Source organism: Bifidobacterium indicum (assembly GCF_036987015.1).
GTDB classification, from domain to species: domain Bacteria; phylum Actinomycetota; class Actinomycetes; order Actinomycetales; family Bifidobacteriaceae; genus Bombiscardovia; species Bombiscardovia indica.
In genome coordinates this window covers 57672-107876 of record NZ_BTXM01000004.1, presented here as the reverse complement: position 1 = coordinate 107876, position 50205 = coordinate 57672, and the positions used below count along the sequence as shown (strand labels likewise).

The 50205-nt window shown below is 62.1% G+C and carries 33 protein-coding genes (1 of these 33 cut by a window edge); 15 read left to right on the top strand and 18 right to left on the bottom strand.

The features are described from left to right. Nucleotides 1-3203 (top strand): RCC1 domain-containing protein (locus tag AACP59_RS08420; RefSeq protein WP_339352937.1); only part of this gene is annotated, 3203 nt, incomplete at its 5' end. Nucleotides 3204-3837: 634 nt separating this feature from the next. Here AACP59_RS08420 and AACP59_RS08415 read toward each other — a convergent pair. After that, nucleotides 3838-4698, bottom strand: a complete 861-nt coding sequence (locus AACP59_RS08415; protein ID WP_297317259.1) for an alpha/beta fold hydrolase — start codon at nucleotides 4696-4698, stop codon at nucleotides 3838-3840. Nucleotides 4699-6931: 2233 nt separating this feature from the next. On the opposite strand from AACP59_RS08415, the gene AACP59_RS08410 reads away from it, so the two are divergent. Further along, nucleotides 6932-7624 (top strand): L-ribulose-5-phosphate 4-epimerase, encoded by a 693-nt coding sequence (locus AACP59_RS08410; RefSeq protein WP_339350712.1) that lies wholly within the window; start codon nucleotides 6932-6934, stop codon nucleotides 7622-7624. A 1390-nt stretch (nucleotides 7625-9014) separates the two neighbouring features. On the opposite strand, the gene AACP59_RS08405 is transcribed toward AACP59_RS08410, so the two are convergent. Then, nucleotides 9015-9227 carry a hypothetical protein gene (locus tag AACP59_RS08405; protein WP_339352936.1) on the bottom strand — a complete coding sequence of 71 codons (213 nt, stop codon included), beginning with the start codon at nucleotides 9225-9227 and terminating at the stop codon, nucleotides 9015-9017. Here AACP59_RS08405 and AACP59_RS08400 point away from each other — a divergent pair. The 6 genes from AACP59_RS08400 (at nucleotide 9208) to AACP59_RS08375 (ending at nucleotide 16011) form a co-directional block, all read left to right on the top strand. Continuing rightward, on the top strand, nucleotides 9208-9693 hold the full coding sequence (locus tag AACP59_RS08400) for an SdpI family protein (RefSeq protein ID WP_339350709.1): 486 nt from the start codon (nucleotides 9208-9210) through the stop codon (nucleotides 9691-9693). The genes AACP59_RS08405 and AACP59_RS08400 overlap by 20 nt on opposite strands. A 1006-nt stretch (nucleotides 9694-10699) precedes the next feature. Next, a complete protein-coding gene (locus AACP59_RS08395; RefSeq protein WP_339350708.1) occupies nucleotides 10700-11587 on the top strand; it encodes an L-ribulose-5-phosphate 3-epimerase in 888 nt (295 codons plus the stop codon). A gap of 71 nt (nucleotides 11588-11658) precedes the next feature. Further along, complete coding sequence (locus AACP59_RS08390; RefSeq protein ID WP_339350706.1) at nucleotides 11659-12351, top strand: L-ribulose-5-phosphate 4-epimerase; 693 nt, start codon at nucleotides 11659-11661, stop codon at nucleotides 12349-12351. Nucleotides 12352-12619: 268 nt separating this feature from the next. Next, on the top strand, nucleotides 12620-14050 hold the full coding sequence (locus AACP59_RS08385; RefSeq protein WP_339350704.1) for a sugar porter family MFS transporter: 1431 nt from the start codon (nucleotides 12620-12622) through the stop codon (nucleotides 14048-14050). Between the two features lie 70 nt (nucleotides 14051-14120). Further along, on the top strand, nucleotides 14121-14588 hold the full coding sequence (locus tag AACP59_RS08380; RefSeq protein ID WP_339350702.1) for a MarR family winged helix-turn-helix transcriptional regulator: 468 nt from the start codon (nucleotides 14121-14123) through the stop codon (nucleotides 14586-14588). Continuing rightward, entirely contained in the window at nucleotides 14581-16011 is a 1431-nt protein-coding gene (locus tag AACP59_RS08375) for an MFS transporter (RefSeq protein ID WP_339350700.1), read from the top strand. The genes AACP59_RS08380 and AACP59_RS08375 overlap by 8 nt, the downstream gene beginning before the upstream one ends. Here AACP59_RS08375 and AACP59_RS08370 read toward each other — a convergent pair. The 3 genes from AACP59_RS08370 to AACP59_RS08360 all read right to left on the bottom strand — a co-directional run bounded on the left by AACP59_RS08370 (nucleotide 15974) and on the right by AACP59_RS08360 (nucleotide 18214). Beyond that, on the bottom strand, nucleotides 15974-16657 hold the full coding sequence (locus tag AACP59_RS08370; protein ID WP_339350698.1) for an endonuclease III domain-containing protein: 684 nt from the start codon (nucleotides 16655-16657) through the stop codon (nucleotides 15974-15976). The genes AACP59_RS08375 and AACP59_RS08370 overlap by 38 nt on opposite strands. A gap of 150 nt (nucleotides 16658-16807) precedes the next feature. Beyond that, nucleotides 16808-17011: a hypothetical protein gene (locus tag AACP59_RS08365; RefSeq protein ID WP_297317341.1), complete on the bottom strand. Its 204-nt coding sequence runs from the start codon at nucleotides 17009-17011 to the stop codon at nucleotides 16808-16810. Nucleotides 17012-17179: 168 nt separating this feature from the next. Further along, nucleotides 17180-18214, bottom strand: coding sequence for an alpha/beta hydrolase (locus tag AACP59_RS08360; RefSeq protein ID WP_339352935.1), 1035 nt, complete (start codon nucleotides 18212-18214; stop codon nucleotides 17180-17182). A 250-nt stretch (nucleotides 18215-18464) separates the two neighbouring features. Between AACP59_RS08360 and AACP59_RS08355 the strand changes: the two genes are divergently transcribed. After that, nucleotides 18465-19166, top strand: a complete 702-nt coding sequence (locus AACP59_RS08355) for a DUF4391 domain-containing protein (RefSeq protein ID WP_339350695.1) — start codon at nucleotides 18465-18467, stop codon at nucleotides 19164-19166. 26 nt (nucleotides 19167-19192) lie between these two features. Here AACP59_RS08355 and AACP59_RS08350 read toward each other — a convergent pair whose 3' ends face one another. Beyond that, complete coding sequence (locus AACP59_RS08350) at nucleotides 19193-20332, bottom strand: CdaR family transcriptional regulator (protein ID WP_339350694.1); 1140 nt, start codon at nucleotides 20330-20332, stop codon at nucleotides 19193-19195. A gap of 204 nt (nucleotides 20333-20536) precedes the next feature. On the opposite strand from AACP59_RS08350, the gene AACP59_RS08345 reads away from it, so the two are divergent. After that, entirely contained in the window at nucleotides 20537-21835 is a 1299-nt protein-coding gene (locus tag AACP59_RS08345; protein WP_339350692.1) for a GntP family permease, read from the top strand. 62 nt (nucleotides 21836-21897) lie between these two features. Beyond that, nucleotides 21898-23028 carry a glycerate kinase family protein gene (locus tag AACP59_RS08340; protein WP_339350690.1) on the top strand — a complete coding sequence of 377 codons (1131 nt, stop codon included), beginning with the start codon at nucleotides 21898-21900 and terminating at the stop codon, nucleotides 23026-23028. A 148-nt stretch (nucleotides 23029-23176) separates the two neighbouring features. Here the strand turns inward: AACP59_RS08340 and AACP59_RS08335 are convergent, their stop codons facing one another. Together AACP59_RS08335 and AACP59_RS09630 are read right to left on the bottom strand one after the other, a co-directional pair. Further along, complete coding sequence (locus tag AACP59_RS08335; RefSeq protein ID WP_339350688.1) at nucleotides 23177-24295, bottom strand: zinc-binding dehydrogenase; 1119 nt, start codon at nucleotides 24293-24295, stop codon at nucleotides 23177-23179. A 578-nt stretch (nucleotides 24296-24873) separates the two neighbouring features. Continuing rightward, complete coding sequence (locus tag AACP59_RS09630) at nucleotides 24874-25866, bottom strand: RCC1 domain-containing protein (protein WP_502260914.1); 993 nt, start codon at nucleotides 25864-25866, stop codon at nucleotides 24874-24876. Between the two features lie 731 nt (nucleotides 25867-26597). Here AACP59_RS09630 and AACP59_RS08325 point away from each other — a divergent pair. After that, nucleotides 26598-27266, top strand: a complete 669-nt coding sequence (locus tag AACP59_RS08325; protein WP_297316290.1) for an SOS response-associated peptidase — start codon at nucleotides 26598-26600, stop codon at nucleotides 27264-27266. Nucleotides 27267-27464: 198 nt separating this feature from the next. Here the strand turns inward: AACP59_RS08325 and AACP59_RS08320 are convergent, their stop codons facing one another. From AACP59_RS08320 to pepN, 3 genes are all read right to left on the bottom strand, one after another. Then, entirely contained in the window at nucleotides 27465-28127 is a 663-nt protein-coding gene (locus AACP59_RS08320; protein ID WP_339350684.1) for a peptide deformylase, read from the bottom strand. Nucleotides 28128-28176: 49 nt separating this feature from the next. Beyond that, entirely contained in the window at nucleotides 28177-29553 is a 1377-nt protein-coding gene (gene glmM / locus AACP59_RS08315; RefSeq protein ID WP_297316288.1) for a phosphoglucosamine mutase, read from the bottom strand. A gap of 459 nt (nucleotides 29554-30012) precedes the next feature. Then, the gene (gene pepN, locus AACP59_RS08310; RefSeq protein WP_339350683.1) at nucleotides 30013-32637 is read right to left on the bottom strand and encodes an aminopeptidase N; all 2625 of its coding nucleotides are present in this window, start codon (nucleotides 32635-32637) and stop codon (nucleotides 30013-30015) included. Nucleotides 32638-32920: 283 nt separating this feature from the next. Here pepN and AACP59_RS08305 point away from each other — a divergent pair, with 283 nt between their 5' ends. After that, nucleotides 32921-33847, top strand: coding sequence for an alpha/beta hydrolase family protein (locus tag AACP59_RS08305; protein ID WP_339350681.1), 927 nt, complete (start codon nucleotides 32921-32923; stop codon nucleotides 33845-33847). 175 nt (nucleotides 33848-34022) lie between these two features. After that, entirely contained in the window at nucleotides 34023-35087 is a 1065-nt protein-coding gene (locus tag AACP59_RS08300; protein WP_339350679.1) for a 2,3-butanediol dehydrogenase, read from the top strand. Between the two features lie 117 nt (nucleotides 35088-35204). On the opposite strand, the gene AACP59_RS08295 is transcribed toward AACP59_RS08300, so the two are convergent. Both AACP59_RS08295 and dapA read right to left on the bottom strand, forming a co-directional pair. After that, a complete protein-coding gene (locus AACP59_RS08295) occupies nucleotides 35205-37100 on the bottom strand; it encodes a ribonuclease J (RefSeq protein WP_297316284.1) in 1896 nt (631 codons plus the stop codon). Nucleotides 37101-37144: 44 nt separating this feature from the next. Further along, nucleotides 37145-38056 (bottom strand): 4-hydroxy-tetrahydrodipicolinate synthase, encoded by a 912-nt coding sequence (dapA, locus tag AACP59_RS08290; protein ID WP_339350678.1) that lies wholly within the window; start codon nucleotides 38054-38056, stop codon nucleotides 37145-37147. Nucleotides 38057-38250: 194 nt separating this feature from the next. Between dapA and AACP59_RS08285 the strand changes: the two genes are divergently transcribed. After that, the gene (locus tag AACP59_RS08285) at nucleotides 38251-40743 is read left to right on the top strand and encodes a DUF4855 domain-containing protein (protein ID WP_339350677.1); all 2493 of its coding nucleotides are present in this window, start codon (nucleotides 38251-38253) and stop codon (nucleotides 40741-40743) included. A gap of 42 nt (nucleotides 40744-40785) precedes the next feature. Here the strand turns inward: AACP59_RS08285 and dapB are convergent, their stop codons facing one another. The 5 genes from dapB to AACP59_RS08260 all read right to left on the bottom strand — a co-directional run. Next, nucleotides 40786-41538 carry a 4-hydroxy-tetrahydrodipicolinate reductase gene (gene dapB / locus AACP59_RS08280; protein ID WP_297316281.1) on the bottom strand — a complete coding sequence of 251 codons (753 nt, stop codon included), beginning with the start codon at nucleotides 41536-41538 and terminating at the stop codon, nucleotides 40786-40788. A gap of 288 nt (nucleotides 41539-41826) precedes the next feature. After that, nucleotides 41827-43128: an MFS transporter gene (locus AACP59_RS08275; protein ID WP_297316280.1), complete on the bottom strand. Its 1302-nt coding sequence runs from the start codon at nucleotides 43126-43128 to the stop codon at nucleotides 41827-41829. After that, on the bottom strand, nucleotides 43125-43880 hold the full coding sequence (locus AACP59_RS08270; RefSeq protein ID WP_339350675.1) for a GNAT family N-acetyltransferase: 756 nt from the start codon (nucleotides 43878-43880) through the stop codon (nucleotides 43125-43127). Before AACP59_RS08270 ends, AACP59_RS08275 begins: the two co-directional genes overlap by 4 nt. 202 nt (nucleotides 43881-44082) lie before the next feature. After that, on the bottom strand, nucleotides 44083-48513 hold the full coding sequence (locus tag AACP59_RS08265; RefSeq protein WP_339350674.1) for an ATP-dependent helicase: 4431 nt from the start codon (nucleotides 48511-48513) through the stop codon (nucleotides 44083-44085). Continuing rightward, nucleotides 48510-50205 carry the 3' end of a PD-(D/E)XK nuclease family protein gene (locus AACP59_RS08260; RefSeq protein ID WP_339350672.1) on the bottom strand. It continues 2990 nt past the right edge of the window, so 1696 of the gene's 4686 nt are visible here — the last part of the coding sequence; its start codon lies off the right edge, out of view; it ends in the stop codon at nucleotides 48510-48512. Before AACP59_RS08260 ends, AACP59_RS08265 begins: the two co-directional genes overlap by 4 nt.

Here is a 50205-nt window from a genome sequence, read left to right as displayed (position 1 = left end):
ACTTCACCCGACCCGTCACCCAAGACACCACCATCACCGCCCACTGGACCAAGACCGGCCAATGGACCATCAGCCCCGACCACGGACCCAAGGCCGGCGGCACCACCGTCACCCTCACCCCGCCACCCGCACGCGGCATCAGATTCAGCCAGACCAGCGCAGGCACCTACCATTCCATGGGCATCGACTCCAAAGGGGACCTCTACACCTGGGGAGACAACGACTACGGCCAGCTGGGACGCGACACCACCGGCATGTCAGCCAACCGGCCCGGACGGGTCACACCACCCACCGGCGTCACCTTCACCCAGGTCAGCGCCGGAAGCTTCCATTCGATGGCGATCGGCTCCGACGGGAACCTCTACACCTGGGGATGGAACATTTACGGCCAACTGGGACGCGACACCGGCAGCAGCCGTCAGGACAACCGGCCCGGACGGGTCACACCACCCACCGGCGTCACCTTCACCCAGATCAGCGCAGGGGAATACCATTCGATGGCGATCGGCTCCGACGGGAACCTCTACACCTGGGGAGCCGACCTCAGCAGCCAACTGGGACGCGACACCACCAGCACACCCGCCGACCGGCCCGGACGGGTCACACCACCCACCGGCATCACCTTCACCAAGGCCATCACAAGCGGCGACTATTCCGTGGCGCTCGGCTCCGACGGGAACCTCTACACCTGGGGAGACAACAGCAACGGCCAGCTGGGACGCGACACCACCAGCAGCGGGTATTATGGCCGGCCCGGACGGGTCACACCACCCGCCGGCATCACCTTCACCCAGGCCAGCGCGAGCAGCAACCATTGCATAGCGCTCGGCTCCGACGGGAACCTCTACACCTGGGGATGGAACAGTAGCGGTCAGCTGGGACGCGACACCACCGGCACACCCGCCGACCGGCCCGGACGGGTCGCACCACCCACCGGCATCACCTTCACCCAGGCCATCGCAGGCAGCTCCCATTCCATGGCGATTGGCTCCGACAGGAACCTCTACACCTGGGGAGCCAACGCCAGAGGCCAACTGGGACGTGACACCGGCAGCAGCGGGTATGATAACCGGCCCGGACGGGTCACACCACCTACCGGCGTCAGCTTCACCCAGGCCAGCGCAGGCCGCGACTATTCCGTGGCGTTGGGCTCCGACGGGAACCTCTACACCTGGGGAAGCAACAGCTACGGCCAACTGGGACGCGACACCGGTACCGCACCCGCCGATCGGCCCGTACGGGTGGTCTTCCCCTCGCGTGGCAAACCCACCGGGGTGCTCTTCGACCATGCCGTCGGCACCGGACTCATGCCCGGCGCCGACGGCACATGGACGGTCACCACACCCGCCCACGAGGCCGGAGTGGTGCCCGTCACCATCAGCTGGACCCTCGACGGGACACCCCAGGCCGACGACACGAGCAGCACCTACCGGTACGACCGCCCCGCCTACACCGTCACCTTCGACGCCAACGGCGGCACACCCGCCACCCGGACCCAACAGGTCACCGAGGGGGACACGGCCACACGGCCCGCCACCGACCCCGCCAGGGACGGATACCGGTTCGACGGATGGTTCACCGGCACCACGCCCGTCGCCTACGACTTCACCCGGCCCGTCACCCAAAGCATCACCATCACCGCCCACTGGACCAAGGGCGACGGGCAGTGGACCATCAGCCCCGACCACGGACCAGACACGGGAGGCACCACCGTCACCCTCACCCCGCCACCCGCACGCGGCATCAGATTCAGCCAGACCAGCGCAGGAGACTGGCATTCCCTGGGCATCGACTCCAAAGGGGACCTCTACACCTGGGGATACAACGGCAACGGCCAGCTGGGACGCGACACCACCGGCACACCCGCCAACCGGCCCGGACGGGTCACACCACCCACCGGCGTCACCTTCACCCAGGCCGTCGGAGGTGCCTACCATTCCACGGCGCTAGGCTCCGACGGGAACATCTACACCTGGGGAGACAACAGGAACGGCCAGTTGGGACGCGACACCACCGTTACGCCGGCCGACCGGCCCGGACGGGTCACAGCACCCACCGGCGTCACCTTCACCAGGATCAGCGCAGGCTACTGGCATTCCATGGCACTCGGATCCGACGGGAACCTCTACACCTGGGGGAACGATATCTACGGCCAGTTGGGACGCGACACCACCAGCAGCGGTGCACCAACCAACCAACTGCCTGCACCGGTCACACCCCCCGCCGGGGTGCGCTTCACCCTGGTCAGCGCAGGAGGCTATCATTCGATGGCGATCGGATCCGATGGCAATGTATACACCTGGGGAAGCAACAGCAAAGGCCAGCTGGGACGCGACACCACCAGCAGCGGTGCACCAACCAACCAACTGCCTGCACCGGTCACACCCCCCGCCGGGGTGCGCTTCACCCTGGTCAGCGCAGGAGGCTATCATTCGATGGCGATCGGATCCGATGGCAATGTATACACCTGGGGCAACAACGATGGCGGCCAACTGGGACGCAGCAGCAGTGTGACCAGTGGTGCAACCATCGTGGGGAACTCACGACCGGGACCAGTGTCAAACCCAATCGGCAGCACCTTCACCGCGGTCAGCGCGGGATTCAACTATTCCACGGCTCTCACGTCAGATGGGACGCTGATGACTTGGGGTGAAAACGTCTTCGGCCAGCTTGGACGCAAAACCTCCAGCGGATCCACCCCCGGAAAGGTGGGAGCTCCCACTGGGGTCACGTACACCGGTTCCGCAGCCGGATATACTCATTCCATGGCCATTGGATCCGACGGGAACCTCTACACCTGGGGATCAAACGTGGACGGCCAACTGGGCCGCAACCCCGGAGCCATCGCCACCGCAGAGGCCGGTTCGGTGCCCTTCCCCGCACGCGGCATACCTACCCGGGTGCTCTTCGATCGGGACCAGAGCACCGGTCCCACGGCCGGCGCCGACGACACGTGGACGGTCACCACACCGGAACATGCGGCCGGAGGGGTGCCCGTCACCATCAGCTGGACCCTCGACGGGACACCCCAGGCCGACGACACCGGCAACACCTACCGGTACGTCACCATCGGCAGCCTGCCCCTGACAGGAGGCGGCGGCATCCTCTTGATCATTATGATTGGTCTGACTCTCATGGCCACCACGGCCGCAGCCAGACGACACCGACACCCCACCCGCACCACACACACTTCACACGAGTAAGCAGGCCCGTACCGTCACATTCCCCAAACGGCGGCACGGACACCAGGTGGTCCCGCCCCCACCCCCAACAGGGGCGGGACCACCACTTCCCCGCACTACCACGACAACAGCGCGACCAGCCGGAACAACGACGCGCGGTTGATAAGACGCGCCACACCCCAACCGATCCGGACACCCCTGGCTGCCACACCCCAACCTGGGATCACCAAACGCCACGCCATGGAAATCCTTCAATGCAAGGCACCTCTTCCCAGGCGAACAGTGATGCATTTTATCGCAGGAACGTTGATATTGACCAAACCGGAAACGAGGGAGCAACCGGTTCACGGACACCTTACATTAACCGACACCACCCCTACAATTCGCGGCAGGACGCGGTGTGCGGCATTCCCACCGCTCCCATCAACCAGAAACCAGCCACCGATGGTTCCAACCGGAGAAAAACCAGTCATATCAGAGGAAAAGGCCAATCGCGATTCATAACCAATCAGCAACAACATGTCTGGACTCAACGGCAGAAAAGACATACCCAAGCGACACCTGATGGCTGTAGTCGAGGATGACCACCATAGGCATCACGGCCTGGGTCCGCATGCCACGAAAGACCTGACAGCCGGTGAGAAGAAACCCAATGTCATTTCGCCAGCGCATGCACGATATCCAGAACGTCCCCGGCCCTTGTCCAGAGGAGCGAACCACCCTCGCCCGGGAAAAGTCTGCGCGTCGCGGTTGCAATCCTGCTCTGCAGCACCAAGCCATGGTCTGGTGAGTGAACCCTGTCATCCTCGCCGAACAGTATGCTCACAGGGCAGCGCACCGCGGACATGTTAATCCTCCAAGGCCTCATGGCCAGCATGGTGTCCTGCACGTAACCGGCACCGTCGTGTGCAAACCCCTCGGACAGTGCCTGACGGTACCGGGTCAGGAAGGGTTCGCTGGTGTAGAATGTGCTGTCCTTCGCCGTGGAACCGCTGATTACCATATCCTCCATGGACTTCGCGGAGAAATCCTGGAGTACCTTCCGTGCGTCGTCAGGGGATGATACGGCCAGATCGGAAAGCTGCGTGTTCTCCGGGGGCAGCATATCATGGACGGCCGGGTACTGCGTTTCATCAGCGGGAGAGACCAGTACCAGCGCAGTCGCGAAACCCAGTGCCGCCAGCGCGAGACCGAACATGCCACCCTGGGAATTCGCCACCACAGGGACAGATGTAGCCTCCGTGCCAAGCAGGGCCTGAATGAACGTACGGTAATCCTCGGCAGTGTCTGTCATCGTGCGGTTCGGTTCCGGGTCGGACGCACCCATACCGGGTCTGTCCATAGTCAGGATACGGATATCATGCCGTGGAAGGACCTGTTCACCGAAGAGCATGGACTTGCCCATACCGGCCCCGGCTATGAAAAGTACCGGGTCGCCGTCACGGGGGCCGTAGACTCTGCCGGCAAGTCGGCGACCCTCGCGGGTTTCCACCATCACTTCGTTGCCTGTGCTCATGTCAACCACTCTACGACAACCCGACATAGGCCCAGGACTTCCACAGCTTTGGGCGCAAACTCCTTGACCGGTACCCATGTGCTGTTCTTCAACCCCACCCATTGATATATGAAGGAGGTCTCCTCGGTGCACCCTGGGAACCCAGGACCCGCCACGTTATACCACGACACGAAGAACGATCTGGCAGGCGCCGCCCCTCCGGCACGGCCGGATTATTGTTGCACGCGGGAAGAATCCAAAATCGGCCACCAACCCCCAATTCGCCTGATACCCGCTCCTCACATAGCAGGTGTCCATTCCAGCCGACGAGGGAAGCCGGACCGCTACAGTCTTTGGCACCTCCGGACGTTCTGCAGTTCTGCATATAGAGTCTTATACCGCCCCCCCCCCCCATGTCGACCATGATATTGACCGATCGCACGCTGTCCGAGGAATCCGGATTGAAGGTGACGCACGACAGCTCCGTATAATTCCAGACACCACCACCGCAACGGGTGTTCTTCCACTGCCGGTCATGGTCGATAACCGCGTAGACAGCAGGTTCCTGTTTCGAATCGCCCGTCTTGTAGGCATTGATCGAAGATTTGGCATCCGGATAGTCAAGGTCGTCGTCAATGGGGATGACCAGGTAGTCGTAAACGCCTGAATTCACTATTTCATGAACGGTAGATGCCTCAGCCCCGTTCTTAGTCCGTGTAAGAGCTCCATGGGTTTGGTATCGACCTGAGTCTCCAAACCGCCGGTCATGGCCGGCGGTCCCTGTGTTCCGATGCCGATCACCGAGACATACAGCACAGCCGGGCGGAACATGGCAAGCAGCGCGCCCTTGAGGAGTCTGGACATTCGCAGAAGGCATCCGATCGCCATCGGAACACCCGTGGAAGCGGCTTCCTTCCCTGATCTCCTGTCACTACGGTTCCGGCTCGGTCGATTTTTCGACGAGGAACATATACCCCTCCCTCGCGTTGCTTTCAGGCCATTTGCATCTTCATAAAGCGAACCATGGTGTTGTGATGAAAAGTCGTACAGGAATCACCATATTGGCTTTTCCCGGTCATCACTTGTTGCCGTCCATCAATTAGCAGCCATTTTTCATTGTCTAAGACAACACGCTTCAGGAGCCATCATGGAAGAGGACGGATATCCCATGACCGGCCGGACATACACAGGTTGCTCCACCACCATGAGGATCACGCACAGGCGGGTATCGCGACGTTTACGCCTCGGCGTAGCTCGCCACGAAGAAGATCGCTGACACGTTAGCCTGCTCTCGGCCATCCTGACGGCGGCGTCCGCAGACCTCACGAACCCGTCTTCCCGGCCTTCTCGGCTTCGCCGACCCACAGTCTGTAGTCGTCGATTCGCCTGGTTCCACAGGCGCTCAAGCATCTCCCGGGCCTCTTCCCTGCCTTCACTCCTTGGTGCTGAGACCTTTCCTCATCGGACTTCGCACCTGCACGGTGACCACTCAGCCACGATACGGGCATGATCGCGCATGAACGTCGGCCGTCGATCCTCGCCGCACGTGATCATAGCCATCCCCGGGTGACTGCTGGTTTCCATACCAGGGATACCTGCCGTCCCGCTGGAACAGATACAGCAGCCGATAACCGAATAATCCCCCGCAGAGTCGGGTTCGAAGTCTCAGAAACTCAAACTACCGAGATTCATGATCACGTTCCGGTAGTGCACATCGGCATCGACACAGGGTGTCCATGGCACCGATGGTGCTTGCCATCCTGTCCTTCGGACCGTTGCTGATCACCGGGGATCATGCCCCGGAACCACATGTCTGTTCCTTGCATTACGGAGGTGCACCACCGGGTGCGAAGTATTTCTCCTCGAGTACGTCGAATCGGACCTCCGCTGTCCCTCACCCGTCGGTACCGTTCATCCCCTTCACCGGATCAGGCGAGCTGCGGGTTGCCCCCGTTCAAAAGGTCGTATGCTTCGAGACCGCAGGCAGCCATCCAGGTGTCGACACCAGCACTGCCTATCCGATATCCAAGATTCCCTCAACCCGTGCCCCGCCTGCATATGCATCCGCAATCGGTTGCGATACCCGCGATCGTCACCAGATGCAAAGCAGACCGCTCACACGCCAGAGTGTATATACCGCGGCAGGAACGACCGACCTTCCATCAATGCGGGGATTCATGGTCAACGATATAATCGTTATCGCTAACATATAGGGCGTATACAATGAGGCCCATACCGGACAAAGGAGTGATTCATGGTGAGTTTGTCTGATTTTTCGTCTGAGGTGCGTGCCGAGGTCAAGCAGGTGCGCGAACAGGTCGCCACCCTGCACGAGCAGCTGCTCAAATGGAACCTGGTCGTCTGGACCGCCGGCAACGTCTCCCAACGCCTGCGCAGCGCCGACCTCATGGTCATCAAACCCTCCGGCGTCCGCTACGAATACCTCACACCCGCCTCCATGGTCGTCACCGACCTGGACGGCAACCTCGTCGACGGCGGCGAGGCCCCCTCCTCAGACACCCTCTCCCACGCCTACATCTACCGCCACATGCCCGACGTCCACGGCGTCGTCCACACCCACTCCACCTACGCCACCGCCTGGGCCGCCACCGGACGCGACATCCCCTGCACCCTGACCATGATGGGCGACGAATTCGGCGGCGACATCCCCGTCGGACCCTTCGAACTCATCGGCAGCGAAGCCATCGGCAAGGGCGTCGTCGACACCCTCCACGACCACCCCGGATGCCCCGCCGTCCTCATGCGCAACCACGGCCCCTTCACCATCGGCAAGGACGCCGAGGACGCCGTCAAGGCAGCCGCCATGACCGAAGAGGTCGCCCACACCGTATGGGCCGCCGAACAAATAGGCACACCCATCCCCATCAACCACGACGACATCACCAAACTCAACAACCGATACAAGAACATCTACGGCCAACACTGAAACACCACCAACAGGTTCCGGCCCATACCAAGTGAGGGGGCCGGACGAAGACCCCGACCCCGTCCGGCCCCCTCACTCCACCACACCCCGGACCATATCGGAAACCAGGAAACGAACGAAGCGACACCACACCGCACCTCACCCGACACCACCAACCATCCACCAATCCGATAGCATGGGCATTGGCATGATCCACTTCATCCGGTTCGAGTCGGTTTCGGGAGGGACTCCGCCTGCCGGGTCTTATGAACAACAAGAACCTCATGCGGCGAGCTGCTTGGCGCGGCATCGGATGAGGCAAACGATCAATTGATGCACATATATGGACCTTGCCGACGACTGACGGAGATTTCAACCGTCATGCGGCGGAAAGGTCGGATGATCGGTTCCGTAATGACGTATGCGTTGTGCGACCGTCGATACGCCATACCCTCGAAACGGTGCTATTTTGAGTCCCAATCTCATACGACCATGTGGCCGTGTCGTTTATCTGCAGTGCTTTTTCATGGAAGAAGGATGTGGATTATGGCAAGCGTTGCAGGGGGGGGGCACGGAGCGCTCATTGATTCCACCCTCGAGCTTTGTTGCGCCAGCCGCGTGGGCATGTACGACGAATCCCGGCACGCATTTGAGGAAACCGTGACCGATCCGGGAAAACCGTGCATTACCCATCATGAAGGGGAACCATGCACATCACCGATATGATGCCCTTGCTCGGCATTTGAACCAGTCACGGACCGCCCCTGATACATGCTCGGCCAAGGACGGGTTGGCAACCACAATGACCGTGCTGCACCATACAGGAAACCGGCATGATTCGAACTGGAACCAATCGATTTCGCTGATCGGCGGGGACTGTGCTCCGTATGCGCATCGTGACCTGAAATCAGCCCACAACATGACGAAGCACAGCAATCGGGAGATGGTCTGTGGACGGAGTATCGCCTGTGGCTCTGACCAATCAGGAAGCAACGGCGGGCTCGATGCCTCCGCAGCATGAACGGCCGTGCTGCTGATCATCGGCAAGGAGGCTCTGATATGACAAGACTGCTGTCACCGTCCGTGGTGTTTTTTCTCATACTCTCCTGGATTCCGGCGATGGTGAACGGCAGGGGGTATGGAGCCCTGTTTGACATGGAACCACGCACTGATGTCGTCGGACGGGCCGACTCCTTGGGAGAGCCGTTATACGGTCTTGGTGTTCCCGGGGGGGGGGGCATTGTATGCATGCCGCTTGTTGTGGTGGTGATACGATCCGTGTTCGTGGCCAGAGACGGGAACGGCAGAGTGGTCGATTCCATCGATGTGGGTCTTCCGATCGCCATCGCCGTCCTGGGGCACGCGGCGATGATGATGTCGGCGCCCCGATCGGGGCGGGTGCCGTCTGCGCTCAGGAATCCGATGAATCAGTTTGCCCCGCCTTTTCGCTGATGCTGGTCGTATCCGCCATCATGGCGGTCCCCTCAACGGGGATCCCCTTGAAGGAGCCTGGCAGGGGCGTGTGCCTGATGGGTCTGTCGATCGGGGCCGTGAAGGCGATATGGGTATGTGCGCTTCTGGTCACGGGGACGGCTGGTCTGGTCATGACCGCGCGTGTTGCCATCACCGGCTTCGTGACACCCATATTCGCTCTTGTCGCCCTCATCATGCTTTTCATCGGCATGGCGGCCTCGTTCGGCAAGTCGGATATCCATGATGCCGGGTATCGGTATTCGCTGGTACGAGGCATCGATGGCAAGGAAGGAGAAGCACAGGAAAAACCGGGGAGGAATGGAATGCTGTGCATGCTGGTGCTGCTTGCGGCGATTTACCTCGCATGGCTGTACCGGAAAAAACAGCGTGGCGATCTACGCAGAAACGGCCATGCGGGCTTGAGAACCAGGAACATCATGGCATCCGATAAGACCTGGAGCCATATCCACCGGAAGTATCCATGGGTGTTCCTGGCGGCGGCCGCCCTCCTGATGGCCATGGGGATCGACCTGGCCATCAGCTGTATCCTGACCAGGGCCTACAGCGATACCGCCGAGTACAGCAGGCAGATGCAGGGTTCGGATCACCGGTCCTGACCGGTCATCAGTGTTCCCCGACCAGCCAGCCACCGTAAACGACGGGGAGGGGTATCAGCCAATCCGCTCAAGCGGAAAGGTTCACTGAAACAGGGTTCCCCGCCCATGTTCCATCCGGCTCGCGATTCGCTTTTCGGCCACGTTCTCGGATACGACCGCACCACCAGCACCCTCAGCAGCAGTATCGGACTGGTCCTGATCGGCCGTGTCATGGGACCCGGACCAACGACGAGGACAGGCATGCAGCCTGCCCCGGATACCATGAACATGAATACGATCGGCGGATCAGAGCAGGACCAAGGCCCCGGATCATCGGCACCTGTCAAGGTTCAACCCCCCGAGGCCTGACCACCAGGATGGGCTGCATATGCTTCCGTACAACGAAGCGTGCGGAATATGCCTGCAACCGGTCCTGCTTCATGATGTCTGGTACCTGGACGGCATCCGACATCTCATGCCGAACGGATAACCCGGTGCATTCGCTGCCGGTCATCCAGACACCTTGGACGGGGTGCAAATGCATGGACCATACATACCAACCTGCCGGGTTCCGCATCGGCCGGGATGGACCCGAACCGCGAACGACCATCCTGTCAGGCATCGTTCCACGGGAAATCATGATGAACATTTGTTCAACTTTTCTTCAATACTCCTGATTCAACTGTTTCATAATTCACCCATAGTGGGTAAAGATACCCTTGCATGAGCGGCTATTAGGCAGGAAAAGGGATCATTTGCTGGTCAGTTGTACCCTATCGACCCCGGTCGCTGGCCATGAACACATGTTCACGCATCCAACCCTACAGGCCGCTTTCACACCCTATCGTGAAACCGTGATGACAATCATACCGGACCACCGGAAGCGGCCGGTGCGAACACAGCGGTCACGAGGCGACGGTCGCCCCGAATCGTAGTGCCGCATTCACCTTTCAGGCCGTCATCGACCCATTGATGACGATGGGGGTCCCGGACCGATGTGCAGGACACGACAGGAGAGTGAACGAGCATGACCGCCAATGCACTGGGGATTTACGAGAAGGCCCTCCCCCAGGACTTGTCCTGGCAGGAGACCTTTGAGCTGGTCCACGACCTGGGATTCAACTTCCTGGAGTTCTCGGTGGACGAAAGCGATGACCGTCTGGCCCGACTGGACTGGACCGACCACGACCGTGAGCTCTTCCGCCAGGCCATGTGGAAGACCGGGAGCCGGATCAACACCCTCATGTTATCCGGACACCGCCGCTTCCCCCTGGGAGCATCAAACCCCGAGACCCGTGCCAAGTCGCTGGAAATGATGGACAAGGCCATAGACCTGGCAGTCGATCTGGGCATCCGCAACATCCAGATGGCCGGGTACGACGTCTATTACGAGCCCAAGACCCAATCAAGCCGGGAGCTCTTCATGGAAAACCTGGAGACCTGCGTGCACATGGCCGCCAAAAAGATGGTCATGCTCTCCATCGAAACCATGGATGACCCCTTCATGAATTCCTTGGAGAAGGTCGTCTATGTGAAGTCGCAGATTCACAGTCCCTGGCTCCAGGCCTACCCGGACCTGGGCAACCTGACCGCATGGCCCCAGAACGAGGTGGGCCGTGAACTCGAGACCTACATCGACAACATCGTGGCTGTACATCTCAAGGACACCAAACCCGTGACCGCCACCTTCCCGGGCCAGTTCCGCGACCTCGCCTTCGGCGAGGGGACCGTGGACTTCGAGGCCTGTCTGCGGACCTTCGTCAGGCTGAAATACTCGGGAAGCTACACAATCGAGATGTGGACACAGAAGTCGGCCGACCCGGTGGCCGAAGCCCGCAAGGCCAAGGCCCGGTTCGACGCCCTCTTCGAGAAGGTGGGCATCCGGCAGGAGCCCGTGACCACCACCAGACGATGAAGGCCATGCAGCCCATATCGATGCACATTACTTGTATAAGTTGATGAACATGACATACTAAGGAGAGTCTTATGGCCGTTTTGTCTGATTTTTCGTCTGAGGTGCGTGCCGAGGTCAAGCAGGTGCGCGAACAGGTCGCCACCCTGCACGAGCAGCTGCTCAAATGGAACCTGGTCGTCTGGACCGCCGGCAACGTCTCCCAACGCCTGCGCAGCGCCGACCTCATGGTCATCAAACCCTCCGGCGTCCGCTACGAATACCTCACACCCGCCTCCATGGTCGTCACCGACCTGGACGGCAACCTCGTCGACGGCGGCGAGGCCCCCTCCTCAGACACCCTCTCCCACGCCTACATCTACCGCCACATGCCCGACGTCCACGGCGTCGTCCACACCCACTCCACCTACGCCACCGCCTGGGCCGCCACCGGACGCGACATCCCCTGCACCCTGACCATGATGGGCGACGAATTCGGCGGCGACATCCCCGTCGGACCCTTCGAACTCATCGGCAGCGAAGCCATCGGCAAGGGCGTCGTCGACACCCTCCACGACCACCCCGGATGCCCCGCCGTCCTCATGCGCAACCACGGCCCCTTCACCATCGGCAAGGACGCCGAGGACGCCGTCAAGGCAGCCGCCATGACCGAAGAGGTCGCCCACACCGTATGGGCCGCCGAACAAATAGGCACACCCATCCCCATCAACCACGACGACATCACCAAACTCAACAACCGATACAAGAACATCTACGGCCAACACTGAAACACCACCGCACGTCATTCAGGAGGGCCTGCAGGAAGCTGAAACGCACCGCAGGTCCTCTTCCTCTGCCGAGCGACAGACGGCGGTTGCGGCCGACCCGGTCGCCGAACCGGAGCCCGCCAATCGACAAACCCAAAACCGCCGACATTGACGTCCGTACCAGCCAGGTTATCGGGTCGAGCCTGACAAGAAGAGGCAGGCCAAGGAATCTCATACTCTCCAGCTAGCATAAGACCGAGGAAATCGGTAATCACAAAGCAGGAGTTCAATGGCAGACTTCGATGAGCTGAGCGCTGATCTGGATATGGCACAACTGGCCGAAAAGCGACGCAGGCACATACGGCTGATGAGCTGTCTGGGCATCTGTGCAGGCGGTCTCTACGGATATGCCCTGACCTCCTTGTCGGGTGCTCTGGTAAGCATGAACATCGGTTCCGGGCACCTTGGCCATCTGAACGCCTCCGAGCAGGGCATGGTGACATCCAGCCTCCTCCTCTGTGCCGCCCTGGGCTCTTACCTGGCCGGAATGTTCAACGACAGATTCGGTCCCCACCACCTCATCCTGACCGGCGCCCTCCTGTCGATTCCCGGAGCCGCCCTGAGCGCCCTGGCACCGAACCTGCTCCTTCTGATACTGGGTCGAGGAATCATAGGCATGGGCATCGGCATGACATCGACCATCGTTCCCATCTACCTGGCCGATATGATCGGGGTCGGGGAACGAGGACGTCTGGTCTCGATCAACTCGGTCATGATCGTGGTCTGGCAGCTACTGGCGGTCAGTGTCAACGCTGTGCTCAACCAACTGGGTGCCGGATGGCGTTCCATGCTCTGGACCGTCATGGTCCCGGCTGTCCTTCTGTCTCTGATCGCCCTGGCCATCCACGATTCCCCCGCCCATCTCGTCCGACACGGTCTGCATACCGAAGCCGTTAGACTCCTGCACACCACCCATGGTGGATCCGAGGCCCGTGACACCTATGATTCCCTGGTCAAGGAGAACCGACAGCACCAGAACTCCGAGGGCAAACCCGCCAAGGCAACCTTCTCAACCCCCTGGCTACGCAGGATTCTGGTCATCGGCATAGGACTGGGCATGATCAACCAGCTGACCGGCTTGAACATCGTCAACTACTATGCTCCTACCATCTTCGTGTCCACCCTCGGTTTCGACCCCTCCTTGTCCATCCTGACCACGGTCCCGGTCATCCTGGTCTCGGCCCTGGCTTCGGTCATCGGCGGGCTGGGCCTGATCGACCGATTCAACAGACGAACCATCCTGGCCGTGGGACTGGGAGGCACCATTGTCTTCCTGATCGGCATCGGTGTCTCATATCTCTTCATCGAATCCCCGAACGGGTCGAAAACGGCGGCCTGGATCATGATCGCCATGATGATGGTCTACGTCATCTTCGTCCAGGGTCTGGTATCTCCCGTCACCTGGCTCCTCCTGGCCGAGATCTTCCCGGCAAGCATCAAGAGCCGAGGCATGGGCTACTCCAACGTGGCCATGAACCTGAGCAATTTCGCCCTCTCCCTGTTCTTCCCGATCCTGTTGAACGGCCTGGGTGGGTCCGGAACCTACCTTCTCTTCGCAGCCATCAACATCGGTAGTCTGGTCTTCGCCCTTGCCATGGTGCCGGAAACCCGCGGCAAGAGCCAGATGCAAATCGAGCAGGAGGCCCGGGAAAGGGGCTGACGAAACCCCCCTATCGGCCAGACACCCAGCATGTCTATACCCTCGCTTTTATTTGTTAGATATCTAACGAATGAAAGTGAGCGACATGCACACGGATTACGGTAAGGGCATCAAGCGAGCCGCCAACCTGATGGCACGATCGATGGACTCCTACGCCGCGAGGTTCGGACTGACCGGTCGCCAGCTCTCCATCATCGACTTCCTGTCTACGGAAGGCAGTCACAGTCAGCACGACATCGAGGAGGAATTCGACATCAGGCGATCAACCGCCACCGCCGCCTTGCAACGCATGGAGGAAAGCGGGCTGGTCACCACCCGAAGGGCAGACCATGACGGCCGGCAGAAAGTGGTCACCATGACCGCCAAGGCGCGAGGGCTCGGCAAGGCCGCCTCGGACTACATCAAGGCCCAGGACCAAGCCATGGAGGATCGATTCTCCTCCAAGGAGCTGGATACCTTCAACCAGGTTCTGTCATACTTCATCGGGCTCAATTCAGAATCCGACGAGTCGCAGGAAGTTGAGGGTGGCCATGACTGAGAACAAGACGGCAGACACCGCGAGCAGCGGAATGGAGAGCACCATCCCACCCCAAGTCATAGGCGCCGTCCTCGCCGCCGGGATCATGTCCTTCTGCGGGGTGATCGTGGAAACGGCCATGAACATCACCTTCCCGACATTGATGAAGGAATTCAGGGTGGGCACGGACAGCGTGCAGTGGATGACCACGCTGTACCTCCTGGTCGTGGCCTCGATCACCCCGCTTTCAGCCGCGTTGAAACGCCGCTTCACCGACAGGACACTCTTCCTCTGGGCCAATCTCCTCTTCCTGGTGGGCGTACTGATCGACGGTATGGCCGGTCACTTCTGGCTTCTGCTTCTGGGCAGGGCGGTTCAAGGACTGGGAACCAGCATCGCTCTTCCGCTCATGTTCAACATCATCCTGGACAAAGTGCCAGCCCGGCGCATCGGCACCATGATGGGCGTCGGCACCCTGATCACCGCCATCGGACCGGCTGTGGGACCCACCTTCGGCGGACTGGTCTCCACCACCATCGGCTGGCGGTTCATTTTCGTCTTCCTGGTGCCGGTTCTTCTGGCCTCATTGATTCTCGGCCTGGTCTGCATCCGTGCCAAGCCAGCTTTCCACCAGGCTGCAGGCCTGAACCCTGTGGATGTCCTCCTGATCGTTCTTTCCTTCAGCGGACTCATCTTCGCAATCAGCAACGCTTCTGCAGGGGTCCTGTCCTGGCGGTTCACCGGCTCGCTGTCGGTCGGAATTGCCTCCATGACATGGTTTATCTACCGGTCAATCCATCAGAACAAGCCGATCATCGATATGCGTCTATTCACAGACAAGCTGTTCAGTCTCCACATCTGCGCCTACATCCTCTATGAGGTATGCGCACTGGCCCTGTCCTTCATCCTGCCGAACTACATCCAGCTGGTCAACGGCCGCAACGCTCTCCAAGCGGGACTGATAGTCCTACCGGGCGCTGCCTTAGGAGCCGTCCTGGCACCCTTGTCAGGGAGAATCTACGACCAACTCGGCGCTCGAGTTCCCATTCTCTCTGGCAGCCTTATCTCCATGATCGGTCTGACAGGATTCGCCCTCTTTGGCAGGAGACTTTCCGATGGTCTCATTATCGTCCTCTATATCTGCTTCATGCTCGGCATCGGGCTGAGTTTCGGCAATATCATGACCAACGGGCTCCGGCAGTTGACCCAAGGCGAGCAGACTGATGGCAACGCCATCTTCAACACCGTCCAGCAGTTTGCGGCCGCCCTGGGATCCAGCACGGCCGCAACCCTGGTCTCTGCTGGTCAGGCTGCGGAGACCAGCCAGAGGCTTGGCACCATTGAGGGATCCTGGCACACCTTCGTGCTCCTGGTCGTCCTGGGGTTTGCGGAGACGGCTTTGGCCTTCATTCTGACCGTCCGACGGCGGTCGGCATATCGTTAAGGAGGAAGTCCCAACCGCCGACCCGACCGGCCTCCTTGCCGGCGGTGACGATCAGACCGTGATACTCCCTCAGATCATCCAGGGAGAAATCGCCCAGATCGATGAATTCGCTCTGGTGCCGCAGGGCCTGATTGTAATCCTTCATGGACGGGTAACACAGTGCCTGCATCAGACGCAGGGCGTAGGCGTCCCAGATGAAGCACTTCTGCCCGAAGGCATAGAGACGGATCACATCCGCTGTTTCATTCCCGATTCCCGGCACGGCTAGGAGGTCCTCCCTGAGGCGGGGATCCTGGCTGGGTACCATGTCGGGTCCGTCATACCCCTGATTCATCAGCCAGGAGGCCAGACTCCTCAAGGCCCGGCTTTTGGCCTTCATGAATCCGCTGGGACGGATCAGGTCGGCCAGCTCCTCATCATCCACCAGGGAGAGGGCCCGCTGGTTGAGCAGATTCGACTCCTTGAGCCTGAGGAGCGATACATCGACGTTACGCCATGCCGTGTGTTGGACCAGGATGGCTCCGACCATCATCTCGAAGTGGGAGTCCGCCGGCCACCAGTCCTGCCTCCCATACCTCTTGGACAGGAGGAAGAAGAGCCGAGCGGCATCAGCACGGTGCTCCCCCTTGAAGGGAATCCTGGCCATATTCCACCTTTCCGAGGTTGTCGCTGCCTTTCCCGGACGGGATGCCGGGCAAGGAAAGGAAATGCCGTCCACCGAAACGAACCGGCTGACGGCTGACAGGCACTCAGAGATGCGACCCGGCCATGACCGGAAGATCCTGCCTCGGTATTCTCAGATACCGAAGACCTCCTTGGCCAACTTGGCGATGGTGTCGCCGCTCAGCTCCGCCGCGTCGTTCTTGCACTGGTTAATCCTGCCGAAGAGTCTGTCTGCGTCATTGTAGGAGAGGGGCTTGCCGATCTCCTTGGAGAGGTCGACCAGCTCTTCGATGGTTTGCAGCTTGCCCATTTTGTCCACCAAGGTCTTTTCGTCCATGTCTTACTCCTCTGTAAACGGCAATCATGATGCCGAAGGTTACTTCCACTTTCCAGTTCTAATCGTTCCGACCGCCCTTGTAAAACATCGGAGCGCCCCGTCGGCCAACAGGGCCCTCCGAGTGCTTCGGGACATCACCCCCTCCCCCTCGTTCCCGGCGGCACCCTCCTAGAGGAGCTCGTAAGAGAAATCATGAATCTGCCTGAGGGTCTCCCGACTCTCGTCCAGCCAGGACATGCCCACCGGGTATACATGCCCCAGGGTCTGCCCCTTGAAGGGCCTGGGATCGTGCAGCTCGAAAACCCGCCCGTGACGTTGCAGGGCCAGACCCATGGCCAGGGCATCACCCTGCAGAAAGTCATCGCTGCTGGTATTCAGGAAGATTGGCGGAAAATCAACCATGCCGGCCATCGTATCCGGGTCGGCCATCCCGGCGCCCGCGGTCTGTCCGAAACCGGCGAAGAAGTCGGGGGCCACCTTCATCAGGGAGTCGGTATTAGACCCTAATGATTCATATCCACCCTTGGTCACCTTCAGGTAGGGTGTCAGGTCGAACAAACCCGAGATCATGGCCCCACCAATGGGGGTCAGATCGGCCCGGGGCAGTCCCAGGGCCTGGGCGAACCCTCCTGAGGACTCAATCGCCAGGGCATAGAGTCCCAAGGTGCCACCCGCGGAATCACCGATGATGAAGACACTGTTCGGATCAAGGGGAAAGAGTCTCATATGGTTCTTGATCCAGGCCAGGGCCTGTGTCACGTCACGAAGCTGCCCCATGAAATCGGTGGAAGGGATCAACCGGTAATTGATGGAGAAGACCGCAAAGCCCAGCGCTGCAAGGTGGGTGCAGAAGTTCCGGTTGAGCTCCTTGTACCCATACATGAACCCACCACCATGGATGTCGATATAGACGGGCAGGGTCCTGCCGTTGCGCAGAACGGCCTCATGGGGCAGGTAGAGGTCCAGTCGGTGCGCGCGCAGGCCGTCATCGACATAGGCCATGTCGTTGATGCAGTCCACACCATCGGGGACCAGCCAGTTCCTGGCCCGCATCCCGTCGGTTCCGGCGAACTCCAGCCTGGTGCCGAGCACTGCACGGGCGATGACGGGATCACAACCCTCCAGATCACCGTCGACCTCGGTCCATCCGGAGTACAGCCGCCGGTCCTCGTCACTGACCCTCAGCTCATCAGCATCACTCATCATCCAGCCTTCATGTCATCGAGTCATACTCCATCGGTCTCGGGCCGGGCAGGGTCTTCATGAGGAAGACGAAGCCCAGACCCTCACACATATAAGTGTAGGACAGATACACATGCCCGGTCGGGGCCGTCACGCTGCCCGGGAAGGGTATCTGATACCGGACGGAACGGCATGGGCCCTGACCCCGACGGATACAATATCTCTCAGGCAAGCGGACGAAAAGTCCGGACCGTCCACAGAAAGGTCGACGATGACTATCGCAAGCTATGAGGGTGTATCAGCCACCAGCCTTGGCCTGCCCGCCACCGCGGCCATCCCCGAAGCCAAGGGACACCTGCCCGTCCAGGTCTTCACAACCAGACCACCGATTTCGTCCCGGCTCAAGCAGCACTTCGCCACCAAGGTGGAGTCGATTGTCATGCTCTCCCTCCTGAGCCCCGGTACAACCGGGTTGGCGGATGGGGTACGGTGCCATGAAATCCTGGTCATGGCCGTCGGTCTGAAGAGCGAAGACCTGCCTGTCGATGTCCTGGAACATATCGCCTCCCTGCGTTCCTCGGGAATCATCTTCGCCTGCATCCACCCCAGCAAGGGGGAAACCGTATGCACCATGGGCCTGCGCCGCGCCCTCCCGACCCGACCGGGCCATCAGCAGGAATACGGGATGCACCTGGGCCAAACCCAGACAATCAGCCAAACAGCCCTGCAGGTCACCGGATCCACCATGGATGACCTCTGGGACAGCCTCGGCGCCCAGATCATCCTGGGGACGATCGACGGGAACGACCTGGACCAGCGCATCGCCAGGCGCGAGCGCATCAGCGGCCTGCTTGACCAGGAGAGCAAGCTGGCCAGGGACCATGGCCGGGCCAAGTCCACCCAGGACCGGAACACGATCTACGCCAAGCTCCACAAGGTCCGCAACGAACTTGAGAAACTCCAGACCGAGTGAGTCCACATGGGGACCGGCCCGACCGGTCATTCCTGGTTCATGTTCCGTTCGAAGGCCCGATACTCCCTGATGGCGAAGGCCGCCTCGAGCACCGGGTAATCCTTCAATGAGCGGGGATTGTAGCCGGTCTCCTTCGCCAAGGCATCCAACCGGTTCTGCATGGTGTTTTTATGGATGAAGAGTTCCTGGGCGGCATGGGTGATGCTTCCGTTGTGTTTGGTGTAGGCGTGGAAGATCTCTGCGAACCAGTCGATGCGTTCCTCCTTCATTCCCGCGAAGACGTGTTGCACGAATTCCTCTGCCAGAGCCGGGGGCAGGGCCGGGATGATCAGTCCCCCGTCAAGGTCGTCGTAACGATGGACCCCCGTCATCCCTGCGAAACAGGTCCAATGGACGACGGTGCAGGCCTGGTCATAGCTCCGCCAGTATTCCTGCGGATGGGACATGACCCTGCCCATGCCTAGCAGGACGTCTGAACCAACCGCCTCGCCCAGGCCTGTCTGGAGTGCCTGGGCGAATTCCTTCAGGGTGCCGGAGGGCAGGTCGTGGATGAAAATGCGGAAATCCCTTGGTCCCACGGCAAAGAGGGGCGCATCAAAGGACAGACAGATCGAGCAGAGCCGGTCATAGAGGTTGTCCTGGTCGAGTCGCTCCAGCCGTACGCCGGGGGCAAAGCCGATCAGGGCCGACCTGGGCCGGGCAAGGTCCACATCCAAGGTCATGGAAAGCGCCTCCATGAGACCGTCATCCTTGTGCTCCATGGTCAGGAGGTTGACCAGGTTCCCCGTCATGATCCTACGGTTGAACCGGGTGATCTGCTCCATATTCGCCCGCAGGAGTATCTCGGTCATCTTTTCGATGATTCGTCCCAGGGATCCCACCTCATCCAGAGGGCCGGTTATCCCGATGACCGCCACCACGGAATCGTTGAACAGCACAGGGACATTCACCCCATCACGCGCACCCTGGTAAGGACGGTCCTGGTCGACCATAATGGTGACACCACTCCCGGCCGCCTTGCAGGCTGCATCATGATAGGTACCGATCCTCGAGGAGTCGGTGCTGGCCGTCATGATTCCTTTGGTATCGAAGAAATTGATGTCGTAATGGAGCACATCCTTCAGATTGTCGACGATATTCTGTGCGATACGTGGATCGATATTCATGAGGCCTCCCTTGGGGAATAGTACACGTACCATTTGTATAACCGGATCAGGGTCAGAATGTCGGTATGGGTAATGTGGCGCATGCACCGCTCATCAAGCCATAATATAGGCGAAACCTGGGTGTTTTGACAGTTCCGCAGACAGATCGGGGCGCTGTTGCTCTTGGTCCATGTCACACGGGACCCCTGCTTCAAAGGAGACGGAGTGAATATCGCAATAACCTGGTGGGCCGCATTGATTGGCCTGGCTTTGGCCATCGTGCTCATCCTCGGAAAACTCAATACCACCTATGCCCTCATGCTCGGCGCCATCGTGGGCTGCCTGATCGGTGGAGCCTCGCTCTCCCAGACCGTCAAGATCGTGGTAGAAGGTTCCCAGAGCGTCATGGGAACCGTTGTCAGGGTACTGGCGGCAGGTGTCCTGGCTGGCGTGATGATGGAGTCCGGCGCCGCCAACCGCATAGCCCGGGCCATCGTCGACAAGCTCGGCGAACGGCTGGCCATCTTCTCCCTGGCTCTGGCCACGATGATCATCTGCGCCGTAGGGGTATTCATCCCCGTGGCCGTTCTGATTGTGGCCCCGATCGCCATCGAGGTGGGCAGCCGGCTGAAGATTTCCAAACTGGCCCTGCTCATCGCCCTCTCAGGTGGCGGCAAGGCCGGCAACATCATCTCCCCCAACCCCAACACCATCGCCGTGGCATCAGGTTTCCACATCCAACCCTCGGCTGTCATGATCGGCAGCTTCGTCCCCGCGGTCTTCGGCCTGGCCATGGCGATCTTCCTGGCCTCCATGGTTCAGCACAGGGGACGGGTCGTCACCATGGACGATCTTGGTGAAGACCCGGACAGCCAGAGGTCCCGAAAGGGCCTGCCCTCGCTCGGACGTTCCCTGGTGGCCCCGGTCACCGCCGTGGTCCTCCTCCTCATCAATCCCGTCGGTTCGGTCCTGCACATCTCCCTCCTGGAGAAGTTCCAGGTGGATGCCATGTACATCCTCCCCCTGGCATCGATCCTCGGTCTTCTGGCCATGGGGCAAGGAAGGCGCATCCTGGAGTTCACCAGTGCCGGCCTGCAACGCATGGTCGACGTGGTCCTCATCCTGATCGGGGCTGGTGCCCTGGGAGGACTGATCACCAACTCCGACCTGCCCAAGCAGATTGTTTCCCTGATTGACGCCATGGGCGTACCCGGCTCCATGCTGGCCCCGATCGCCGGCATTTTGATGGCGGCCGCCACGGCATCCACCTCGACAGGCGTGATTCTGGGCAGCAGCTCCTTCGGACAGTCCATCCTCTCCTTCGGCACCTCAGGAGTGGCAGCAGCGGTCACCATGCAGGCGGGGGCCACGGTGATCGACCAGCTCCCCCACGGCAACTATTTCCATGTCACGGCGAAGTCCCTGAACATGAGTTTGGGCGAGCGCATGAAAGTGGTCCCCTTCGAGTTCCTGGTCGGCCTTACCATGACCCTGGTTGCCACGCTCATGTATCTGGTCTTCTAGGCAAGAACACCGATGGACCATACACGAACCCAAGTTTCAGCACTGCCATGAAAGGTGAACCCATGAAAATCATCATCGCCCCCGACTCCTTCAAGGGGAGCCTGAGTGCCCGAGAGGCGGCCCGGGCCATAGAGGAGGGATTGCGCAGGAGCGGCATCCAGGCGGATTACGTTCAGGTTCCCATGGCGGATGGCGGGGAGGGTACGGTCCGTTCCCTGGTCGACGCCACCCGGGGAACAATCGTGGACGCCCAGGTTACGGGACCTCTGGGCGACCCCGTCCAGGCCTACTATGGGATTCTGGGAGACGACCGGACCGCGGTCATAGAAATGGCAGCGGCCAGCGGAATCCAGTTTGTCAATGAGAAGACCAAAAACCCACTGATCACCACCACCTACGGGACAGGACAGCTTATCAAGGAGGCCCTGGACCGGGGGGTGGATGAGTTCATCATCGGCCTTGGGGGTTCCGCCACCAACGACGGAGGGGCAGGCATGGCGCAGGCCTTGGGCGTCAGACTCCTCGACGGCCGGGATCGGGACCTCCCCTATGGTGGCAAGGCCCTGGAGAACCTGGCCAGGATAGACTGCTCCGGACTGGATCCCAGACTCACCAAGGCCCGTATCCGTCTGGCCTCGGACGTGACCAATCCTCTGACCGGACCCCAGGGGGCATCGGCTGTTTTCGGCCCCCAGAAGGGCGCGAACCAAGCCATGATCCAGACCCTGGATGCGGCACTGGGCCACTATGCCGATGTCATCAGGCGCGATCTCGGCCGGGACGTGGAACAGACGGCAGGGGCAGGGGCTGCAGGTGGATTGGGTGCCGGCTTCCTGGCCTTCACCGATGCCGGGATGCATTCCGGCATCCGGATCGTAGTGGAAACGACCGGTCTGAAGGACAAGGCCCGTGGGGCCGACATCTGCTTCACCGGTGAGGGCGGCATCGACTTCCAGACCAAGTTCGGCAAGACCCCCATGGGCACGGCGCAGGCCGTCAAGGAAGTGGCTCCCGACTGCAAGGTCATCGCCCTGGCCGGTTCGGTGGGTGAGGGCATCGACCAGCTCTACCAGATCGGTATCGACGCCGTCTTCGGAATCAGCCCCGGGGCGGTCAGCCTCGATCAGGCCATCGAGGGCACATCCACGAATCTGGCCCGGGTGGCCGAAAACATCGGAAGACTGATCAGGTAGTACCGATCGCCGACTCCGGCAAGGACAGGTCAGGGGGTGTCGGATGCGCCTCGTATCCGACACCCCCTGCGTATTTCAATCAACCGGACCCGATTGGCAATCAGGCCGGTCGGCACGGGCCGGAACCCCGCCCGACCGCCGGGAAAGGTCAGTCGAAGTCGGTGATGACCGAGCGGATGACCTCGCCCTTGACCAGCTGCTCGTAGGCCTCGTCGATCTGACTGAGCTTGATGTGCTGGCTGACGATGTCATGCATGTTCAGCCTCCCATCGACGGCCAGGTCGGCGTACATGGGGATGTCATGCTTGATGTTGGTCGAGCCCATCCAGACGCCCTTGAACCCACGCTGGTGGACCAGAAGCTCCGCGGGGTTGATCTCCAGGGAGATGGTGGCATCGGGCTTGGCCAGACCGATCGGGTAGGCGGTGCCGCCCACGCCGAGCATGTCCCAGGCCTGCTTCATGGTGGCCTGCAGACCGATGGCCTCGAAGGCCTCGTCCACACCGCCGTCGGTGAGCTCACGCACCTTGGCGACCGGGTCCTCGTTCTTGGAGTTGATCACGTCGGTGGCACCGAACTTCCTGGCGAACTCCAGCTTGTTGTCGAAGACGTCGATGGCGATGATCCTTTTGGCACCGCAGATGCTGGCACCGGAGATGATGTTCAGGCCGATGCCGCCGGTGCCGATCACGGCCACGGTGTCGCCAGGACGGACGTGGGCCGTGTTGATGGCGGCACCTGCCCCGGTGATGGTGGCGCAGCCGATGCAGGCGGCCTCGTCCCACTTGACCTGGTCATTGACCACGGCCAGCTGGTTCTCGTGGATCAGGGCCTTCTCGGCGAACCCACCGGTGCCGAATGCCTGGGTGATGGGCCGACCGTCGGGGAAGGAGAGACGGGGCTTCTCATCAGCGCCGCGCACACACTCCTGCTGCTGGGTGCAGGATTGGGGCTGACCCTTGAGGCAGTTGGCACAGTGACCACAGACCTGCTCCAGGGAGGCAACCACATGATCCCCCACCTTGATCCCCGACACCTCGGGACCGACGGCCTCGACGATGCCGGCGATCTCGTGGCCGATCACAGCCGGGAATGGGAAGAACTTGTCGTCGTCCTCGACCAGGTGAAGGTCGGAATGGCATAGGCCGGAAGCCTGCACATCTACCAGAACCTCGGCCTTGATCGGGTCGTCAATGATGATCTCCTCGGGCTGGGCGAATCCCTTCCCGATACCATAGGCCAGTGAGGCCTTAATCTTCTGAGACATATGTCTCCTTTGTAATACGATGCACCGGCTTTCAGTCGGTGCAGAATCCGATGCTTCCTTGGCGGTGACTCTGTGAATAGACTTGATCCCACAAGCGGTCTTTGCTTGTTTATATTCATTCTAGCCCGGATCAAGCGGATACACCGTATTCGTCAGGCAGGATTGTTCGCAGGAATCCAGGCGAATCCGGCCTGATCAGCCGCGCAGAAGGCATCAAGCCTGAATGTGATTTTGACTACACCGGCAGTGATCACAGCACGTCAACGGCAGTCAGACCGTTCCCGTCCCCCCCCCCGGATAAATGCATATATTCCCTCCGAAGACAACCTATGCATGCTGGCAGGTAAGGATGAGGACCACTCGGGTTGGAGTCCCCCGGAAAAGACAATCCCGACAATCTGACAATTCCGCTGACCGGATGACAGATTCACATGGGACCGGAGGTGGGGGCACGATTCCTTGCGGATGGTAAGGAAAAGGCGGCCGTGTCTTTTCTGGGAATGAAGGGGACGCGGTCGCCTGGTGTCGGATCCGGGGATTGGTGATGGTCCGACCTTACGCGTGCGAAGAATTGATCGTCAGGCTTCACCTCCGGTGCTTTTGGTGGGGTGTCGGTGTGGTCTGGCCGCGGTGGTGGCGGTCATGAGGGTCAGGCCGATGGCGGCGAGCAGGAGGATGCCGTGGCTTCCGGTCAGGGGCAGGCTGCCGATGGTGACGTACCGGTAGGTGTTGCCGGTGTCGTCGGCCTGGGGTGTCCCGTCGAGGGTCCAGCTGATGGTGACGGGCACCCCTCCGGCCGCGTGGGCGGGTGTGGTGACCGTCCACGTGTCGTCGGCGCCGGCCATGGGAACGGTGCTCTGGACCCGGTCGAACAGCACCCGGGTGGGTATGCCACGCGAGGGGAAGACCACCCGACCGGGCCGGCCGTCCGCCCCGTCGCGTCCCAGTTTGCCGTTGCTGCCGTTTCCCCAGGTGTAGAGGTTCCCGTCGGATCCGAGCGCTGATACATGATCCAAGCCGAGGCTGACTGTCCTCCAAGTAAAGTCGTACCTTGTACCGGCTGGTTTCTCTACCAGGCCGGGGTGGTTTGATTGTACGATACTGCAGTCTCGTCCCGGCGCAGCGCCACCTCCTCCCCATGTGTGAAGGTTCCCGTCGGAACCGATGGCAGCGGAAAAAGCATTGCCACCTGAAGCCTGTTTCCATGTAAACCCGCTGCCTGCTCCTGCAGGATTGTCTACTGTACCGAGTGTGGATAGCCCGCTAGGAAATCGTCCTGAATCACCGAAACTGTTGTCCCCCCAAGAGTGAAGACGCCCGTCAGCGCCTATGGCCAAGGCATATCTCCATCCTGTACTCACCCGGGTGAAACGTATGCCAGAAGGCGGCGGTGGCGTAATAGCAACCTGTTCGTTGCCGGCAGTCGGTCCATGATCTGGACTGAGATTCCATCGTCCCCGGCTTCTACTCAAACGTGTTTTCGAGTTTGAGGATCGGACGTGGGTTGCATCGAAATCTGCCGCTTGCCTCTGAGCAGACAACGGAGACTGCTGACTTTCGCCACCATGCATGGCTGTTGACGCGCGGGTCTTGGCACGGTTATTCGCACTGGCCGTAGCAACACCGGTGACCATACCAGTCATCAAAGTCGACAAAACGGCAGAAACCGCAGCCGGAATTTGCAGAACGTATTTGTTCCCCATTACTGAATTCCTCCCCAACACGCCTTTGTATCTCAACTCTCCCCCGATGAAATACAGACGCAGTACCTCACAAAACCAACTATAGTTTAGCAGTACTTGCCCCAGTCTGCAAAGCCACCTGTTGCGGACCCTGACTCTTCCCTTCGTTACGGAGCATCCGGCAGAAATACGAAAGCCGATGAACATCTGTTGATTCCGATCCGACACTACAGATGGGACCTGTGGTACGAATGCAGACATCTCATGGGCCACTGTCTATTAGGGCAAATCCCATGGCATCTCCAGCACCAATACAAGTGTGCGCGCCAAGCCACTACCTGGTGGGGACGGGGGAACAGGCATGTGTCTCATAACAGCATGGATATCCGGAGATGGCAGTGGCGAATGGCATACCCATCGCATGGACAGGAAAAGGACCGGTCATCTTCCGTCCGGGTAAGCACGACCCCTTAAAAGCAGACCTGATTCCTGAACCCACCACGCATCTGGCAAATTCCGACAGATGAGACCACCCATTATCCGGGCCGGATAAAAACAGGCATGTTCCAGTGACCCCCCCATGCCTAATCAAAGCGGAAGCCATCGTTTAGAATGGGAATATGTGCGGAAGATTCGCGGCGGCCCTGGACTATTCCGGTCTGGCGGAACGGTACCGGGCCCGGCGGGCACCAGGGCTGCCCGGACCTTCATGGAATATCGCTCCCGGGGCGACCATTGCGGTCGTAGCCCAGGACCGAAGTGGCGCCCGCCACCTGAATCCGGCCAGTTGGAACCTGGTACCGTCCTGGTCCCCCGACGACCACCTGGACTACCCGACCCATAACGCCCGGGTCGAAACGGCCTTGGCCAGACGGACCTACGCCGATGCGGCACGGTCCCGACGCGCCATCATCCCCGCCAGCGGCTACTACGAATGGACCAGGGACCACAAACCCTACTACTTCCAATCACAGGATGGAGCACCCCTGTCCATTGCCGGACTGTACTCCTGGTGGCGCAGGGATGGCCACTCCCCCTGGCTGCTGACGGCCACCATCCTGACCACCCAGGCGGAAGGCGGGGCGGCCCTCGTACATGACCGCATGCCCCTCCTGATCACCGACACGAACGCCGATGACTGGTTGGATCCCGACCTGGACGGATCGGATGTATTCCCCCGGGCCGTGGAGCTGGGAAGCAAGGCATCGGCTCGGCTGGTCCAACGCCAGGTAGCACCGCTCAAAGGCGATGGACCCCACCTGACCGAGAGCATCACGTTGAGATTATGAACGCCTGCCGGAGCAGGAGGATACCGGTCTGCAGCCGGCAACCGTCTGGCTACAGGACCCAGGATACACTGACCAGCACTCCTCCCCTCCCGAATTTCGGTAGGGCACACGGGCAATGGGCAGAGGAGATTCGGCTCACCCTGGCCCGGCAACCGGAGCCAAGACCGGGTACTGACGCGAATAGGCGGAGAACGCCGTCTACTGCTCCTCCAAACTGAAGCCCAACTCATGGGCGGCCCCGGTGGGAATGGGGTCGAAGGCCCAGTATTCACCCAGATTGTCATCGGAGGAGAGACTGCGGATCTCGGCCTGGTCGATGTAGACCTCCCCGGAAAGGTGGTCGGTCTCGTGCTGGAATATGCGGGCCGGCCAGCCGTGCATGGTCTCCCGGTGCTTCCTGCCGTTCTCGTCCTGCCAGGCAGCCTCGATGTCGAGCCAGCGGCTGCGAACCGCCTGGTATCCCTCCAATGAGAGGCATCCCTCGTAGAAGGATGTTCTGGTGGTGCCCACCGGCCCATATGAGGGGTTGATGATGGTCCTGAAGGGAAGTTCGGCGATTTCTCTAGGATCGTCCTCATCGTCACGCAGGTGGTCCTCAATGACCGCGATAGCCAGCCCAAGGCCGATCTGCGGGGCCGCCAGACCCACTCCGGGAGCGTCCAGCATGGTCCGGCGCATGACCTCGATCAGCCGGTTCAGGGTCCTCTTGGAGAGTTGACCGGCATAGGGTTCCGTCTGCTGTCGCAGGACCGGCTCGCCCATCTGGACGATGGCAAGGGTGCCCGCGCGTCCGGCATCCGAGAGCATGGCATCAACCTGGTGGTCGAGAGCGGTATCGATCCTGGCGTTTCTTCCGAACATGGGAGTGGTCTTTCTCGGGTATCAGATAATCAGCTTGCTTGGGCAGCCCTCACAGAGACAGCTCGTCGGCGACGGTCTTGGCCAGACGCTGGCAGACCTGGTCGGCCTGCTCCTGGGTGGCCGCCTCGGCCATGACGCGGACGAGAGGCTCGGTGCCGGAGGGACGCAGCAGGACCCTGCCGGTCGCCCCAAGGAGCTCCTCCTCCCGCTCCACGGCCGCCTGAACCTTGGCGTTGGTCCGGGCCGCGTTCTTGTCCACACCGGGCACGTTGATCAGCTGCTGGGGCAGCTGCGGAAAGTCGGCCGCCAGCTCCTTCAGACTCCTGCCCGAACGCACGACCTCCTTGGCCAGTGTCAGGGCGGTCAGGGTGCCGTCGCCGGTGGTGGCGAACTCGCGGTTGATGACATGGCCGGACTGCTCACCGCCCAGGGTGTACCCGCCGCGGAGCATCTCCTCCAGGACGTACCGGTCGCCGACACCCGTCTGGACCGTCACGATGCCCATCTTCTTCAGGGCCAGCTTGAGTCCCAGGTTGCTCATGACGGTGACCACCAGGGTGTCGTTGGCCAGCTTGCCCTCGCGCTGCTTGGCCCGGGCCAGGATACCCATGATCTGGTCCCCGTTGACCATGGCGCCGTCCTCGTCCACGGCCAGGCACCGGTCGGCGTCCCCGTCGAAGGCCACGCCCATGGCCGCATCCGAGGCCCTGACCATCGCCTGGAGCTGTTCGGGATGGGTGGACCCCGCATGCTTGTTGATGTTGTACCCGTCCGGCGAAGCGTTGATGACCACCACATCCGCACCCGCCCTGCGCAGTGCCTCGGGCGCCACGACCGAGGTGGCGCCGTTGGCGCAGTCGGCCACGATGCGCAGACCGTCAAGTGGCTTGGTCTGCGTCTTGTCGGGGTTGATGGGGGCCACAGCCTCGACCAGGTGGTCGATGTACATGTTGGTGGCGGTCACCGTGTCATGCGACACACGGCCCACCCCGTCGCCGGTCGGGCGCTCCCATTCCTGCCCCAGGACGGACTCGATCTCGTCCTCCTTGGCATCCTGGAGCTTGAACCCGCCCCGGGCGAAGAACTTGATGCCGTTGTCTGGCATGGGATTGTGGGAGGCCGAAATGACCGCCCCCATCTCCACGTTGAGGACGCTGGTCAGGTAGGCGATGCCGGGGGTCGGGATGATGCCCACATCGATCACGTCGAACCCACCGGCCGACATGCCGGCTGCTAGCGCCGAGGCCAGGAAGTCACCGGAAACCCTGGTGTCACGTCCGATCAGGGCACGCCTGCGCCCCTCGGACTGGTCCGCCCCCTTGCCCAGTATCCGCACCGCGGCATCACCCAGGTCCAGAGCCAACTGCGCGGTCAGATCCCTGTTTGCCAATCCGCGAACACCATCGGTACCGAATAATCTTGGCATCTCACTCCTCCGACTTCATGGGCGGGTTTACAGGAGTCCCACCCATCTCCACACTAGGTTCATTATGACCCCTCCCCTACCGGGACCGGAGCGGACCGGACCTTTTGCACACCACTTCCACTGAAGGACGGGGAACAGAATGGGAGGAACCGGAATGACAAGAGTCGGAATGATGAAGAACGGGTCGGCACAGGCCTGAATAAGGCAGGTCGGAATGGCGAGGGGCGGACGAGGACGGAACCTGTTTTTGCCTGCCAGGGAGGGGGGACCGCATCCGCCAATCCCTTCGCAAGAGAAACCTTTCCGCCAACCGGGGCGCGCGTATCGGCCGGACCAATCCGCCACGGGATTGAGCGAAACCGGAAGGTCCTGACCGGGAAACCGGTAAGTCCAACCTAGGGGCGGGCATGCAACAGCCCGGCCGGTTCCAAGCACCCTGGACCGGCCGGGCCTTCGGGTTCAGTCCTGCTTCCTGAGCTGCTCGTTGTAGGAACGGACCCTGAGGAAGCGGCGGGATGACTCCGTGTTCTGGATGATCATGCCACGCAGGGCCTTGGGGGCCTCCTGGTGGGAGGCCATCCACTCGTCCCCGGCCTCGACCAGGGCACGGGGATCGGCTGACGCCGGATAGAGCCCGCCGGCGGAAAGTGGGTTGATCAGTGTTTCCGCAATGTGGAATGTCTTGTACTCCCAGATCCAATCCACGGCCTTGAAGAACCGCTCCACATAAGGGGCGAAGAGGTCCTCGGGGCCTGAACCGGAGAAGCCGTCGGCCAGGGCCTCGATCTGCGAGTTGGTCAGGTCCTGGTTGTTCAGGGCCTGATCCCAGGCCCATTCCTTGGCCTTGGGGGTGGGCAGGGCAGCCCGGGCGCCCATGGCGAACTCACGGTTCTCGGTGGTGTCGTGCCGGGAGAGTTCCTGGTCGATCTCCCCGTCCGCGAGGAGGTCGTGGGCGGCCAGGGCATGGATGATCACCCAGCGGGTGTTGTTGTCGATCTCCAACCCTTCCAGCTCCAGATCCCCCTTGAGGAGACCTCGGGCGGTCTCCTCGAAGTCGGGGTCGTCACCGTACCCAAGGTAGGCGCGGACCAGCTGGAATTGTTCGTCCGAGCCGGGTTCGGCCTTCCGGGCCAGGTCCCAGAGGGTCTGGGCCACCAGCTGGAGGATGGGCTGGCGACGACGGCCGGCCACGAAATGATGGGCCGCGGTCGAGATCTGCGAGAGGGCGTAGCGGAAGGTGGTGGACTGATGCTCGGTGGAAAGGGCCTTGAGGCTGAGCCCGATGAATCGCTCCGCCGGGAATTCGGCATCCCGGGTCATGTCCCACAGGCTCAGCCATACCAGGGCCCTGGTCAGGCGGTCCTGGATCCGGTAGAGGTTCTCAGCCGCGAAGTCCAGGGAGTCCTGGTCCAGACGCAGTTTGGCATAGGTCAGGTCGTCGTCGTTGATCAGGATCAGGGCCGGACGCTTCCTGCCCCGGGCGGCCTGGACCTCGGCATGCGCGCCCTCCACGTCCAGCTCGAACCGATCCGTACGCACCACCTGGCCCTGGTCGTTCAGGTCGTAGAACCCGACTGCCAGGTGGTGGGGGCGGAGGACGGGATGCTCCTCGGGGGCGGTCTGGTCGATTTCCATGGAGGCGATCAGACCGTCCGAATCGGTCTGGACCCGGCTGGTCAGGGTGGTGATGCCGGCCTCCTCCAGCCAGAGCTTGGACCACCTGCCCAGATCACGACCGCTGGTCTTCTCCAGCTCGGCCAGGAGGTCGTTCAGGGTGGCGTTGCCGTAGGAATTCGAGACCAGGTACTGGTGGATCCCCTGGAAGAACCGGTCACGGCCCACCCAGGCCACCAGCTGCTTCAGGACGGAGCCTCCCTTGGCGTAGGTGATTCCGTCGAAATTGACCTCGGTGTCATGCAGGTCCTTGATGGGCGCCACGACGGGGTGGGTGGTGGGCAGCTGGTCCTCGGTCAGGGCCCAGCTCTTCTCGCCGGAGCAGAAGGTGGCCCAGTCGTCGCTCCACTCGCTGGCCTCCGCCGTGGCCAGGGTCGACATGAACTCGGCGAAGGACTCGTTCAGCCAGAGGTCGTTCCACCACTTCATGGTGACCAGGTCACCGAACCACATGTGGGCCAGTTCGTGCAGGACGGTCTCCACACGGCGGTTGATCTGGGCCCCGGTGGCCTTGGACTCGAAGATGTAGGAATCACGGAAGGTGACCAGGCCGATGTTCTCCATGGCTCCGGCGTTGTATTCGGGCACGAAGATCTGGTCGTACTTGGCCCAGGGGAAGGGCAGGTCCCAGGTCTTGGCGTAGAAGGCGAACCCCTTCCTGGTTACCTCGAAGAGGTAGTCGGCGTCCTTGTCCAGGGAGTCCTTCAGGGCCTGGCGGCAGTAAAGGCCCATGGGGATGGTCCGACCGTCCTCGTTGGCGTATTCGCTGGTCCAGAAGGCGTAGGGTCCGGCGGCGAAGGCGGTCAGATAGGAGCTCATGACGGGTGTGGTCTCGAATACCCACCGACGGCAGGATTCGCTCCGCCCGCCCTCCAGGGTGTCGGGGGCGGTCTCCTGGTCCAGGCCCTCCTGGCTCCTGACCGGCATGTTCGACAGGACCAGCCAGGAGGCAGGGGCCGTGACCGTGAAGTCGAAGGTGGCCTTGATGTCGGGTTGGTCGAAGACCCCGTAGACGCGGCGGGCATCGGGCACTTCGAACTGGCTGTAAAGATAGACGTTGCCATCGGAGGGGTCGACGCTGCGGTGGAGCCCCTCGCCGGTGTGCGAATAGAGGCAGAGGGCGGTGACCTTGACCTCGTTGTGCTCCTTGAGGTCAGCCAGCTCGATACGGCTGTCCCTGTAGACCTGGGCCGGGTCCAGACGCTCCCCGTTCAGCTCGATCAGGCTGACCTCGTCGGCGATCAGGTCCAGGAAGGTCGACTCCCCGGGCTTGGCATCGAAGGTGATGGTTGCCCGGGAGGGGAAGGTCCTGGGACCCTTGGTCAGATCCAGGGCGACCTGGTAGGTGACGTCCGATACGACGATTGCGCGTTCTTCCGCTTCCACACGCGTCAGATTGGCTCCGGGCATGGTTTCCTTTCCATAAGGCTGGTGGTCAGGGACCTCCTGAAGGTGCTGGGCGCACCGTCCGTTCCAGGTCGGGTCCTGTAGATATGGAACAAGTCTAATCAATGACCCGGGCAAGGAGACCCAGGCCGGGCGGTCCGGCGCAGCTAGGGTGGGCCCGGGAACCAGCATGGTTGACCTGACAAGGGCGACTTCCCTCCAGGCGTATCAGGAAGGAATATCATCGCCTGAATAATGTTGACCGGTTTCGGATTTGTTTCGGTTCTCTTGGAGGGAGGCCGGCAGGATGGCCGGAAGGAAGAACGAAATGGCGGACGTCTCTTCGGTTCACCGCTTCGACTCAGGCGGTGGTGCGGAGATTCCGATAAGGCCCCCTGACCCTCACCAGGCGGAAAGCGAATTCACCCCATACCAGCTCAACCTGCTCTGCCAGTATTCCTACGGGGTGGGACGGGACGACCTGATGACCCGGGTCGGCCATCATGACTTCCACGATGCCTCTGCCGGCTCCTACTGGATTATCCGGCCCCTCCACTCGCCACGAAACGGGTTCGAAGGCATGATCGCCGCACCCGACAAGGCCGGCCACGCGGACTTGGGGCATTTGGTTGTGGTATATGCGGGAACCAATCTCAAGGATGATGCCCTCAGAGACATCCCCTCCGCCCTGACCACCTTCCTGCCGCCGGCAAACCGATTTTCGGGACAGGTCAGGGAAGCGGACATCCTGGCACGGGAGGCGTTGGATGCAGGGCGGAAGGCCGGCTTCACGAGTGGGAAGGTGGTCTTCACGGGGCACAGCATGGGCGGAGGACTGGCCCTGATCGAGGCCTCCAGGTTCGATCTCCCAGCCAGGGTCTTCTGCGCTGTCGACCCCTGGCTGGTGCTGGACGGGAACCAGCGGCGTCTGCTTCGGGCCCATCGGGTCGATGACCGCTTCCTTGATTTCAGACTCCGCAACGACCTGGTGACCGGACCGGCCAACACCCTGCTCACGGGGAGCCCGGATCGCAGTGCAAGGATCATCTGGTGCGGCAGGGGCCCCGGAAGGATCGGTCATTGGCTGGGCGACTTCTCCTTCAATGGTCAGGGAAACCCCTGCATCGCTGACACAGGCCCGGATACACACCTCGCCATCCTGCAACAGCGCCATCACCATCCGCACCTTGGCCCTGTCGTATCGTTCGGAACACAACAAGTCAGGACGGAATGACCATGGCAAGGGCAACCTGTCTCGGGGCGGGGCCCTTGCACCCATCACGGTCTGCACCCTGACTTACGTCGCTTAATCGGTTTCTATATACTGGTGCCGGAATCCAGGTATGAGACAAAAGATGCCATTGTGCAGGGGTTCGGCAGTATCCACGCATTCAGAGAGGAACATGCCCATGAAGGCACTGATGTATTACGGCAAGGAAAACGTACGTATCGAGGATGTCCCGGAACCGGAGCTCAGACCAGGCACCATCAAGATACATCCGGCCTTCACGGGAATCTGCGGCGGTGATCTGCACCTCTACTATGACGGGGAAGAGAGCGGAAGCAATTCCAAGGACAAGCCCCACCCCCTTTCGGGCGAAACCCTTCCCATCGTGTTCGGACATGAGATGTCCGGAACGATAGAGGCCATCGCCGATGATGTCGAGACCGACATGAAGGTCGGGGACCCGGTGGTCGTGGAGTCCGAGATGGCCTGCGGCCATTGCCCGGCGTGCAAGGCCGGCAACTACAATGACTGCGAGGTCATGGGGTTCATCGGTGTCAACGGCTGGGGCGGCGGACTCAGCGAGCATATCGTCGTGGACGCCCGCCGCGTCTATCCCATTGGCGATATACCCCTGGACCAGGCGGCGATGATCGAGCCTTTCGCCGTGGGATACCACGCCATCCGGCTGGTGGATGTGCAGCCGGGCCAGACCGCCCTGGTCGGCGGTGCCGGACCCATCGGCCTGCTTCTGGGTGTCATCCTCAAGGCCAAGGGACTCAAGGTCATCATGTCCGAGATCTCGCAGGCGCGCAAGGACAAGGCCCTAGATTCCCACGCGGCGGATGTGGTCATCGATCCGACCAAGGATGACCTCCTGGAACGTGTCAAGGAGGAGACGGACGGGAAGGGGGCCGACGTGGCCTTTGACTCCGTCGGGGCCGAATCCGTAGTGCACCAGCTGCTCTCGGCTCTGAAAGCCCAGGGCCACCTGATCATCGTGGCCCTGCATGTCCGGCCCGTCACCATGAACCTCACCAAGGAGATGGGCTTCGGAGAGAAATTCATGGGCGGCTCCATGGGCTATGCGAACGATCATGCGGATGCCATCAAGCTCATCCAGGACAGGCACATCGACCTGTCCACCTTCATCACCGACAGGATCAAGGTGGAGGACATCGTCGAGAAAGGCTTCCGTCCACTGCATGAGGACGCCGAGCATCACATCAAGATTCTGGTGGAGATGTAACCTTCTGCATGCCATCCCCATCGGACCGATAAGGGCCCGCCAGCATGTACTGCGGCCGGGCCCTTCTTTATATAAGGGGCCTGCCTCCCCACGACAGCACACGCGGGACGGCACCGGTCAGTCCTGCGGCTGCACGTCGGTGGCGATGTCTGCCACCACGGGCACGATCATGGGCCGACGATGCAGCTTGCGGGAGATCCATCCGCCCAGAGTGCGGCGCATCATCTGCTGGAGCTGGTAGGTGCCGGTGGTTCCCTTGGCCATAGCATCCTCGAGCTGATCGACTATCTGCGCGTTGATGGACTTGAATTCGCTCTCATCCTCGGCCACGGCGTTCAGGTAGAGCTTGGGGCCGGAGACGACCTTGCTGGTCTCGGTGTCGACCACGGCGAAGGCGGAGACGAAGCCCTCGGTGCCCAGGATCCGGCGCTGCTCCAGCTCGTCGTCGGTCAGCTGGCCCACTGAATCGCCGTCCACATAGACGTATCCACAGGGGACGGATCCAACCACAGCGGCCTGGCCATGGTAGAGGTCCACCACGTCGCCGTCCTCGGCCAGGACCACGTTCTGCGGATCCACGCCGGTCTTTACGGCAATCAGGCCATTGGCCACCAGATGCCGGTTCTCGCCGTGGATGGGCATGGCGCACTTGGGCTGCACGATGTTGTAGAAGTGCAGCAGCTCGCCCTCGTCCGAGTGGCCGGAAACATGAATGGCCGCGTTGTCGCGATTGACCACCTTGGCCCCCAACCGCACCAGCTTGTTGATGACCTTGTAGACCTCGTGCTCATTGCCGGGAATCAGCGAGCTGGCCAGGATGACCGTGTCGAACTCGTTGATGGTGATATCTCGGTGTGTCCCGTCGGCGATGCGGCCCAGAGCCGCCATGGGCTCGCCCTGGGATCCGGTGCACATGTAGACGATCTTCTCATCCGGGATGCTGTGAGCATCCTTGAGATCGATCACAGTGTCCTCGGGCAGGTGCAGGTAACCCAGGTCGGAGGCAATGGACATATTGCGGACCATGGACCTGCCGGCGAAGACCACCTTGCGGCCGAACTTGTGCGCGGCATCGACCACCTGCTGCACCCGGTGGACATGGCTGGAGAAGGAGGCCACGATGATCTTGCGCTGGGCTTCGGCGAAGGCCTTGTCCAGGGCAGGGGCGATGGAAATCTCGGGCTTGACGAAGCCGGGGACCTCGGCATTGGTGGAATCGACCATGAGCAGGTCCACTCCGGACTCGCCCAGTTTGCTGAACTCGCGCAGGTCGGTCAGGCGGTGGTCCAGCGGCAGCGGGTCGATCTTCATATCGCCGGTGTCGATGATGTGGCCTGCCGGGGTGCGCACGGAGACGGCCAGGGCATCAGGGATGGAGTGGGTGACCGCCACGAACTCCAGGTTGAAGGGGCCCACCTTGAGCTTGTCGCGGCCCTTGACCTCAACCTCGGTGGGCTTGAGATGGTGCTCCTCACACTTGGCATCGACGAATCCCAGGGTCAGCTTGGAGCCGATCAGGGGGATATCCGGACGCAGCTTGAGCAGGTAGGGCACACCGCCGATATGGTCCTCATGCCCGTGGGTCAGCACCAGGGCATCCACCTGGTCCAGCTTGTCCTTGATGTAGCTGAAGTCAGGCAGGATCAGGTCTACGCCCGGCTGCTCCTCCTCTGGGAAGAGAACGCCGCAGTCGATGAGCAGGATGTGGCCGTTGTATTCGACCACATTCATGTTACGGCCGATTTCGCCCAGGCCACCCAGGGGGACGATGCGCATGGAGCCCTTGCGATACTTGGGGGGAGCGACCAGACGCTGTTCGGTCTGGGTACCCTTTCCGCGCTGGATGGAGCCATTGCGGCGTCCACGGGATTCACTCCGGGATCTGCCGGCCCCCTTGCCCTGCCCGGGAGTTCGGCTACGGTTCTTGGGAGAGGATTTGCTGCTTCTGCTTTTGCTTTTGCTTTTTGTACTGTCTTCTTGCCTTGTTTTTGCCATTCTCACTTGTGTTTCCATTATCTGTACCCCCGTCTGATACAGGGGCGACGCTTGGTTGCTTGTCAGGAACGCATCAGTCCCGCGGCCTTCATGCCTTTCTCGGCTTGGATCAGCTGGTCCTTGCCAGGCTCAAGATTAGGGAGCCTCATCGTCGTGTTGTCCAAGACGCCGGCCACTTTCAAAGCGGCCTTGGCCATGACCGCCTGCTGCCCTTGGTCGTTCATCGCCCGCACCAGCGGCGCCAAGGCGATCGACAGCCTCTGCGCCCCTTTCAGATCGCCTTGATCGAACCGAGTCGCCAGGTCCTGCATAGGACCGCTGGCCACATGGGCCATAACCGATATGATGCCGACGGCACCCAAGGCCAGGAAAGGCAGGTACAGCCCGTCATCGCCGGAGTACCAGATCAGCCCCGTCTCCTTGCGCTTGATGGGAACTGCGGCCAAGTCACCAGTAGCATCCTTGACTGCCTCGACATGCGGCAACTCGGCAAGGCGGCGGTAGGTATCCACAGCCACGTGCAACCCGGTGCGGCCAGGTACATCGTAGAGCATGATTGGACGATCCGCAGACCGGCAGACGGACCTGAAATGCGCTACAACCCCATCCTGGGAGGGTCTGGAGTAGTAAGGCATGACCACCAGGAGCGCATCCGCCCCGGCTTCCTGGGTCATCTCAGCCATGCGGACCGTATGGGCAGTGTCATTGGAGCCCGCACCCGAAATGACCGGTACATCCACCGAATCCTTTACTGCCCGTACCAAATCGACTTTCTCTTCCATGTGGGTGGCTGGAGATTCGCCGGTGGTGCCGTTGACCAGCAACCCATCCGCCCCATCAGCGACAAGCCTGCGGGCCAGATTGCCAGCAGTCTCAAAATCTACTGACCCGTCATGGTTCATGGGAGTGACCATGGCCGGCACGACCCGCCCGAACGGGGCCTTGTCCAACAGATGGGTTTGGAGCTCAGACATACTTCAACGCTACTTGCAGACGGGGACTCATCACCCTCGCGACACCCTCCTCCCCCCCCCCACTGTCAGTCTCGGCCAAGCAACGTGCGCCAAACCTCCACGATCCCTGCCCAAATCAACAAGAGGGGACGAGACGGTTCCCAGTAGCATAAGCCAGATGGCAGGCAACCGGCCGCCAGGATCCGGAGGACAGCGTGGCATACGCAAAGCACTGCATCATCGGAGCGGTTCAGGCATGGTTGATATGTCTGGCCATGCTCGGCACATTGGGGCTGGCCCCGGCAAGGGCACAGGCACAGGAAGACCTTGGGTTCCCTGATCCTGACCAGGCGGGGTTCCACAATGCAGCCTTGGTGTATGCGGAGTCCAGCTTGAATGCGGAATCCGTCCGGCCGCTCTTCAGCCGCCAGGATGCCACCGGCAAAGCAATGCCGGGCGAGCCCCTCTTCGACGCTGCCGTGCTTCTGCGCTTTTCCATCAACGGCATCCAGACGGATTATGGCCGTACAACAATGAACGACTGGACAGACATCCTGGACCAGTGGTTCAAGGATGACGGCCCGATCGACGCGCTGGAACGGGCTTCAGCCGACTCCCAGGATCCGGCAGGCCCCGTCCGGAGGCGTTCAGTCATCATCATGATGCCCTGGCTGAACTCCAATGTGGCATCGTTCGGGACGGTGGACGGACAGGATCGCAACCTCTCGAGTGGCGACGACCGCCGTGCCGTGACCCGCTGGTTCGCCAGGGAGGTCGATGATCGATTCAAGCGCAAGCACGCGGATCATCTGAAGCTCTGGGGGCTGTACAGGATGAGAGAGGACGTGACCCCATTCGAGAACCACCTGATCAGGAATGATAACGATGGGGTGCACCAGGCAGGACTGGGTTGCCTGTTCATCCCGTATTTCAAGGCGGCAGGATGGGACCGCTGGAAGGAGAATGGCTTCGATCTGGCCATCATGCAACCTTCGTATGCCTTTCGGTCATCGCTTGATGGAGGCAGCGTCAACGCCTCGCGCCTGGAGGCCACAGCCTTGGCGGCACGGACGCATGGGCTCGGCGTCGAACTGGAATTCCGGGGATGCGCACGTCTGAAAAGCGAGCAGGCAATGGCCGACCAGTATCTGGCTTACGGGATTTCCACGGGATATCGCCAGGGGGCCTCGGCCGCCTTCCTGGGAGAGGGATTCGGCTCCTGCGGAATCGTCACCAGCCAGGACCCTGCCCAGCACGCCATCTATGACCATCTTGCCGACTACCTGGCAGGGCGTTCCGTCCCCTCGCCGGACCGGGACCTGCATATGCAGGCCGTTCCGGAAAAGATCAGGGGGGCATCGCAGAACCTTATTCTGGAGGCCTCCGGAATCGATCCGGGCAGGCTGGGAGCGGTTCGACTTGAAATGCAGGAGGGCGAGCGCCACTGGATGGGCAAGGCCTCCCTGGAGGGCAGGGGAAGGGACGGGTCCTGGAGGCCATTGGGGTGGGCCTATCGTGCGGCAGCCGATGCCCTGGCCGACGACTATCAGGGCATCGTGATCCGATTGGACCAATCGAAGATGTGCTCCACAGTCAGACAGATACGCCTAGTCCTCCAGACCAGCCCCGATTCCCCTGTCGACAGGCCCAATATTCTGTCCGTCATGGCCGATGCCTCCCAGGAGTCCACCACGACCAACGGTCTGGCCAATGCAATAACGACCGTGGAGTCCCCCGCCTCTCAGACCGGCCCATACCCCGATGCGAGCTCCCATGAACTCCATGACGGCAGGATTTCCCGTGGGGGATGGAGTTCAGGGCTGAACGTGGGATGGGACTCAGACCCGGGGAATATAGGGATCATGCTGGATCTGGGAGCGCCCCAGGAGGTCGCAAGGGTCCGCGTGCACACACAGGGCGGGTCGGATGCCGGGGTCAACTGGCCCCTGAATGGGCTTGTCAGATTCTCCAACAGCCCCGTGCTGGTAGACCAGGGCACCGCGGATACGGCCTCTGCCGACCGTGGATGGGGGTTCTCCGCGCCTGTGGTCACCGGCAGGCACGGGCCTGCCTATGGCGATGGACTGCCCTCCGTCGCCGGTGTCACATGCCTGTCGGGCGCTGAAGCCATGTGCACCAACCAGGACGGGTACCTGGACGCCGCGGGCATGCCCGCCACTGCACGGTACCTGGGCCTGCACTTCACCACCAATGCCTGGGCCATGATATCTGAGATAGAGGTTTTCAACCGGCAGGGCACCCCCCTGGACTTCACCTACCGGCTGATCAGGAATCCAAGTCAGAGAAGCGATTACTCCGATGACGGCCTGAAGCTGACTGATGGCTTCCACACCGGGTCCTTCGTCCCGAGCCAACTGTCCGGATGGACATCGAATACGCCGGTGAGCCTGCGTTTCGACACACCGAAACCCATCGACATCACCAGGGTGTCATTGTGGACCCTGGACAACGCTCCGGCCGGAATACGGAGCCCTGATGGCTTCACCGCCGAGGCACAGGTCGGCGGATCGTGGATCCCTCTGACAGGGCGCCTGACCAAGACCGATCTGGGCGCTGACGGCGTGCGCCTGAATCTTGAGTGCGGCCTACACCAGAATGTGGATTCCGTCAGAATCAGGCTGCCGGGACTCGGGCCAGGCCATACATGGACCATGCTATCCGAAGTCTCGACAGAGTCCTATGGGTGAAATCCTCAACAGGATGCCTGGAAAAACCAGTCATCCCCATCGTCAAAGATCGAGAAAATGATCCAGGCCGACGATAAGGCCTGGATGGCCGCCGGCAGCTACGGCCCTCACAGCCAAGAGCACGCCTGGCATGAAGGAGGATCGGTCGAAGCTGTCGGCACGTATGGTAAGCTGCTCGCCGGGATTGCCCATGAGTACCTCCTCGTGGGCATTCAATCCCTGAAGGCGCACCGCATGAACATGGACCCCGTCCACCACCTGGCCTCGAGAATCCGATTGCCTCTGGGTGCCGTCGGGCATGGGGCCCATGCCGGCCTCGCGCCGTGTGCGCCCGATAGCCTGGGCTGTGTGGATGGCGGTGCCTGAAGGAGCGTCCACCTTATCGGGATGATGGAGTTCGATGACCTCAGCGGATGTGAAATACCTGGCTGCGGCGCTGGCGAAATGATCCGCCAGCACGGCCGAGATCGCAAAGTTCGGCGCGATAAAGACCGTCTGGCCAGCTCGTGGTGCTTCCTGCAGGGCATCCCTGACTCGCCCAAGCTTGCCGTCATCCCAGCCTGTGGTGCCGACAACCAGATCCACGCCCCTGCCCACTAGGGTCAGGACGTTATCCAGAGAGGCGTCTGGCACCGTGAATTCAACAGCGACATCAGTGGTGGCCGGGTTGATCCCTTCCAGGCCGCCCTGCTTTTCGGCAGCCACCGACAAAGCCATGTCGTCTGCCTGTTCCAAGGCCTGAATGACGCTGGAACCCATACGGCCCTCGGCCCCTACCACGGCGACCCTGATCATGCTGTACCTCCCTGTCCAAGCTTTGCAAAGACTTCGCTCCCAGTGTAAGCATGGACTGGAAGCGGGCATGGCGACATCCCGCAAAAAGAACAGGTCGGCCCCGTGATGAACAGCCTTGGGGCAGCCTTGCTCAGGCGCGATCAACCTGCGGGTTGGCTGGAGAGCCCGGTATGACCCAGGCCCGTGGTTGCAGGTTTCGCAGGCCTGTCATTCAAGGACCTGCACATTGCCGGAGGGCCCTTTACGCACCTCTTGGACCCGTCAGACAGCACCGGGCGATGTCAGAGGTCAGCGCTCTGTCTTCATCCGATTGGCTGCCCTCATGCTAAAAACCCATCCCAGAACCGCCAGGGGTATGGCGCAGCAGGTGACGATGGCGGGAATGGTCATGCCGCCATGGGGGCCGAACCTGTCCAGGGCGATGCCGGCCAGGGTGGAGCCCAGGGAGGTTCCGATGGACCCCCCGGTGGAGAGCCAGGAGAGCCCTTCGGTCAGGGCGTGGGAGTCCACGTTCTCCCGGACGATCAGGTTGCCGGTGGCGAAGATGGGCGAGACGCACAGGCCCGAGAGGACTTCGGCCACGCCCAGGAGGACCAGGTGGTCCATGACCAGCCTGAAGACCACATAGCCGGCGGTCAGAAGGGTCAGGAAGACCACCAGGTAGCGCCACCGGGACCCCTTGAGCTTGATCGACCCGAAGATCATGGCCCCGCAGAGGGAGCCCAGGGCGAAGAGGGCCAGCTGGAGGCCTACGGCCCCCTCCCTGCCCATGGCCTTGGTCAGGGCCGTCACCGAAACATCCACGGCAGAGAAGCTCATATTGAAGACGATGAAGATAACAAAGAGGAGGAGGATGCCGGGATATGCCAGGGCCGACCTGGAACCCCGCCTTCCGTCCGAGTCCCCGGGGAGGACGCTGCCACCATCATCGACCGGCGAGTGGTCGGCGGCCCTGGTCTTGGCGGTTTCCATGCGGACAATGGCCGGGGGCTCGGTGGACCGCATGGAGAAGAAGGTCAATCCACCGACGAGCAGGGCCGCTGCCGGCAGGAAGAGCTGGGAGACGGGACTGACCGAGGTGGCCAGGTAGGCGGAGAGGATGGGCCCCAGGATGAAGACGCACTCGTCCAGTCCGGACTCCAGGGCATAGGCCGTGTTGAGCAGGTTGGTCCTGTCGTCACGCAGGACCCAGGCCCAGCGTGTGCGGACCAGGGCCCCGAAGGCGAACTGGGTCAACCCCATCAGGGCGGCCAGGACGAAGAGCAGACCCAGGGGGACCTTTTTCATGGCCCCGAAGGCGAACCCCAGGATGGCCAGCGTCTGGACCAGGAGGGCCACCAGACCCACACGGCGTTGGCCGAACCGGTCGAAGAGGCGGGCGTAGACCGGGGTGACCAGGGCGGCGCTGAGTGTATAGACCGCACTCATCAACCCGGCTGAGGTCCAGTTGTCATAGATGTGGTTCAGGGCCAGGACGATACCCAAACCCATCATCCCCAGGGGCAGACGGGCCAGGACCGCCGCGAGGCAGAAGCCCACCGCACCGGGGTAGGTGAAGAGCCGCAGGAAGGGTGACCTTGGTTCCTTCATGACCTTCCGCACCTTTCCAGCTGTTCACGGACCCTGCCGCCGTAGATGAAAATGTCGTCGATGCCCTCGAAGAAGGTGGGGTCGACCCCAAGGGAATCAACCTGGGAATCGGCCTGGGGCCGCTGGGAGAAGGCCGCATAGTCCTTGCCCCCGAGCTCGGCCAGACAGGTCATGCCCTGGTGGTCGTAGTAGCCCACATCGCAGGAGGAGTCGGTGTGGAGGTAGAAGTTGGCCACCCCCTGCCGGTCCAGATGGCTCAGGGTGTCCCGCCAGAGCATCCGTCCAATGCCATGGCCGCGCGCCTTGTCGCTGACCAGGAAGAGTTTCAGCTCGGCCTGGGGCGGCGTGGTCAGGCCGGTCTCCTCCTCCAGACGCACCTCGGTGGCCTGCCAGTGCCGGGCGCTGGCCAGGGTCTTCCTCCCCAGGGGGGTCGAGTTCAGGGTGTCGTCGACGGCTTCCAGACAGGCCTGGGCCTGGGGGAAACTGAGCGGCCCCTGGCACTCCCTGAGCAGGGTGACCCCCATGAACCGCCCACCCATGCAGGCGATGCGGGCCCGGGTGGTCTGGGTCAGGTAAGCCAGGATGAAGTGCTCGGCGCTCAGTTGCGAAACCTTGCCGTCCCTGTCCTCCTCAACCCTCCAGGTCCTGTCGAACTCCTTGACCAGGTCGGGCATATCGCTCCAGGCCATGGGACGTATCGAGGGAACCTGCCGGCTGGTCTGGCCCTTATCGGCCAGGTCGAACTCTGCCATCACTTGTCACTCCGTCTGACGGCAACAGGCGGCAGGGGCGCATCAGGCCGCCCCGGCTGGTCCGGTCACCGTATACCTACTCAGGGGCACCCATCGCCACCCAGGGGGGAGCGGGGTCTGCCAGGGACCAGCCCGACCATGCCTGGCATGTCGGCCTGCATCCCGTTCTTGTCATTCCGTCTGCTGGGCCCGCCCCGCTGGTTCATTCGTTGTCCGACTCCTGCGGAGCACCCCGACGCAGCCCCCGGAGGATCTCCTCCTGGGTTCTGGGTCTTGCCCTGATGAGCCGCCGGGATGGTTGGGCCTCACTAACATAATAAAGGCAGGCGTCGATGGTCGACAGGTCGATTCCCTCCAGGCGTGACAGGAGGATCCGGTACAGGTCGAGCTGGGCCAGTTTCTCGCTGGTCTCCTCCTCGGTCCGGGGCCTGGCACCGGTCTTCCAGTCCACGATGGTGTAGAGCCTGGAGTCGTCATCCTGGTCCAATCCCCCGCGGAAGACGGCATCCAGCTTGCCCTTGACGATGGTGCCCTCCAGAACGGCCACGATGGGACGCTCCACCCAGGCCGGGGTCCGCCGGGCCCAGTCGGATTCGGCCAGACGGCGCTCCCAGATCCTGAGACGCCGGGCCGTCTTCCCGTCCGGGCTCTGGACCGGGGCATCCTGGTTCGAGGCATCCTGGTTCGAGGATGTGCGGCCCGAGGCCTCCTGACCCGCGACAGCCCGGTCCGAGACAGCCTGACCCATGCCGTCCTCTTCGGAGTCCAGGGCCGTAACCATCCGGCGGCGTTCAGCCAGGGCCTCCGGGCCCAGGGGTCCGACCGACCCTATCAGGCGGCCGTCCGGGCCGGATTGGACGGACGACTCATCGGGTGAGCCTCCCCCGCCCTGGTCCGCCACATCAAGCAGGCCAGAGGAGTTCTGGAGGTCCGGCAGGATGAATCGTTGGGCCCAGTCGTGGAAGAGGGTGCCTGCCTGGGCCAGGGGCGAGGCCACCCGGGGCACGGGCCTGACCAGGCCCTCCCAGTAGTCCCGCTCCCTGGCGGCATCCATCGTGCCGGACCTTGCCTGGATGGAGGTGACGCTTTGGGCGCCATGACTGATGATTCCCCGGCCCGTGCGACGCAGGACGTCCAGGTCCGTGACCAGACGGTCGCCGGTGACCCCCAGACGGCCGGTGTCGACCTGGAGCACCTGGACCGCATCGGCATAGAGGCTGCCTTCTCCATGTCGGGTCCCGGTTGGATCGGTGTCGGGGCCCACCCACTCGGCGCTGCGACGAAGGGCCCGGCCGACCTTGGACCCCATGGCCACCGGCCAGAAGGACCGGTCGGTTCCGTCCCGCCTGGCTGCCAGTTGGTCCACCTGGTCCAGGGCCTCCCCCACCAGGGCATCCCGATAGGCCCCGGCATCCTGACCAAGCAGGAGGCCTACGGGAGGGGTCGGCGGGCAGACCGCACCCTCGTCGGGCTCCTGGTCGCCGGCGACGGGATCAAGCCTGATGGCTTCAGAATCGCCACGCAGGCCATCAACCAGTTCCAGCCAGAAGTTCGAGGCCTCGGCCTCGGCATCGACCTGGGGGGTGTTGAGCGCGGGATTTGTGTCGGTGGTCTGCCCGCCGAAGGTCAGGAGGAGGTCGTGCCGGGCCCTGGTCACGGCCACATAAGCCAGCCTTCGCTCGTCGTTATGGTAGCGGTTTCCGTACTCTTCTTTCTGTGACAAATACCCCTTCTTGTCCAGGAAGTCACAGGGCTCCCCCTCATCGTCCACGCCCGTGGCCCTGACCCCGCCGATCGCCTCGTCCTCCAAGGCGGCCAGATCCAGACCACCAAGGTCATCCCCGGGTTCGGATCCGGGCCTGGCGTCGTGGGGGAACCTGGGCAGGATCATGGCATCCGCCCTGACCGGAACGGGGACGGCCTGAGGATCCTCCAACCAGGTATGGGCCATGTTCAGGTAGCTGGGTGACGCACCCTCCTGCCCGCCTTGCGAGGCCCCGTCCTCCCGCTTCTGAATCTTCAGGTAGTCACCCTGACTGCTGGGAAAAGCACCTTTGGCCAACCCCACCACAGCCACGGCATCCCACTCCAGGCCCTTGGCCTGGTGGATGGTCATCAGGGCCACATCGGCATGGTTGTCGATTCCGGTATCGGGCAGGTCGGGACTCTGGACCATGGCATCCACCCAGGCCACGAACCCGGGCAGGCTGGGCCCCAGACCGGCAGGCAACTCGGAGACATAAGTGTCCACCTGGTCCAGGAGGGCCTCGATGCCGGTATTGGCCTGGCTGGGTTGGAGGGGTTGGTCAGGCCGGTCCATGGCCCGGGAAAGGACCAGGTCGATGTCCAGGTCCAGGGCCTGGATGGCGGCGATGACCACCTGCCTGAGCGGGGCGGACGACTGGGCCTGGACCCGTCGTATGACCTCGGCGGCCCTGGTGACCAGGGTGCGGCCACGGGGACTGAGCCGGGAGGTCCGCAAGAGGTCGGCCAGGTCGTCGCGCAGGAGGAGGTCGATCAGGAAGAGGGAGTTGGGCACCTGGTTCCGGTGCTCACGGACCAGGTCCTTCCTGGCCTGTCGGTCCTCTGTTTCGGGGACCAGGCCTGCCTGGAGGAGGGCCCGGTACCGACTGTCGGCATTGATGGTCTCGGCCAGGGAGGCCAGGGCACTCAGGTCGGCAGGGTTCATGTTGAACCGGGCCGAGGCCAGGAGACGCATCAGGGAGCTGCTGTCGGTATGGTCGCAGATCACCCGCAGGAGGGCCAGGAGGTCCATGACCTCGGGAAGGTCGAAGAGGGCCGAGTACCCCACCACCTGGCAGGTCAGCCCAGCCGATTCCAGGGCCTCCCGGTACTGGGGCATCCTGGACTTGGAGCGGAAGAGGACGGCCACGTGGGGGGCATCAGGGTCCTCGCCCCGACCATCGGTGCCCGGCTTGCCATACCGGGAACGGGCGTGGAGGGCGAACCGGACCACCGCGTCGATCTCCTGGCCGATGGTGCTGTACCCGAGCAGGCCGATGGTTCCCTGGTCGGCGTCATCCCTGGCCTCCAGACGGGCCACATCGACCTCGTCCATCCTGGCGCTGGAGAGGCGGTCCGTCTCCTGCCTGAGCGGGACCGTCAGGAGGTTGGCCGCCCGGAGGACCATCCTGGAATTCCTGAAGGTGCGGGAGAGGGTCAGGGGGTCCTGGTCCCCGGACCTGCCGAAGGTGGCCACCCCGCCCATCCGGCCGTCCCGGACCGTGGGTTTCTCGGCCAGCATCCCGAACTGGGACTGGAAGGTGCGGAAGGCGCCTGGGCTGGCTCCACGCCAGGCATATATGGACTGGAAGGGGTCGCCCACGGCGGTCACGGAAGACCTGGATGGATGAGAGCGGGCCCGATTCCGGTCATCGACACCATCGACGGGTGCATAACCACCGGGATGGGACTGGTCACCGGGCTGATCCCATCCGCCTGGACGGTCCTGACCGACCGGGTGTGATTCGTCAGGCTCCCCTGCCCGGTCTTCAGGATGGAAGATGGCGGCCAGGAGGAGGGCCTGGGTGGTGGAGGTGTCCTGGTATTCGTCCAGGAACACGTGGGTGAACCTGCGTCGGTAGTGGGCGCCGATGGAGGGGAAGCGGTCGACCAGCTGGAAGGCGGCCAGGGTGAAATCGCCGAACTCGGCCATGTTGGCCTGGCGCTTGGCCTTCTGATAGTAGTCGGCCAGGGTCAGGAGCTTCTCCCGGGTCCGGGCGGTGCGGAGCAGACGGTTGGCCTGATAGAGCCGGAAGTCCAGACGCTTCTTCCTCATCTTCTCCAGCTTGAGGGCATAGTCCGCGTCACTGTCCTTCTTCGCTCTTTTGGGACGATTCATGGAGGGATCAGGAGGCTCGGCGTCCGGTATGGGTCGGCCGTCGATCAGGGCCTCGGTCCGGTCGATGAAGGCCTGGTCCCAGGCCCGCACCCGGGCCAGCGCTCGGTCGAAGTCCGGGCAGTCCCTGCTGATCATGGAGGAGGTCAGGGCCTGGGTGATGCCCAGGACCTGGTTGACCGTGGTCTCAAAGGTGCCGGACCCCACGTCATCCTGGTCGCCGGCCCTGATCCGGGCCAACCGTGCCGCCTGGTCCGGCCCACCGACGGTGGCCGCCGAGAACCCCGACAGGGGGTCATCCACGTCCAGACCACCCTCGACCTGGTCCATGACCTCCTGGCGGTCGGGGAAGACCAGGTCGATGTGGTCGGCCACGACCCCGGCGGCCAGCTGGAAGGCCCCCGGTGCGCTCAGGGGCTGGGTGTCCTGGTCCATGCCGACCAGGAGTCCATACTGGCGGACGATGGACTGGAAGAAGGCGTCGTAGGTGAAGACCGAGGGCTTGAGGAAGTTCCTCTCCGGGTCCACCGCTCCGGATTGCGAACCCGGGCGGTTCCTGATGACGGCCGCGGAGACCCTGGAAAGGAGCTCGGAGGCCGCCTTCCGGGTGAAGGTCAACCCCAGGATCTGCTCCGAGGGGACCCCCTTCTCGATCAGTGCGATGATGCGTTGGGTCATGGTCATGGTCTTGCCGGACCCAGCCCCGGCCACGACCAGGAGGTCCTCACCGACCCCGGCATCGATGATGGCCGACTGCTCTGCTGTCTGTCTCATTCCTGATCCTCCAGAAGATTGGGCGCCAGCTGCTCCCAGGCCGCGCAGACCCCATCCCTGCCATGCTTGTGGCAGCGGGAGGGGTCAAAGAGGGCATCAGGGTGGTTGGCCGAGAGTCTGACCCCGGCGGCGAAGAAGATCCGGGCCACCATGGTCAGGTCCCAGGCGATTTGATCCCCGCCGGCATGGTTGCGGACCATGTCCCAGACCTCCTGGTCAACCCCCTGGGGAGATTCGACAGGCAGGTCTTCCAGGTCGGCCAACTTGGAGGGGTTCGGTACTCCGGTCCTGGCCTGGTAGTTGGAAGTGAAGGCCCCATTATGGAAGATGGGCGGCTGGTAGCGGGCCTCCTCGGGTCTGGTCCCCCTGTCGGGGTCCTTGGGAGGTTTTGCCACATCGAAGAGGATGGACTGGCTGATGGGGAGACCACCCCCCTTCCCCGGGTCGGGGGCTCCGGGCAGGGACCAGCCGGCCTCGGCTCCCGCCTGAACCCCCTCCTCGGAGGTCTGGAAGGCCAGTCCAAGCTGGTAGCAGACCAACTGGAGGTCGTTGAAGAGCTGGGTGCCGCTGTGAACACGGCCGGTCTTGTAATCCACCAGCCGCAGGTAGTGACGACCCTCTATGCACCGCGATTCCAACCTGTCGATCCTACCGGTCAGCCTGACGGCCGTTGCAGGGGTGAGCGCCTCGGGGAAACCACCGACCAGACCGGAGAGGAGGCTGAAGAACCGTTCCCGGCTCAGGGGCCTATCGGGGAAGGTGGCCCTCCAGACCCCGGAGAGGTCGTCCATGGTTATGGTCACGTTGAAGGAACGCTCGCTCTGGACCCCCTCCAGGCTACCTACAGGAACCGGTTTGTTCCCTCCGCACCCGTACCCGTCGGTTGAGCCGTGGACGAAGTAGGAGGCCAGGGTGTCGATGATCCCCTCGACCTGGTGCTCCCGACTGTGGATGTCATAGAGCCTCTTGGGGTCCAGGCCGTCAGGAGGATTCTGGGCGAACTCCTGGTATATATCCAGCAATTCGGCCGATACCCTGGCCTTGCGGTCCGTCAGGGATCGGGCATCCTGACCCAGCTCTCCCTGGTCCGGCTTGTCCAGCCCGCGATTGGTGCCCTCCTGGGCGACCCGGTGGATCAGGGAACCGAAATCGGTGGCCACCCTGCTCGGCTGGGGGCCGGAGTACCGGTCACTCATGACCCATTCCAAGGGGCATTGCCAGATTCTGTCCACGGCGGACGGGGAGAGGGAGACCACCTGAGGCAAAGCCTGATCCGATGCGTCCGGCTCTTGGGCAGGAGACTTCCCCATCGTCGGCACCGATGTCCCGACCTCTCTGATCTTGGATACCGACAAGACCGACTCCGATGCATCGGAAGGGGCACGGTCGTGACCGCCAGGACCCGAATCAGCGAGGTTCGAACCTTCCTCGACGGAATCGACCGAGGGGGATTGCCCTGTCTCGAATTGGTCTGAGCCATATTGACCTGAACCGGACTGGTCTGATCCGGACCGCATTGCCCTGGTTTGGTCTGAGCCGGACTGGTCCGCATGTTCCTCCGCTTCAAAGTCCGCATACAGGAAGGGCCAGCACCTGGGATCGGCCTCCTGCAAACCCGACTTGGAGAGCAGGCGCAGGGTATCGACGGCATCATCGATCCTGGCCTGATCGGCACCATCCTCCCGGAGGGCC

Coding starts and splice junctions, on each gene's coding strand:
- AACP59_RS08335 (WP_339350688.1), bottom strand. CDS start 24,295: ATGTCTCAGAAGATTAAGGCCTCACTGGCCTATGGTATCGGGAAGGGA.
- AACP59_RS08355 (WP_339350695.1), top strand. CDS start 18,465: ATGACTATCGCAAGCTATGAGGGTGTATCAGCCACCAGCCTTGGCCTG.
- AACP59_RS08415 (WP_297317259.1), bottom strand. CDS start 4,698: ATGAGCACAGGCAACGAAGTGATGGTGGAAACCCGCGAGGGTCGCCGA.
- AACP59_RS08370 (WP_339350698.1), bottom strand. CDS start 16,657: ATGGCCAGGATTCCCTTCAAGGGGGAGCACCGTGCTGATGCCGCTCGG.
- dapA (WP_339350678.1), bottom strand. CDS start 38,056: ATGTCTGAGCTCCAAACCCATCTGTTGGACAAGGCCCCGTTCGGGCGG.
- AACP59_RS08380 (WP_339350702.1), top strand. CDS start 14,121: ATGAAAGTGAGCGACATGCACACGGATTACGGTAAGGGCATCAAGCGA.
- AACP59_RS08275 (WP_297316280.1), bottom strand. CDS start 43,128: ATGAAGGAACCAAGGTCACCCTTCCTGCGGCTCTTCACCTACCCCGGT.
- AACP59_RS08410 (WP_339350712.1), top strand. CDS start 6,932: ATGGTGAGTTTGTCTGATTTTTCGTCTGAGGTGCGTGCCGAGGTCAAG.
- AACP59_RS08405 (WP_339352936.1), bottom strand. CDS start 9,227: ATGGCAACACGCGCGGTCATGACCAGACCAGCCGTCCCCGTGACCAGA.
- AACP59_RS08270 (WP_339350675.1), bottom strand. CDS start 43,880: ATGGCAGAGTTCGACCTGGCCGATAAGGGCCAGACCAGCCGGCAGGTT.
- pepN (WP_339350683.1), bottom strand. CDS start 32,637: ATGCCCGGAGCCAATCTGACGCGTGTGGAAGCGGAAGAACGCGCAATC.
- AACP59_RS08325 (WP_297316290.1), top strand. CDS start 26,598: ATGTGCGGAAGATTCGCGGCGGCCCTGGACTATTCCGGTCTGGCGGAA.
- AACP59_RS08395 (WP_339350708.1), top strand. CDS start 10,700: ATGACCGCCAATGCACTGGGGATTTACGAGAAGGCCCTCCCCCAGGAC.
- AACP59_RS08320 (WP_339350684.1), bottom strand. CDS start 28,127: ATGTTCGGAAGAAACGCCAGGATCGATACCGCTCTCGACCACCAGGTT.
- AACP59_RS08365 (WP_297317341.1), bottom strand. CDS start 17,011: ATGGACGAAAAGACCTTGGTGGACAAAATGGGCAAGCTGCAAACCATC.
- AACP59_RS08400 (WP_339350709.1), top strand. CDS start 9,208: ATGACCGCGCGTGTTGCCATCACCGGCTTCGTGACACCCATATTCGCT.
- AACP59_RS08305 (WP_339350681.1), top strand. CDS start 32,921: ATGGCCGGAAGGAAGAACGAAATGGCGGACGTCTCTTCGGTTCACCGC.
- glmM (WP_297316288.1), bottom strand. CDS start 29,553: ATGCCAAGATTATTCGGTACCGATGGTGTTCGCGGATTGGCAAACAGG.
- AACP59_RS09630 (WP_502260914.1), bottom strand. CDS start 25,866: ATGCATGGTGGCGAAAGTCAGCAGTCTCCGTTGTCTGCTCAGAGGCAA.
- AACP59_RS08300 (WP_339350679.1), top strand. CDS start 34,023: ATGAAGGCACTGATGTATTACGGCAAGGAAAACGTACGTATCGAGGAT.
- dapB (WP_297316281.1), bottom strand. CDS start 41,538: ATGATCAGGGTCGCCGTGGTAGGGGCCGAGGGCCGTATGGGTTCCAGC.
- AACP59_RS08360 (WP_339352935.1), bottom strand. CDS start 18,214: ATGAGTGATGCTGATGAGCTGAGGGTCAGTGACGAGGACCGGCGGCTG.
- AACP59_RS08390 (WP_339350706.1), top strand. CDS start 11,659: ATGGCCGTTTTGTCTGATTTTTCGTCTGAGGTGCGTGCCGAGGTCAAG.
- AACP59_RS08385 (WP_339350704.1), top strand. CDS start 12,620: ATGGCAGACTTCGATGAGCTGAGCGCTGATCTGGATATGGCACAACTG.
- AACP59_RS08340 (WP_339350690.1), top strand. CDS start 21,898: ATGAAAATCATCATCGCCCCCGACTCCTTCAAGGGGAGCCTGAGTGCC.
- AACP59_RS08350 (WP_339350694.1), bottom strand. CDS start 20,332: ATGAATATCGATCCACGTATCGCACAGAATATCGTCGACAATCTGAAG.
- AACP59_RS08295 (WP_297316284.1), bottom strand. CDS start 37,100: ATGGAAACACAAGTGAGAATGGCAAAAACAAGGCAAGAAGACAGTACA.
- AACP59_RS08265 (WP_339350674.1), bottom strand. CDS start 48,513: ATGAGACAGACAGCAGAGCAGTCGGCCATCATCGATGCCGGGGTCGGT.
- AACP59_RS08375 (WP_339350700.1), top strand. CDS start 14,581: ATGACTGAGAACAAGACGGCAGACACCGCGAGCAGCGGAATGGAGAGC.